We start from the raw sequence: 57479 nt of genomic DNA on the forward strand, positions 1-57479 counted from the left end.
CTGCTGACCGTCACCGTCAACGGCGCCACCAAGACCTATGACGGCCTCGCCTATTCCGGCGGCAACGGCGTGACCTACACCGGCCTCGTCAACGGCGAGACGGCCGCAGTCCTAGGCGGTAGCCTCACCTATGGCGGCACGGCGCAGGGCGCGGTCAATGCCGGGACCTATGGCCTCACCGCATCGGGTCTCACCTCGGGCAACTATGCGATCAGCTATGTGAACGGCGCGTTGACCGTGAACCCGGCCGCACTCGTCGTCACCGTCAACGGCGCAACCAAGACCTATGACGGGCTGGCGTATAGCGGCGGAAACGGCGTGACCTATACCGGCCTGGTCAACGGCGAGACCGCCGCAGTCCTAGGCGGCAGCCTCACCTATGGTGGCACGGCGCAGGGCGCGGTCAACGCCGGGACCTATGGCCTCACGGCGTCTGGCCTGACCTCGGGCAACTACGCGATCAGCTATGTGAACGGCGCGCTGACCGTGAACCCGGCCGCACTCGTCGTCACCGTAAACGGCGCGACCAAGACCTATGACGGCCTCGCCTATTCCGGCGGCAATGGCGTGACCTACTCGGGCTTCGTCAATGGCGAGGCGGCCGCAGTCCTAGGTGGCAATCTCGCCTATGGTGGCACGTCTCAAGGCGCGATCAACGCCGGCAGCTACGGCCTCACCGCCTCGGGTCTCAGCTCGGGCAACTACACGATCCGCTATGTCGCCGGCGGCCTGGTCGTTACCCCGGCGCTGCTGACGGTGACCGCCGATTCGCTGGGCGTGCCCGTCTTCGAGAGCCTGCCGGCGCTGACCTATGCGGTGAGCGGCCTCGCCCAGCGCGACACCGCCGCCACCGTCCTGACCGGCACGCTGGCCACCAACGCGAACCTCAACCTGCCGGGCGACTATGCCATCACCCAGGGCAGCCTCGCGGTATCGGATCCGAACTATCGGCTTGCGCTGTTCGTGCCCGGCATTCTCACCGTGACGCGCCGCCTGGATCTCGGCGCGCCCGATGGCGGCTTCTTCCGGTCGATGCTGGTAAACGGCTTCGGCCCGGGTACGAGCGCGGCCGGCGGCGAGACCGCCCTGCCGATCGCGCTGACCGCCCCGGTCCCGGAGAAGGGCAGCACGAACGACCATATCCGGTTCGAGCCCGACTTCATCCGCTGACGAGCCACCGCCGCCGCGAGAGCCCCGCGGCGGCGGCAATCTCAGGGAGTTAGGTGCAATCGGCGTCGCGCACGCATGAAATTGAGGACAGGATCGGAATAGACGTCTTGCCCGGTGCAAACAGGCAATTTCGCCATATCCGGCGAATAAAAAGAAATTGCACCGATAAAGATTAGTCTAATGGAAACGCCTTGAAATAATCCGCCTTCTCTGCCCAAATTCTGGCGGGAGGGCCTCATGATTCATGATCGCAGATCGTTCCTGCAACTTGCGGGTATTGCGTCGCTCAGCCTCTTTGCCGCGGGTTGCGAGCGAAATCCGAAGGCCGCTTCACTGGCAGGCCTGCGCGAATTGGCGAATGCCGGCCAGCTTCATGTCGGCTTCATCCCCTATTACGAGCTTTCCGCCGAGCAGGGCGCGGGCCGCGCGCCGACCGGGTTCCTGCCCGATGTGTTCGCGCTGTTCTGCCAGTCTGCCGGCATCGCCTTCGACAAGGTGCGCTGGCGTTCGATGAGCTGGGATTCCTTTGCGTCGCACGTGAAAACACATGCGATCGAGCTGAGCATATCGGGCACGTTCATCACTCCCGAGCGCGCCAAGGCGGTGGCGTTTACGCACCCGCTATTTGCGCTCGGAAATGGCGCCGCGGCCCGGGCCGATGACGCGCGCTTCGCCGGCGTGACCGACGTGATGCAACTCGATCGCGAGGGAATTACCATCGCGGTGGTGACCGGCGAGCAAAGCTCGGAATTCGTGCGCGCCAAGTTCACCAAGGCAAAGATCCTGCCGCTCGACGGGCCGGATCTGGCCGCAGCGCCGCGCGCCGTGGAAGACGGCCGTGCCGACATCGCCATGTCGGACCAGTTCATCCTGAGCCGCTACATCCGCGAGCGGCCTGCGCTGAAGGACCTGCTGCTCGGCAAGCCCTTCTCGGTCCTGCCGATCGCCTGGGCGGTGGACAAGGCCAATGGCGCGCTGCTGGCCGAGATCAACCCGATCCTGGACGCCATTATCGGCGGGCCCGAGTTCGCGGCGCTCAAGCGAAAATATGCCGTCGTTCCCTTCGCGCCGCTGAGCTGATCCGATGCCATCGCGTTTCGGCCTCCCCAAGGCGATTGGGGCTATCGTCGACAGCACTGCCTTGATCAGCGGTGCGGGTGCGGCGACGATATGGCTGGTCGCCTTTTTCCAGGCCCCACTGGCCTGGCTTTTCAGCTTCTTCTTCGATGCACGAGTCTCGCGCCTGCTTGCCGAAGGAACCATGACGACGATCGAGGTCGGCGTGTGCTCCATCGCGCTGGGGACGGCGCTCGGCTTCCTGTTCGCCTATGGCCTGCGCGGCGTGTCGCGCGGCCGCGGCCCACTCGCGCGCTACTTCACTTATGCGCTGCTCTATATCGGCCTCGCGGCACCGGTCTATGTCCTGCTCGTGATGCTCGGCCCGTTCTTCCGCAGCGAATTCGTCGGAGCACTGGTCATCCTTTCCCTCAATCTCAGCTTCTTCGTCGCGAAGCTGGTGCTCGGCGCGTTCGAGGCGGTGCCCACCGCCCAGCTCGACGCCGCGATCGTGACCGGCGCGCGCGGACTCCGCTTGTGGTGGCACTTCGAGCGGCCGGCGCTGTGGCGAATCTGCGGCGCTGGCATCGTGAACGAATGGGCCACTACGCTGAAGCTGAGTTCGCTGGTGGGCGTGATCGGGGTGGTCGACATCATGAACGCGGCCAAGGCCGAACTCCTGCAGTCGATGAGCCTCCTTGCACTGCTTGTGGTGGTGTTCATCTATGCCCTGCTGATCGTTCCGGTTTGCGTTCTCGCCGATCAGATCGCGAAGTCCGCCTGATGCTCTTGCTCAGCGTTCATGACCTCGAGGCATGCGTCGGCCAGGACGTGCAGATCCGCGTGCCCGAGATGAAGTTCGAGGCAGGCAAGCTGCACCTGCTCGTCGGCGACAACGGATCGGGCAAGACTTCGCTGGTCCGCGCGATCCTCGGGCTCATTCCGAGCCGCGGCCGGATCGTTTGGGAATTCAGCACCGGGCGCGCCAGCTTCAACCAGGATCTGCGCAAGGCACGCGAGCGGGTGTTCCAGCATCTTGGCTATGTCCAGCAATCGAGCAACTCGCTGTGGCCGCAATTCACGACGCAAGCGCATGTCGAGCAGGCGCTCAGGAACCGCCAGCGGATCACCGAGCGACTCTCGCCGGCTGAATTTGAGAACAAGGTCGTCGAAACACTCAACCTGGCGCGGATCGCCAAGATCCACTGGGCACGCAAGCCACACCGCCATTCCTTCGACGGGATCTCGAGCGCGCTTTCGGGCGGCGAGCGCCAGCGCATCTCCTATGCGCGGGCCCGCGCCGCCGATCCGGAAGTGCTGGTGTTCGACGAGCTGGAAGCCTCGCTCGACCGGGATACCAGACGCCAGTTCATCGATTCGATCCTGCGCGAGTTCCTCGCCAAGCCCGAGCACACCGCAATTGTCGTGTCGCACGATCCGGTGGCCTGGCTGCAAGGCGAATGGGACCCTGGCGACCGACAGGTGTGGCGCGTTACCAAGGCGGATAACGGCACGATCGGCGTTGACCGCGACCGCGACGCCGAGCGCAAACGCGCCAGCGCCCCACAGGATACGATGTCGCGGCGCGAGATCCTCGACCGAATGCTGGCACCGATCCGGAAAGCGCCCCCCTCGGACGATAACGGCCAGCGCCTCAAAGCCGGCCAGAGTCTCGCGCATGCCGTCCACGAATTCGTGTGCGGGCAGGCCGTGGATCCGGCGGGTATCGTGACCGTGGTCGGCAGGCCGCATGGGGCAAGCCCTGCGCTGATGCAGGCGTGTCTGCTCGGCGTGGCGGGCAATCCCGGTTACGCGCCCGATGGCGAGGACAAGCACCGGATCGCGCAATTCCTGCAGGCGGGCGCGTTTTCCGCCGCAGCCTCGCTATCCACGCCGGCCGCTACGCCGCCGCTGGACAAGGGGTTGGTCGTCGATCTGCTGAATCGCCCGCCCGAAGAGGAGGCGTTCACCGGCAACCGCCTCGATCGCGTCGTGTTCGACGGGAATGTTGTCTGCGAGACTTTCCTGTTCTCCGAAGTATCGGGCGGCGACCTGGAGCGGAGGCGTCAACGGTATCTTGAACTTTCCAAGGCTACCAAGCAGGTGTATTTGTTCCGCGCCAGTCGACTGGACAGCACCGAGCGCTTGGTAGTTGGAATAGACTTCCTCGATCAAATCGTGATGGATCCATACCAATGTTACTTCGTAATGGAGGCCATAGCGCGCGTTCTGCGCTACGTGCAGTAGCGGCAGGCCCGTCGGATGGCGTGATCTTCTGCTCGTCGGCCTATCGCAAGCAAGGCACGCGGGCGGTCGGCAATGTCCATTTGCACGTCGATCTGGCGGAATGGGCGCAATCGAGCGATCGACTGGTTGAAATCGCCATGCTTCTGGATGCGGAAGGGTGGCCCTCGAAGGTGACGCGTGTCGTCCGCGCAGTGGCGGGTGCACACATGTCCGATGCGCACTTCGCAGCGGACTATGCCGAGCATACGCCGGAGCTGAGCGAAGGGCTCGACACGTTCGCCGCCTATCTAACCGCCCAGCTGAGCCCCGACGCCCAGGCAGCGGAGCTCGAACGCATTGTGGCCGTGGCGCGAGCGCGCATCGGGGAAGTTCTGAAGGCGGGTGGCGTGGCGGATGCCGTGGTCGAGATCGAGCGGGTCTGCGCGCGCATCGAAGGCTCCGAGTTGACGGTGGCGGAGCCCGTCGCCGCACGCTGGCTTGGCAACCGGCCGCCCGCGTTCGAGGCACATCATTTCGTCGATCTGCGCTATGGTGGCGCCCAGCTGGAAGAGTGGATCCGCACCATCGCGCCGCTCGACATAGACGTCGGCGGGTGGTTCCAGTTCGAAAAGTCCGGCTACAGTGCGTTTCGATCGGTGCGCTTCTACCGCCAGCTCGAGCTCGATCATGTCGTGCGACAGCATCAGGCGCTGCGCGGGGTATTCGACGATGCCAAGGCCGGGCCGCTAATGCGGCTCGAGTCCGTAGTCGAGCAGGTGGTGGACCTGTGGCGCGTCTGACCACCTAGGCCGAACCTCGTCTTCAACCGCCAGGTCGTCCCGGCCTTACTTCCAAAGGTGACCCGCGCGGATTTTCTCGGCGCTCAGCTGCGCGTGTGCAGGAAGGCCCGCAGGTTCTCGTTCCAACGCTGTAAAAGGGATGGTGCCGCCTACAGGACTCGAACCTGTGACCCCCGCATTACGAATGCGATGCTCTACCAGCTGAGCTAAGGCGGCCAACCGAACGGAAGTGCTTCCACCCCCGAAGGAGCGGCGCGCTTACCAGCAAGATTCCTAGCTGACAAGCGTTGCAAAGTCGTTGCCGCCAAAAGCCCCGAAAAAGCGCGCCTTTACGTGACGTTTACCACATGGCGGGCACAAGGCGTCCTACAAGTATAGGGGGCGCCTCCGCCCCGAGTGGAGCATTTGGCATGGACATGGCGCGCGGCATCAACCACCCGCTCGACTCGCACCCGGAGCGCGAAGCGGACGACGCCGTCAACGATCGTGCTCTGGTGATCGGCACCGACGAGCGCCGCATGCATGTGCGCGCCTATAATCACTGGGTCTCGCTGCTCCACGGCCGCGCCTATCCGGCGATCGAGGACCTCGATCCGGACAGCATCATCGATTTCGGCGCGCACAGCGTGCTGCTCGACTTTTCCAAGGGCGTCGACGATCCCGCGATTCGCTTCCTCGGCCGCGCGCTGCGCGAGGAAACCGGGCTCGACACCTCGATCACCCATGTCGCCCAGGTGCCCAGCCGCTCGCTGCTCTCGCGCCTGACCGACCATTATCTCCAGATCATCGCCAACCGCGCCCCGATCGGCTTCGAGGCCGAGTTCGTCGGCACGCGCGGGCACAACACGCTCTATCGCGGCATCCTGATGCCTTTCTCCTCGAACGAGGACACGATCGACTTCATCTATGGCGTGATCAACTGGAAGGAACTGGTCGACGCCGAGACCCAGGCCAGGCTCGAGGCCGAGGTCGAGGAATCGCGCCGCACCGCGCCGCGCAGCCTGGCTGCCGCCCCGGTCTGGGCCGACGGGCCGAGCGCGGGGTTCGCCGATCCGGCGCCGGCGATGGCGGAACCCGAAGCGCCGCTGGTGCTCGACACGCCGCTCGCCAACGATGCCAGCCTGGCCGACAAGCTGCTGCTCGCCCGCGAATCGGCGGCCGCCGCCCGCGCCTCGGACACGCGCAGCCGTGCCGCGCTCTACCGCGCGCTCGCCCGTGCCTATGATTTCGCGCTCGCCGCCGATGACGATGCCGAGAGCTATGCCGATCTGCTCGAGGATGCCGGCCTCACCGTCCAGGCCCGCGCCCCGATGACGCCGGCGGTCAAGCTCGTCTTCGGCGCCGATTACGACAAGACCCGCGTCACCGAATTCGCGGCGGTGCTCAGCCATGCCAAGCGCGTGGGCGTGCCCCAGGGCGGGCTCGACGCGTTTCTCGACGGTGCCGAAGGCGGCATCAAGGGCGTGGTGAAGGCCGAGCGCGACTTCCGCCGCCCGGCGCCCAAGCCCGACATGTTCGCCCAGATCGCCGCCGAGCTGCGCAGCCGCCCGCCGCTTGCGCATGTCGATATCGAGGTGCCGGCGAACAGCGAATTCGTGGTGCTGCTCGCCCGCGCCGGCAAGCAGGGCCTCGACATCGTCGCCCGCGTCGAAGACAGCCCGCTCACCGAGCGCGCCGTCCGCAAGGCGGCTGCCTGAGGGTCATTTCGCTCCCGTCGCCGACACTTTCGTGCGCGCGCCCTATAATGTCCGCACGATTGTAATTTTCTTGCGCGACGGTCTTGAGCCCGTCACGGCACAGGCGTAGGCGGTACTGCCATGAAAAACATGATGACGTCGCTGACGCAGGCGTTCGAGGCGCGGTTGCTCGAAGGGGCACTGCCGGGAGAGTTGGAAGACTTCGGAGAGGCCGAGCGGGCCGAGGCGGCGAATTTCGTCGCGGAAGCCGCCGCAGTCCGCCCTCCCGATACCGCCAAGGTCGCTCTGGAGAGCGTCCAGGGCGAAGAGAGCCGCCGGATGCGGCTCGCGGTCGTCAATGACGACATGCCCTTCCTCGTCGATTCGATCTCGGGCGCGATCGCCGCGCACGATATCGCCGTCCATCGCATCATCCACCCGGTGATCGCCGTCGAGCGCGACGCGGCCGGCAAGCTGGTCTCGATCGGCGCGGGCAAGCGCGAATCGATGATCTATATCGAGATGGAGCGCGCCGATGCGCGCACCCGCCGCAGCCTGGCGATGGAGCTGGAGCGCATGCTCGCGCAGGTGCGTGACGCCGTGCATGACTGGCGCGCGCTGCAGGGCGCGATGGGCGCCGATGCCGCCACCGTGGGTTCGCGCGAGGGCGCCAAGCTGCTCCGCTGGTTCCAGGAAGGCGCGATGACGCTGCTCGCGCACGAGAGCTGGACGCCGGCGAGCGGTGCCTCGGGCCAGCTCGGCATCGCCAGGCACGAGCTCGACACGCCGATCCTGGCCGAAGCCTCGCGCAAGGCGGCGATCGCCTATTTCAAGCAGGGCGGCGAAGTGCCGCTGCTGCTCAAGTCCAACTCGATCTCGCCGATCCATCGCCGCGTGCCGCTCGACATCGTCGTGCTGCCGATCACCACCGGCAGCGACGTCACCGGCCTGTCGATCCATGCCGGCCTGTGGACTAGCGCCGCGCTGTTCGCCAATCCCGAGGACGTGCCCGTGCTGCGCGCGCGCCTCGAAGGGCTGGAGCGCAAGTTCGGCTTCGATCCCAAGGGCCATACCGGCAAGGCGATGGCGCACGCGCTGACTGCGCTGCCGCACGACCTGACCACCGCGTTCGACGCGGAGTCGCTCGAGCACCTCGTGCTCACCTCGATGTCGGTCGCCGATCGGCCGCGCTCCAAGCTGGTGCTGATCAAGAGCCCGCTCGGCCGGCACCTGTTCGCCTTTGTCTGGCTGCCGCGCGACGAAGTCGCCACCACCCGCCGCGAGGCGATCGGGGCAATGCTCGCCGAGGCGGCCAACGCCAAGATCATCAACTGGACGATCGCGCTGGAAGACGGCGAAGTGGCGATGCTGCGCTACACGCTCGACCTGCGCGCCGGCGGCACCATGCCCGATGCCGAGGCGCTCGACGCCCAGCTCGAGCGGATGATGCGCGGCTGGCTGCCCGCGGTCGAGGCCGCGCTCGCCGAGGAGGCCGGCAGCGGCGCGACCCGGCTGGCGCTGCGCTATGCCGGCGCCTTCCCCGCCGCCTATCGCACCACCAGCACGCCCGAGGAGGCGGCGCGCGACATCCTGTGCTTCGCCAAGCTCGACGGCCCGGGTGACCGCTCGGCGCGGATCACCCCGGTCGCCGGCAAGCCCGGCGAATATCGCGTCAAGCTCTATGCCCAGGGCGGCGCGCTGGCGCTGTCCGACGCAGTGCCCGCCTTCGAGAATTTCGGCTTCCGCGTGATCGAGGAAGTGCCGACCGAGCTGACCGGCGGCGCCTTCGTCCATGATTTCGCCGTCTCCACCGCCACGCTGAAGGGCGACATCACCGTGGTCGAGGATGCGCTCGCCGCCGTCCTCGAAGGCAATGCCGAAAACGACGCCTTCAACCGGCTGATCGTCGAAGCGGGGATGAAGCCCAGCGCGGTGGTGCTGTTCCGCGCCTGGTTCCGCTATCTGCGCCAGACCGGCATGAACTACGGCATGGCCACGGTGGTCGACGCGCTGCGCCGCGCGCCGGGTGTCGCCAATGCGCTGATCGAGCGCTTCGATGCCGCACACAACCCGGCACGCGCCGGCGATACCGCCGCGATCGAGGCGGCGGGCGCCGCGATCGACACCGGCCTGGCCCAGGTCCAGGCGATCGACGACGACCGCATCCTGCGCACGATCCGCGGGGTGGTGCTCGCGACGCTGCGCACCAATGCCTATGCGCCCGCCGCGCGCGAGGCGCTGGCGTTCAAGCTCGACTCCGCCAAGGTGCCCGGCCTCCCCGCCCCGCTCCCCTGGCGCGAGATCTGGGTCTATTCGCCGCGCGTCGAGGGCATCCACCTGCGCGCCGGCCCGGTCGCGCGCGGCGGCCTGCGCTGGTCCGATCGCCGCGACGACTTCCGCACCGAGATCCTCGGTCTGATGAAGGCGCAGCGCGTGAAGAACGCCGTGATCGTGCCGACCGGCGCCAAGGGCGGCTTCTATCCCAAGCAGCTCCCCTCGCCCGCGGTCGACCGTGACGCCTGGTTCGCCGAAGGCACCGAGAGCTACCGGATCTTCATCCGCACCTTGCTATCGATCACCGACAACATCGTCGCGGGCAAGGTCGTCCATCCGGACGGCGTGCGCATCCTCGACAATGAGGATCCCTATTTCGTCGTCGCCGCCGACAAGGGCACCGCGACCTTCTCCGACGTTGCCAACGCGATCGCGATCGAGCGCAACTTCTGGCTGGGCGACGCCTTCGCCTCGGGCGGCTCGGTCGGCTACGACCACAAGGCGATGGGCATCACCGCCAAGGGCGCCTGGGTCTCCGTCCGCCGCCACTTCCTCGAAATGGGTACCGACATCCAGTCCGAGCCGGTCACCGTGGCGGGCTGCGGCGACATGTCGGGTGACGTGTTCGGCAACGGCATGCTGCTGTCGAAGGCGATCAAGCTGGTCGCCGCGTTCGACCATCGCCACATCTTCCTCGATCCCGCCCCCGATCCCGCCAAGAGCTGGGACGAACGCGCCCGCATGTTCGCGCTGCCGCGTTCGAGCTGGGCGGACTACAACCCGGCCCTGATCTCCAAGGGCGGCGGCGTCTTCCCGCGCACCGAGAAGAGCATCCCGCTCTCGCCGGAAGTCCAGACGCTGCTGGGCCTCGACGTCGACGAGCTCGATCCCACCGCGCTGATCTCGGCGATCCTCAAGGCCCAGGTCGGGCTGCTCTGGTTCGGCGGCATCGGCACCTACATCAAGGCTGCGTCGGAAAGTAACGGCGAGGTCGGCGATCCCGCCAACGATCGGCTGCGCGTCAATGCCGAGCAGCTGCGCTGCCAGGCGGTGGGCGAAGGCGCCAATCTCGGCGTCACCCAGGCCGCGCGCATCGCCTTCGCGTCGCTCGGCGGGCGGATCAACACCGACTTCATCGACAATTCGGCCGGCGTCGACTGCTCGGACAACGAGGTCAACATCAAGATCGCGCTCAACCGCGAGATGATCGAGGGCCGCCTCGAATTCGAGGACCGCAACCAGCTGCTCGCCTCGATGACCGACGATGTCGCGCACCTGGTGCTCGAGGACAATCGCCTGCAGACGCTCGCGCTCTCCTTCATGGAGAATGACGGCTATGTCGCGCTGCCCTCCTATGTCCGCGTCATCGAGATCCTCGAAAGCTCGGGCCGGCTCGATCGTGCCGTCGAGGGCCTTGCCCCCAACGAGGAGCTGCTTCGCCGCGCGCAGGACAAGAACGGCCTCACCCGGCCGGAGCTCGCCGTCCTCCTCGCCTCGACCAAACTCGCGCTGCAGGACGCGATCGAGCATGCCGCGCTCGGCCATGATCCGGCGCTCGAGAGCGACCTGTGCAATGCCTTCCCCAAGGCGATGCAGGCGCGCTTCGGCAAGGCGATCGAGGAGCATCGCCTCCGCAACGAGATCGTCGCGACCAAGCTCGCCAACCGCGTGATCAATCGCCTTGGCGTGCTCCACCCCTTCGAGCTCGCCGAAGAGGAAGGCGCGGCGATGGCCGATATCGCAGCGATGTTCGTCGTCGCCGAGCGGCTGTTCTGCCTGCCGGCGCTGTGGGAAGCGGTCGAGACTGCCGAGATCTCCGAAGGCGCGCGCATCGCGCTGCTCGACGAGATGGCGGTGGCGGTGCGCGGCCAGGTCGCCGATCTGCTCCGCGTCTCGCCGCCGGGCGCCAGCCCCGCGGACGTCATCGCCCGGCTCAAGCCCGGCATCGACGCGCTCGACAAGGCCGCCAAGGGCCTGTTGCTCGATGAGGTCAAGGCCCAGTCGAACCGCATCGCCTCCAAGCTCGAAGCCGCCGGCGCGCCGAGCGAGCTGGTCGCCAAGGTGGTCAAGCTGTTCGAACTGGACGGCGCCGTCGGCCTGGCCGACCTGAGCGTGCGCATGGGCCTGGAAGTGACGCCGCTCACCCGTGCCTTCACCTCGCTCGGCCAGGCGCTCGGGCTCGACTGGGCCCAGTCGACCGCGGCGCGCATCACCACCGGCGATGTGTGGGAGCGGCTGCTGATCGCCGGCCTCGCCCGCGACTTCCAGCAGATCCGTCTCGACTTCCTGGCCCGCGGCCAGGGCAAGGATCCGCAGGCTGCCGTCGATGCCTGGGTCCAGGCCAATGCTGCCCGGGTCGATCAGTTCGCCGGGCTTGTCCGCCGCGCCCGCCAGTCGGCGGTGCCCAATGCGGCGATGCTCGCGCAGATCGCCGGCCAGGCGCGCGTGCTTCTCGGCCGCTGACAAGGAAAAGCCCGGCCGGTCGCCAGACCGGCCGGGCTTCCCGCATTTTCAGGGTGGAAGTCTCAGGCTTCCGGATCCGTGCTCCGGCTCGGCGTGCCGCGCAGGATCAGGTACATGCCGCCCAGGCTGGCAAGCACGCCAAGGCCGCAAATCACCGCCAGGTCGATATAAAGTCCCGACATCCAGTCCCTCCCAAGTCTTTTCTGTGAAAGAGGCTGCGTGTTTTCTTGGCCTTCGGCAAGAAACATTCGTAGCTGCATTGCAGCGCAACTATGCTGCGCTTGCGAGCAAATTACGCGCCATACATGCCGGAACTCATCAAGAACCCCCTTCTTCGTCACCCCGGCCTTGTGCCGGGGTCCACCGGGAGGCAAGTATTGGACAATAGGCTCTGCAGGCAGAATGTGCGGCACGGTGGACCCCGGCACAGGGCCGGGGTGACCTAATGTTTTGGTGCCCGAACAGGCCAAAACCTATCGCCACAGCACTAGCATCTTGTTTGCAATTGCGAATCGTTCGCGTTATCGCGCCACTAACGAATCGACCGGAACCGCTCACCCCAGATGCACGCCTCCACCGCCCAGGCAGAACCAGCCAGAGCAAAGCGCAGCCGCAAGAGCTTCTGGCTGAAGCAGCTGCATACCTGGCACTGGATGAGTTCGGCGATCAGCCTGATCGGGCTGCTGCTGTTCGCGATCACCGGCTTCACACTCAATCACGCCGCAGACATCGAGGGCTCGCCCCGGTCGATCGACCGCACCGCGCACCTGCCCCCTGCCCTGTTCGCCAAGGTGAAGGCGGACGACCTGCCCGATGCCAAGAAGCCGATCCCGGCCGATGTGGCGAAGTGGCTGGAAGCGCAGGTGCGGATCGATGCCGGCGGCACCGCCGAATGGTCGGCGGGCGAAATCTACCTCGCCAAGCCGCGCCCGGGCGGCGACGCCTGGATCTCGATCGACCGCGACACCGGCGAGGTGACCAGCGAGAACAGCTCGCGCGGCTGGATCGCCTATCTCAACGACCTCCACAAGGGCCGCAACGCCGGCAGCGGGTGGAAGCTGTTCATCGACGTCTTCGTCTTCGCCTGCATCGTCTTCACGCTCACCGGGCTGGTGCTGCTGTGGATGCATTCGAAGCATCGCAAGAGCACCTGGCCGCTCGTCCTGGCCGGCCTCGTCATCCCGGCGCTCATCGCCATTTTCCTGATCCACTAGGGGAGCCCAAGTCCATGCATTATCGCATCACCGGCCTCACGCTCGTCGCGATCGGCAGCGTGGGCCTGCCCACCGCCGCCGGCGCGCAGACGCTCGACCTGAACGTCACCATCCCGCAGCTCAAGGTCGCGGAATATCACCGCCCCTATGTCGCGATCTGGCTGGAAAAGGAGGGCGCCACGCCGCGCACCCTCCAGGTCTGGTATGATTTCGACGGGCGCAGCGCGGAAGGCTCCGGCACCAAGTGGCTGCGCGACATGCGCCAGTGGTGGCGCACCGTCGGCCGCGGCATGACCTTCCCGGCAGACGGCGTCACCGGCGCGACCAAGCCGGCCGGCAGCCACAAGATCACGCTCGTCGGCGGCAAGGGGGCGATGCCGAACCTGACGCCGGGCAAGTACAAGCTGATGGTCGAGGCGGCCCGCGAAGTCGGCGGCCGCGAAGTCGTCGCGGTCGAATTCGACTGGAACGGCCGCACCGCCACCGCCAGCGGCAAGGGCACGAGCGAGCTCGGCGCCGTCACCGTTTCGCTCAAGCGCTGATCCAAGGGGGAATAGCTCATGAACTTCCGCAAGCCGCTTCTCGCCGCCGCCGCGATCGCTGCGATCGCAGCACCCGCCGCCATCGCCCACCGCCAGTGGATGGTGCCGAGCTCGACCACCGTATCGGGTCCCGACAATTGGGTGACGGTCGATGCCGCCGTGTCGAACGACCTGTTCTTCTTCGATCACCAGCCGCTGCGCGCGGTGCCGGTGGTCACCCAGCCGGACGGCACCGAAGGCAAGGTCGAGAACCACAATGTCGGCCGCTTCCGCGCCACCTTCGACCTGCATTTGACCCAGCAGGGCACCTACAAGGTCGCCATCGTCAACGAAGGCGTGTTCGGCAGCTATATGCTGAACGGCGAGCGCAAGATGCTGCCGCGCGGCACCACCACCGCCAATCTCGCCACCGCGATCCCGGCGGGCGCGACCGAGGTGCAGACCGCCGAGAACGTCTCGCGCAACGAGATCTTCATCACCCAGGGCGCGCCGACCAACACCGTGTTCAAGACCACCGGTAAGGGTATCGAGCTGGTGCCGGTCACGCACCCGAACGACCTCGTCACCAATGAGCCCGGCACCTTCCAGTTCCTCAAGAACGGCAAGCCCGGCGCCGGCCTCAGCGTCACCGTGATCCCCGGCGGCATCCGCTACCGCGACGCGCTGCACGAACAGGTGCTCAAGACCGATGCCGAGGGCAAGGTCTCGATCAAATGGGGCCAGCCCGGCATGTACTGGGTGATGGTCAACGAAGGCGGCGAGCGCGGCGAAGGTCCGGGCGGCGGCGGCCAGGGCGGCCCGCGTCCGCAGGGCGCCCCGCCGGCACCGGGCGCGGCGCCGGGTGGTCCGCAGGCCGGCCCGGGTGGTCCCGGCGGCCCCGGCGGCCGCCCGATGGGGCCGGTTCGCGCCCGCGTGAGCTACATCACCACGCTCGAAGTGCTGGCGCCGTAGTCAGAACCGTCATCCCTGCTTTCCCGTCATCCCCGCGAAGGCGGGGATCCATTGTCGCTGTCGTTGCGGCTATTTTCGACAACCTGCGTGAATGGATCCCCGCGTTCGCGGGGATGACGGTGTAAGAAAACGTGGATGTACGGGTAGCCATCCCGCCAACCCTCTCCCCCGCGGCGTTCCATCGCCGCCGGGCGGGCTCCCCTGTCCTTTCCTGCGCCGGCGAGACGATGGGCACCAGCTGGTCGGCCCGCCTGGTCGGTGCGCCCGAGGGGATCGCGCTCCAGATCCAGGCCGAACTCGACCGTGTCGTCGCCGAGATGAGCCATTGGGCGCCCGATTCCGCGCTGTCCCGCTTCAATCGCAGCGAACCTGGCCGCTGGCAGCCGCTGCCGCCCGGCTTTGCGAACGTCCTCGCCGCCGCGCTCGATGTTGCGGAGAAGAGCGACGGCGCCTTCGATCCGGCGATGGGCGCGCTGGTCGATCTATGGGGCTTTGGCCCGCCCGGTCCGCGCACCGACCTTCCCGACGCGGCGGAAGTCGCCGCCGCCGCCGCAATCTCTGGCCGCGCGCATATCGAGCAGGATGGTCGCCGTGCCCGCCGCACTGCGCCGGCCGCGCTCGATTTCTCGGGCATCGCCAAGGGTCACGGCGTCGATCGGGTCGCCGAAATGCTGCGCAGCATGGAGATCCCCGATTTCCTGGTCGAGATCGGCGGCGAGCTGCGCGGCGAAGGGATCAAGCCCGATGGCCAGCCCTGGTGGGTCGATCTGGAGGCGGTGCCGGGCAGCCGGCTGGCGCCGCTTCGTGCTGCACTTCACGGATTGTCGGTCGCCACTTCGGGCGACTATCGCCGCAGCTTCGCGCATGCCGGCCGCGACTATGCCCACACGCTCGATCCGCGCACCGGCCGGCCGCTCGAGAACCGGGTCGCTTCGGTCACCGTGCTGCACTCGTGCTGCATGCTTGCCGATGCCTGGGCAACCGCGCTGAGCGTGCTCGGGCCGGACGGCATGGCATTGGCCGGGCGCGACGGGCTGGCGGTCCACATGGTGCTGCGCAAGGGCGCGGGCTTTGCCGAGCATCTGTCCCCGGCGCTGCAGTCGATGCTTGGGTGAAGCTGCGACAAGGGCCGGGGTTGCAATGTAGGATTTCGCCTGCTGTGCTCGCGCCGCGGCCCGGCGCCGCCGCTCTTTGACAGGTCGAATTCCCGATTTTTATTTCCCCACAAGCGCAAGCTTGGTGAAGTTTGGAAAGATCAGGCGTCAGCCCAGCGGCGCAGAAGGTTGTGATAGACGCCGGTCAGCTCGATCACCGAGCGATCGTCATTGCCCAGCGCGCCGACCAGCCGCTGCACCGCCTGGTCCATCTCGAACAGGATGCGCCGCGCGCCATCGTCGCGCACCATCGACTGGAGCCAGAAGAAGCTCGCCACCCGCGTGCCGCGCGTCACCGGCTCAACCCGGTGCAGGCTCGACGAGGGATAGAGGATGGCGTGCCCCGCCGGCAGCTTCACCGATTGCACGCCGAACTGCCCCTCGATCAGCAGCTCGCCGCCGTCATATTCGCCCGGATCCTCGAGGAACACGGTCATCGACAGGTCGGAGCGGACGCGGAATTCGGTGCCGCGCTGGATGCGCACGGCATTGTCGACATGGGTGCCGAACTTCTGCCCGCCGCCATAGCGGTTGAACAAGGGCGGGAAGACCTTGAGCGGCAGCGCGGCGGCAATGAACAGGGGCGAGCGGCCCAGCGCCTCCAGCACCATCGCCCCGGCGCGACGATGCGCCTCGCTGCCTTCGGGAAGCTGCTCATTCTGCTTGGCGAGCGCCGATTGCGCGCCCGAAGTGGCGTTGCCGTCCACCCACTCCGCCGCGTCGATGATCGCCCGCACCTCGGCGACCTGGTCGGCCGTGAACAGCTCGGGAATGGCAATCAGCATCACTTCTCCTTCCGCAGCAATGCCGAGCCTTCCGCCCGCAGCCGCATGTCCGGCACCTGCGCAAGCCAGGCAAGCGCCTTGTCGCGAAACGGCGCGGTCGCCGCTTCGCCGCACCGCCCGATCCAGAGCAGCGCGCCTTCGATATCGCCGGCCTGGGCGAGCATCCGCGCATGATTGAACATGCCGCGAAAGTCCCCGCCCTCTGCCGCCTGCGCGTAGCAAGCCGCCGCCGCGTCCATGTCGCGCGCCAGCAACTCGCCGTCCTCGTAGAAGCTGCCGAGGAAGTTGCGCGACTTGGCGTGCCCCATCGCTGCCGCCTTTTGGAACCAGCCGAGCGCCGCCGCCTTGTCCCGCGTCAAACCGGCGCCCAGCGCAAGCGCGGAGCCGTAATTGTACATGCCCCAGTCGAGCCCGGCTTCGGCAGCGACGCGGAAACATTCTGCAGCGCGCACCTTGTCGATGCGCGTGCCCCAGCCAAGGTCGTAGCAACGGCCCAGCATGTTGAGCGCCATCGGGTGCCCCTGCCGCGCCGCCTTCCAGAACCAGCCGAACGCCTCGCCCGGATTCTGCGCATCGAGCAGCATCTGGCCATAGACCGCCTGCGCCTCCGCCAGTCCGGCCTCGGCCGCTTCGCGAAGCAACGCCGCCCGCTCCTCCGGCGAACCGGAGAGGCGGGCGGCGATCTCTTCGCTCGACAATTGATCGAGCTGCGTCATTCGTCGGCTATATCAGAACTTGTAGTTCACCGTGAGGATCGCCGAGCGCGCATCGCCGGGGGTGGCCCAGCCATTGTTGCGGATGCGCGTGTAGTAAAGCTCGTCGGTGAAGTTCTTGACGTTGATCTGCGCGCTGAAGTTCGGCGTGAAGTCATAGCTGATCAACGCGTTGTGGATCAGATAGTCGTCCGAGCGGATCGAACCGGCTGCCGCGCTGAACGCGAAGCTTCCCTGATAGGTGAAGCCATAGCCGAGCTTGAGCCCGAACGGCAGCGTGTAGGTGGTGTAGAGGCTGCCCGAGTTCTTCGGGGTATTGGCCAGCTCCACGCCCGCCGCCGGATCGGGATTGGCGGTGGTGTTGCCGCAGCCGGTCGAACCCGGATTGGCAAGGCAATAGTCCGACACCGACTGGATCAGCTTGGCATCCAGATAGGTGTAGTTCGCGGTGACCGTCCAGGCGCTGGTGATGCGGCCCGTGGCCCCCAGGGAGATGCCGTCGACGCGCGAGTGACCGTCAAGCACCTGATCCGGGATCGTCGGATCGTTCGACGCGACCTTGTACTTGTCGCGATCGTTGCGGAACGCGGCAACGGTCAGCAGCAGGCCGCCATGGAACAGCTCGGCCTTGGCGCCGATCTCGTAGTTCTTGGCGGTCTCCGGATCGACGTTGCAGGTCGCGACGGTGCACGATCCGTTGACCGAGGTCTTCGACGGAGTCTGCGAGTTGCCATAGGCAACGTACAGGCTCACCGCCTCGATCGGCTTGAAGACCAGTCCCGCGCGATAGGAGAACAGCGTGTCGTCATTATCGAAACGCGTGCCCGTGGTCACCTGACCGAGCGTTGCCGCAGCGGTCGAGACGGTGTCGGCGCGGTAGAAGCCCTTGTTCTTCTCGATGCGGACGCCGCCGTTGAACTCGATGCCCTTCACCAGCTCGATCGTGTCGAACAGATAGGCGGCATAGTTTTCCAGCTCGCCGGTCTGGCGGGCGCTTTCGATGAAATTGACCGGGCCGGTATAGACGTTGCTGCCATAGACGCGACCGGTGGCCGCCGGACCCGTCACCACCTCATTGGGGTTGGCGATGTTGATCAGCGGGTAGGTCGTGTAGAAGGCCGTACCGTCCGAATTGCGCAGGAAGTTGCCTGTCGAGAGGAAATACTTCTCCCACGTCGCCGAGGCGCCGAACGTCAGCGTGTGCTTCAGGCCGGCAGTATCGAACTCCGCCTTCAGGTCGATCTGATCGTACATCAGGTCGTTGCGCGAGTTGCGCGCATTGCCGCGCGGGCCCGAGGGCAGATAATAGCCGGCCGGGGTGGTACCGCAGCTGGCGCCGGTCGGCGTCAGGTTGGTTGCGGCGACGCAATAGGTGCCCTGGGGCGGATCGACATAGGAAAGCTGGTCCACGCGCTGCCAGCGCGTCAGGTTGCGGATGCTCACCCGATCGCTCAGGTCATGCTCGAAGGTCGCAGTGGCCTGGTCGACCGTGATTTCCTGCGTGTCGACGTTGCGATAGCCATAATAGCTGCTGCGATCGACGCCCGGCACTTCACCGCTGTAATAGGGCACGCCATATTGCGGGATGTTGGTGTCCTCCTGGTGGAGGTACTGCAACGTCAGGCGCGTCGGGCTTTCGATGCCGAGCGTGATCGACGGCGCCACGCCCCAGCGCTTATAGTCTTCGACGTCACGGCCGGGCACATCGTTCTTGTGCGCCATGGCGTTGAGGCGAACCGCCACCAGCTCGCTTGCGCGCCAATTGGCGTCGACCGTGCCGCGATAGTAGTTGTCGGTGCCGATGCCGGCGCCGATCGCCATCCGCGTCTCGCGCTGTGGCTTCTTGGTGACGATGTTGATGTTGCCGCCCACCGAGCCGGCACCGTTGGTCACCGAATTCGGGCCGTTGGTGACTTCGAGCTGCTCGAGATTGAACGGATCGGTGCGGGTGTACTGGGCGCTGTCACGCACGCCGTCGACGGTGATGTCGGTGTTGGCCGAGAAGCCACGCAGCGTGATCGAGTCACCATAGCCCCCGCCGCCTTCGCCGGCGCCGAAAGTGATGCCCGGCACGGTGCTCAGCACATCACGCAGCGTGAGCAGATTCTGCTCCTCGATCACTTCGCCGCTGAGGATCGTCACGGTCTGCGGCGTATCGCGCACCGGACGGGTAGCCTTCGGGCTCTCCTGCTTCTTCGGCGAGCGCTCGCCGGTCACGAGGATCGAGTCGCGATCCTGCGTGCCATTGTCGTCGGCACTGGTGTTCGACGACTTCTTGTCATCGTCAGCGCCAGCGGCGTGCGCCGGAAGGCTCGCGAAGCTGCCTACGCAGGCAAGCGCAAGAAAGGCGGGCGCGGCTGCGCCGGTGGAACGACTCACGATGTGGAACCCCCTTTGTAAGGAATTATTTCGGGGCCGCCTATTGCGAGTAAGTCGCAGAGTCAACGCTAATGCGAACGGTTTGCAATTTTGTCGCAAAATATCGCGCAAGCAGGATTTATGGTCGGTTTAGCTCCGCCAGCAGCCAGGTGCGGATCGCGCTGGCGAGGTTGGGCGGATCCTCGCCGGTGATGCGGGCATGGTCGATCGCAGCGATCAGCGCGTTGAGCGGCAGCGACCGCACCTCGGCCGCGGCTTCGAGCGCATCCCAGAAGATCGGCTCGAGGCTGATCGAGGTCTGGTGGCCGGCAATCGTGACCGAGCGCTTGATCGGCCCTTCGAAGCCGCCGGGGGGCGGATCGACCTTCATCCGGCCGGGTTCACTCGCTGTCGAACAGGGCCGCCAGCTGCTCGACCATCGTGCCGGCAAGCTGCTCGGCGTCCATGATCGTCACGGCACGGCTGTAATAGCGCGTCACGTCATGGCCGATGCCGATCGCGACCAGCTCGACCGGCGAGCGCGCCTCGATCCAGCCGATCACCTGGCGCAGATGGCGCTCGAGATAAGAGCCGGAGTTCACCGACAAGGTGGAATCATCGACCGGCGCGCCGTCCGAGATCACCATCAGGATCTTGCGGTCCTCGCTGCGGCCGATCAGCCGCTGGTGCGCCCAGAGCAGCGCCTCGCCGTCGATATTCTCCTTGAGCAGCCCCTCGCGCATCATCAGGCCGAGCGCCTTCTTGGCGCGGCGCCAGGGCTCGTCGGCCTGCTTGTAAACGATGTGGCGCACGTCGTTGAGGCGGCCGGGCTGGGCCGGGCGGCCGTCGGTCAGCCATTTCTCGCGGCTCTGCCCGCCCTTCCAGGCGCGGGTGGTGAAGCCGAGGATCTCGGTCTTCACGCCGACGCGCTCGAGCGTGCGCGCCAGGATGTCGGCGCTGATCGCCGCGATCGAGATCGGCCGCCCGCGCATCGAGCCCGAATTGTCGATCAGCAGCGTCACCACCGTGTCCTTGAACTCGGTGTCCTTCTCGCTCTTGTACGAGAGCGAAAGCATCGGATTGACGACGATGCGCGCCAGCCGGGCAGCATCGAGGATGCCTTCTTCCTGGTCAAAGTCCCAGCTGCGGTTCTGCTGCGCCATCAGCCGGCGCTGCAGCCGGTTGGCGAGCTTGGTCACCGCGCCCTGGAGATGGAGCAGCTGCTGGTCGAGATAGGAGCGGAGACGATCCAGCTCCTCGGCGTCGCACAGATCGGTGGCGGCAACCACTTCGTCGAACTGCGTCGTATAGGGGCGATATTCGAACTGCGGCGGCAAGTCGCTCCACGGGCGGTTGGGGCGGACGGGCAGCATGCCCTCGTCACCTTCGTCGCCCGGTTCGCCATCGCCGTCCTCCATCGCGTCGGACTGCTGCTGCTCGCCGTCCTCGCCCTCGTCGGACTCGCGCTGCTCGCCGCGCGCCTCGGCCTGGCCGTCGCTCTGGCTCGACTGATCCTCGCCCTCCTCGTCGCCGGGCTGGTCCTGATCCTCGGTGCCCTCGTCCTCGCCGCCGCCCTCATCGGCCTCGTCGGGGAGCAGGTCGCCTTCAGTCAGCTCGAGGTCCTGGAGCAGCTTCGAGGTGAGCGAGGCAAAGGCCAGCTGGTCGTCGATCGCCAGCGCCAGTGCATCGAGATCGGACGCGGCCCGCTCCTCGATCCAGTCGCGGATCAGCGCCATGCCGAGCGCCGCCGCCGCGGGCGATTCACGGCCGGTCAGCCGCTCGCGCACCATCAGGCCGATTGCGGTCGACAGCGGCACTTCCTCGCGATTGCGCGCGCGGGTGATCGGATCGGCGCGCAGCTTGACGTCGAGCGCATGGTCGAGATTGGCCTGGATGCCGGCATAGCCGCGCGCGCCCAGCGCCTCGACACGGGCGGTCTCCACCGCATCGAACACCGCACGGGCGACCGGCTCCTTGGGCGCGCCCTTCAGGTGCAGGGCATTGTCATGATGGCGCATGCGCAGCGCGAAGCTGTCGGCAAAGCCGCGCGCCTCGGCCACTTCCTCGGCAGGCAGGCTGCGCGAGGGCGTCGGCACCTTGATCGCACGGCCGTCCTGGCGCGGCGCCTCGCCGGTGAAGCTCAGCTCCGCCTCGCGCTCCCCCGACAGCGCGCGGGCGGCGCCGCCCAGCACGTTGCGGAACTTCTCGAGAGGGGAGTCGGCAGCCATTGCGATCGTCTTTCCGTGCCCTGTTTCCCGTGCCCAAGCCTTGCGATCAACCCCGAAGCGGCCAGCGGCGCTCAGCCGATCGAAAAGCCGCCGCCAAAACCCTCGCCGCGGCGCCGGCGCCGGCTCGAGCGGATCGGGCTCCCAATTGCCCACGCCCATCCGGCGGTGGACCAGATCCTTCATATAGGCGTACTCGTCGCCGGTGATCGGCCCGCCCTCGCCCCCGCGCGCCGTCCAGCGGCGGGGGTCGAGCGGATCGTCATCGGCCGGATCGCTCAAGCCTTGGCGACCACGCTCTCGGGCAGGTCCTTGCCGAACACCCGCTGATAATATTCCGCCACCTGCGCGCGCTCCGCCTCGTCGCACTTGTTGAGGAAGCTCAACCGGAACGCGAAGCCGACATCCTTGAAGATCTCGGTGTTCTGCGCCCAGGTGATCACCGTGCGGGGGCTCATCACCGTCGAGATGTCGCCGTTGATGAAGCCCTTGCGGGTCAGGTCCGCCACGCGGACCATGTTCTCGACCAGTTCCTTGCCGCCCGGCTTGTCGAAATCGCCCGACTTGGCGAGGACGATCTGCGCCTCGACCGCGGCAGGGAGATAGTTGAGCGTCACCACGATGTTCCAGCGGTCCATCTGGCCCTGGTTGATCTGCTGGGTGCCGTGATAGAGGCCGCTGGTGTCGCCCAGGCCCACGGTGTTCGCGGTGGCGAACAGGCGGAAATAGGGGTTGGGGCGGATCACGCGGTTCTGATCGAGCAGCGTCAGCTTGCCCTCGGTCTCGAGCACGCGCTGGATCACGAACATCACGTCGGGGCGGCCGGCGTCATATTCGTCGAATACCAGAGCCGTCGGCGTCTGCAGCGCCCAGGGGAGCAGGCCTTCGCGGAACTCGGTGACCTGCTGGCCGTCCTTGAGCACGATCGCATCGCGGCCGATCAGATCGATACGCGAGATGTGCGCGTCGAGATTGATGCGGATGCACGGCCAGTTGAGGCGCGCCGCGACCTGCTCGATATGCGTCGACTTGCCGGTGCCGTGATAGCCCTGGACCATCACGCGGCGATTGTGCGCGAAGCCCGCGAGGATCGCGAGCGTGGTATCCGGATCGAAGACATAGGCCGGATCGAGATCGGGCACGCGCTCGTCCGCCTCGCTGAACGCGGGCACTTCGAGGTCGCTGTCGATCCCGAACAGGTCGCGCACCTTCACCATCTTGTCGGGCGCTTCGAGGATCGTGGTTTCCCGGCTGTCGGGCTGGGTGTTGGGGATGTCCGCCATGTAGTTCGTCCTTCCGTCGCCCGAGCGACTAGAAGCTCCCGTGCCGCACTGCAACGGGGATCGCGCAAATCACCCGCGGAGCCGGCCCGGTCGCAGGGCCTTTCCTCGAATCGGCTTTCATGGGATCATGACGTCAAAGTAACGGGCGCGCGCAACCACCGATTCTTTCGTCTCTTGGGGAAGTCGATGAACTGGAAGCTGTTGTTCCTGGCGCTGCTCGCGCCGCTTTCGGCGTGCGACTGGGGCCAGCAGCCTCCCCCGCCCCCGCGGCGCCCTCCGCCCGTCGTCCGCCCGGTCGAGCGCGAGCCCGATTGGCTCGTCGCCGTGCCCTATTGCGACGGCGCGCTGCGCCGCGGCCAGTGGCTGGTGTGCGACAACAAGGGACTGAACTGGCTGCACCGGACGCTCGCCAATCAATGGGCCGAGGACCGCCAGGGCGCGAGCCGGCAGCAACTCTGGGTCCAGCGCCAGCAGCTCCAGGCGCTGTCGAGCGAGCGCGACGCCTGCGAGACTGCCGAATGCGTCGCCACCGCCTATCGCCGCTATCTGCGCAAGCCCGATCGCTGGGCGCCGGATCCCGACTGGCGCCCGGTCCCGCCACCGCGGCCCCGCCCCGTCTATCACCGCCCGCGCGAGAAGCGCTGGAACTGGCGCGACGACGGCGCCACCTGCGCCTCGAAGCTCGGCTGGCAGAAGGCGTCGCTGCTCGCGCGGCAATGCTCGGTGGTCAATCCCGACGGCGAGTGCGGCCCGCAACGCAGCTGCGCATCGCTCAAGACGATGATCCTCGACGGCTGCTGGGACATGGGCGATCGCAAGCCGGGGTTCTGCGGGCGGGTCTGAGCGGCTCCAACAACGCGCGCCACGGCGACTCGGCAAAGTACACGAAGGACACGCCTGGAGCGGGTTTGCGCTGCGCCTTGGGTTGACACAGTTCCGGCAAGCGCGACGCATCTCGCAACATCGTTGCGCGCAGGCGATCCTATATTTCCTACAAGTCAAAGAGCGGCCGATGGCACGCCGAGGCAAGCAGGCGAAATCCTACATTGCAAGCCTATCGTCATCCCGGCGAAAGCCGGGGTCTCAGGCGATGGCGCGGGCAAGGAGCCGCACGAGATCCCGGCTTTCGCCGGGATGACGGATATGGGCTTGGGATGACAGCACCCGCCGTCAGTCGTTCTCGAACCGCGGCAGCCCGAACAGATCGACGAAGCGCTGGCCGGCAGCGAGGTCGCCGGTAACCGCCACCCGTCCCTCGCGGATCGACTCGGTAAGGGGCAGCGGGCCGTAGAAGGTTGCGGCGAGCAAGGTCGGCACGCCTTCGAAGATGACATCGGCACCCGCCGGATCGCGGCGCTCAATCGCGAGCCCGCCCTCGACGATCGCCGCGCGGAAGGGCTCGCCGCCGACGCGAAAGCCGAGATCGATCGACAGGCCGCGCGCCCGGTCGCGCGCGATCATCGTCTTGAGCGAAAGCATGAAGGCGCCGTTGCTGAGCGGGAGCGTGACGTCATGCGCCGGCGATCCCGCCGCCCAGCGGCTGAGGGCGAAGATCGGCTCCTCGAGCTGGGCGCCCCATTTGGTCAGCTCATAGACCTGGGCATTGATCGGCGAAGGCAGCTGGCGGCGGCGCAGGATCCCGCCCTTCTCCAGCCCTTCGAGCCGCTGGGTGAGGATGTTCGCGCTCAACCCTTCCAGCGCGCCGCGGATCTCGCCGAAGCGGCGCGGCCCCAGCAGCAACTCGCGAACGATCAGCAGCGACCAGCGTTCTCCGATCAGATCCATCGCGAGCGCGGTGCCGCATGCATCCTGATACCAGCGCCGCGCCTTGGCGAAATCGACGTTAGTTACTTTTTGTGACTCCATGGTTGCTTTTAATAACCGAAGGGCGCATCAGGATCAAGAAAGCGATTCGCGAAGCCCCCAAAGCGGAGGTTTATTCCGATGACACTGGTTTCTGCTGCTGAGCTGGCAGAGCGCGAGACCGCGCGCTGGCCGAACGAGAGCCCGGAATATCGGGCGGCGCGCACTGCGCTGCTCGCCGAGGAAATCGAACTGCGCCGCCATATCGAGGCGGTTGCCGAGCAGCGCCGTGCGCTGCCCGAAGGCCCGGAAGTCGTGCGCGACTATGCGTTCGAGGGCGAGGACGGCCCGGTGCGCCTCGCCGATCTGTTCGGCGGGCATGACACGCTGGTCGTCTATACCTGGATGTTCGGACCGCAGCGCGAACGGCCCTGCCCGATGTGCACCTCGCTGCTTTCGGCCTGGGACGGCGAGACGCCCGACATCGAGCAGCGGGTGGGCTTCGCCGTGACGGCGCGATCGCCGATCGGGAAACTGGCCGCGTTCAAGGCCGAGCGCGGCTGGCAGCATCTGCCGCTCTATTCGGACACCAGCCAGGATTTCAGCCGCGATTATGGCGCGATCGCGCCCGACGGCAGCGACATCCCGCAATTCCTGGTCTTCACCCGCAGGGATGGCACGATCCGGCTGTTCTGGGCGGGCGAGATGGGCGCCGGCAGCGCCGATCCCGGCCAGGACCCGCGCGGCGCGCCCGACCTGATGCCGCTGTGGACGATCCTCGATTCAACCCCCGAAGGGCGCGGGACCAGCTGGTACCCGTCGCTCGCCTATTGATCCCCAGGAGAGAAGAATGACCCAGATGATCTTCGTCAACCTGCCCGTGAGCGACGTGGCCAAATCGACGGCCTTCTATGAGGCGATCGGCTGCACCAAGGACGCGCGTTTCAGCAACGAGATGGCATCGGCGATGCAGCTGAGCGACACGATCGTGTTCATGATCCTGTCGAAGGACTTCTTCCAGACCTTCACCCCCAAGCCGATCGCCGACGCGCATGCGGTGACCGAGGCTCTGATCTGCATCTCGCGCGACAGCCGTGATGCAGTGGACGCGATCGTCGAGGCGGCGGGCAAGGCGGGCGGCAAGGCCGATGTGCGCGAGAAGCAGGACATGGGCTTCATGTACGGCCGCAGCTTCGAGGACCCGGACGGCCATATCTTCGAGCCGATGTTCATGGACATGGAAGCGGCCATGGCTGCCTTCCCCGAAGGCCCGGCGCATGAGCCGGCCTGAGCCCATGCAGCGCGACCGCATCATCGGCTGGACGCTGAGCGGCCTCGTCCTGCTGTTCCTGGCAATGGATGCCGGCGGCAAGCTGATCGCCCCGGCGATGATGATCGCCAACAGCCCGCCGCTGGGCATCCCGGCGGAGACGGGACTCTACCGGCAGCTGGGCGTGATCCTGGCGGTGTGCGGCCTGCTCTATGCGGTGCCGCGCACCGCCGTGCTGGGGGCGATCCTGCTCACCGGCTATCTGGGCGGCGCAGTGGCGATGCACTGGCGGGTGGGAAGCCCGCTGCTCAGCCACACGCTGTTCGGCGTCTATCTGGGCGTGATCGCCTGGGGTGGATTGTGGTTCCGCGACCCGCGCGTGCGCGCGCTGATCCCGATCGCCGGCTGACAATCCAAAGAGTCCGAAAGGAGAGGACCGATGGCAGACAAGATCACCACCGTGCTGTGGTTCGACCATGTGGCCGAGGAGGCCGCCAACTTCTACGTCTCGCTGCTGCCCGACAGCCATGTCGGCGCGGTGCACCGCGCACCCGGCGACAATCCCAGCGGCAAGGAAGGCGCGGCTTTGGTCGTCGAGTTCACGCTGGCCGGCCGCAGCTATGCCGGGCTCAATGGCGGGCCCGATTTCAAGCCGAACGAGAGCGTATCCTTCCAGATCCTCACCGAGGATCAGGCGGAAACCGACCGGCTGTGGAACGCGATCGTCGGCAATGGCGGCGCGGAGTCGATGTGCGGCTGGTGCAAGGACAAATGGGGCTTCAACTGGCAGATCACCCCGCGCCGGCTGATCGAGCTGAACTTCAGCGGCGATGCCGACAGCCGCCGCCGCGCCTTCGAAGCGATGATGACGATGCGGAAGATCGACATCGCGGGCGTAGAAGCTGCGGCAAAAGGCTGAGGAGACCGGCCATGACAATCGAGATCACTGGCTTCAACTGGGTGCCCGATTTCGCCCGCGGCTATGTCCGCGACCTGCGGCCGCGCTGGGCCTGCGAGGAGATCGGCCTGCCCTATGCCACGCGGCTGATCAGCCCGATCCCGCCCAAGCCCGCGCATTATTTCGAGGAGCAGCCCTGGGGCCAGGTGCCGGTGCTGCACGATGGCGGCATCCAGCTTTTCGAGAGCGGCGCGATCCTGCTGCATCTCGCCGAGAAGGACGCGCGGCTGCTGTCGCGCGATCCGCAGCAGCGCGCCACGAGCATCGCCTGGCTGTTCGCGGCGCTCAACAGCGTCGAACCGGGATTGTTCGAGCTGGGCAACGTCACCTTGTTCTCGAAGGACGAGGAATGGGCGAAGCTGCGCCGGCCGAGCCTGATGGAGGATATCGGCAAGAAGTTCGACCGCCTGGCTGATGCGCTGGGCGATCGGGAGTGGCTGGGCGAGGACGGCTTCAGCGTCGCCGACATCGCGATGGTGACGGTGCTGCGCAACGCGGATCGGAGCCCCCTGGTCAGCGAGCGCCCGGCGCTTGCCGCCTATGTCGCACGCGGCATGGCGCGGCCGGCCTTCGAGCGCGCGATGGCAGCGCAGCTCGCCGATTTCCAGCCCGCGCCGGTCGCTGCCTGACCCCGATAAAGAGGAGAGTGAACATGGCTTATATCGACGGCTTCGTGGCCCCCGCCCCCGACCGGGAGGCCTATATCAAGATGGCGGCCAAGGCCGCGCCGATCTTCCTCGAGCATGGCGCGATCCGCGTGGTCGAAGGCTGGGGGCATGACGTGCCCCGCGGCAAGACCACCGATTTCTACATGGCGGTGAAGGCCGAGGAGGGCGAGAATGTCGTCTTCTCCTGGATCGAATGGCCCGACAAGGCGACGCGCGACGCCGGCTGGGAGAAGGTGATGGCCGACGAGCGGATGAAGCCCGAGGGCGACATGCCGTTCGACGGCAAGCGCATGTTCTGGGGCGGCTTCGAGAGCATCGTCGACACTGCGGGAGACGGCAAGTGAACGCGCATGGCAGCTGGATCTGGTACGAGCTGATCACCGCGGATGCGGCGAAAGCCAAGGCATTCTACGACGCGGTCTGTGGCTGGAACATCGATGCAGAGCCGGCGCCCGGCGGCATGGACTATCGCATGATCAACGCGGCCGACGGCCAGGCGGGCGGCGTGATGCAGCTCAATGCCGACATGATCGCCGGTGGCGCCAAGCCGACCTGGCTCGGCTATCTGGGCGTGGACGACGTCGATGCGTCGGTCGCGGCGGTGGTAGAAGCCGGCGGGCAGGTGCATCTTCCCGCCTTCGACATTCCCGGCGTCGGGCGGCTGGCGATGGTCAGCGATCCGCAGGGCATGCCCTTCTACGTGATGCGCGGCGCGACCGAAGGCGCGACCAGCACCGCCTATCAGCGCATGGGCTTCGGCCATGTCAGCTGGAACGAACTGCGCACCACCGACGATGCCGCGGCGCTCGACTTCTACGGCAGGCTGTTCGCCATCGAGAAGGTCGGCAGCATGCCGATGGGCGAGATGGGCGACTACAGCTTCATCGCCAATGGCGACAGCAAGGGCGAAGCAGTCGGCGCGGTGATGAAGGCGCCGCCGGGCGCCCCGACCGGCTGGGGCTTCTATGTCCGCGTGCCCGACATCACCGAAGCGCAGCAAAAGGTGGAAGCCAGCGGCGGCAAGGTGGTGATGGGCCCGCACCAGGTGCCCGGCGGCGAATGGGTGATCAGCATCGTCGATCCCGAGGGCGTCGCCTGCGGCATCGTCTCGCCGAACAAGAACTGAGGAGGCCTGGATGCGCAAGCTTACGGGTGCGGTGTTCGTGTCGCTCGACGGCATCATGCAGGCGCCGGGCGGCCCGACCGAGGACTGGACCGGCGGGTTCAAGTTCGGCGGCTGGATGGCGGCGCTGGCCGATGAGGCTGTCGGCGCCACGATCGGCCCCTTGTTCGACGGCGACTTCGACCTGCTTCTCGGCCGCGAGACCTATGAGATCTTCGCGGGCTATTGGCCCTTTGCCGATGCCGATCACCCGATCCGCATTGCCTTCGACAAGGCCGCCAAGCATGTCGTCACCCATCATGACACGGGGCTCGACTGGGTGAACAGCCACCGGGTGGCCAGCATCGAGGACGTTGCCGAACTCAAGCGCAGCGCCGGGCCGGACCTGATCATCCAGGGCAGCTCGACGCTCTACCCGCCGCTGCTTGCCGCGGGCCTGATCGACCGGCTGGTGGTGATGACCTTCCCGGTGGTGCTGGGCGGCGGCAAGAAGCTGTTCGGCCCCGGCACCCCCGGCTTCACGCTGCGGATGACCGACCATCTGGTGAGCAGCGGCGGCACCGTGATCGCCACCTATGAACCGGCAGGGCCCGTCGAAACCGGCACCTTTGCCGGCCCCGAGATGAGCACGCGGGAAAAGGCGCGGCAGGAGCGGATGAAGCGAGGCTAACCCTCTCCTCCCTCGGAACGCAGTTCCGGGGGAGGGGGACCGCCGGCGCAGCCGGTGGTGGAGGGGGCAGTCCGACGCTCGGCAGCAATCCCCACAATATGGCGCACCACGCCATCCAGCTCATGCAACAACTCGATCGCCGGAATCCGTAACACCCGTACGCCCCGCGTTGCGAGCCACGCATCCCGCATCCCATCACGCGCCGGCTGATCCCCACGCGCATGAATCTCCCCATCCACTTCCACCGCAAGCCGGCTCCGCGCGCAGTAGAAATCGAGCACATAATCGCCCGCTTCATGCTGGCGGCGAAAGACATGCCCCTCGGGTTCGGTGCGCAACACACCCCACAGGCGCAGCTCGGGCGGGGTCATCCTGCGCCGCAGCTTGCGGCCGAGCCCCTTGGTTCGTGCTGATCCTCGCAACCGCATCGCAAGGCCCCCTCCACCACTCGCTTCGCGAGCGGTCCCCCTCCCCCGGAGCTTCGCTCCGAGGGAGGAAAGGGTCAAGCAAATGCCGGCGCGGCCTTCAAATGCTGATACGCCTCGATCACGCGCTGCAGCCGGCCCTCATGGCTGCGGTCGCCGCCGTTGCGGTCGGGGTGGAACTTGCGGACCAGTTCCGAATAGCGCTTGCGCAGCATCGTGCGGTCGGCGTCGATCTCGAGGTCGAGGACCTTGAGCGACTCGCGGTCCTTGCCGGAGAGCGGCTTGCCGTCCTTGCGCTCGCCGCGGTCCTTCATCCGATCGCGGAATCGCGCGCCGATCGCATCGAGCGGATCGGCGAAATCGGCCCAGCGCGGCGGCCGGTCGGCGCCGCCGGTGCCGGAGAAGGCACGCGTCTCGCGCTCCCAGCCGGCATAGGGGCGCTGGGCGTCGTGGATCTCGTCGGGCGTCATGCCCTGGAAGAAATTGTAGCCCGAGTTGAAGGCGCGGACATGCTCGAGGCACAGCCAGCGATATTCGCCGGGGCCGTCATAACCGCCGCGGGCATGCCCGACCGGCGCGCGGAACTCGCCCGGCTCGTTGCAGCCAGGCTCGGCGCATAGCCGGCCCTCCGCCTCCACCCGCCCGTGGAACCGCGCATTCGGCCTGTCTTTCCTGGAGTGGCCGTCCGCCACGCTACCTCCCTCGAACAAACCGCCTATATAGGCGCGATGACCGACACTGCCACCGGCGGACTCGCCGACATCATCGCCGCCCGTCTCATCGCCGCGCTCGCCCCGACGCATCTCGAGGTGATCAACGACAGCCATCACCATTCGGGCCATCTCGGCGACGACGGCACGGGCGAATCGCACTGGACCGTGGTAGTGGAGAGCGGAGCCTTTCAGGGCCAGTCGCGCGTTCAGCGGCAGCGACTGATCAACAACGCGCTCGCCGACCTGCTCGCCGGCCGCATCCATGCGCTGGCGATCAAGGCACGGGCACCGGGAGAGTAACCATGACGTACAAGCTCTGGTACTGGGCGGAAATCCAGGGCCGGGGCGAGTTCGTCCGGCTGCCGATGGAAGCCGCCGGCATCCGCTATGTCGACGTCGCCCGCGAACAGGGCAGCGACGCGCTGATCGCCGACATGCAGGCGCGGGAACATCGCCCGCCCTTCGCGCCGCCCTATCTCGACACCGGCAGCCAGGTGATCGCGCAGGTCGCCAACATCCTGCTGTGGCTCGGCGATCGCCACGGCCTGGCGCCGGAGGAGGAATCGACGCGCACCTGGCTGCACGAGATCCAGCTGACCATCACCGACTTCGTCGCCGAGGTGCACCAGGTCCATCATCCGGTGGGGGTGGGCCTCTATTACGAGGACCAGAAGGCGGAGGCGGCGCGCTTCGCCGCGGAATTCCGCGCGGAACGCATGCCCAAGTTCCTCGGCTGGTTCGAGCGATCGGTGGCCGGCGAATGGATGGCGGGCAATCGCTGGTCCTATGTCGACACCTCGATCTTCCAGCTGATCGAGGGGCTGCGCTACATGTTCCCGAAGCGGATGGCGGCGATCGAGGGCGACTATCCCAAGCTCGTCGCGATCCGCGACCGGGTGGCGGGACTGCCGGGGATCAAGGCCTATCTCGAAAGCCCGCGGCGCATCCCCTTCAACACCCAGGGCATCTTCCGCCATTATCCCGCGCTCGACGCGGCCTGACCCGGCACCGACCCGAAAGGGTGGGTTTCCAAACTGTGGCTGTCCGCGCCAGATGGCGCCGGTTATGAACCGGGCGACCAAGAGGGCAGCATGACCGACGCGCTTTTCACCCAGATCATCACGCCGACCACGCACGACCTGGGCGGCTTCAAGGTCCACCGCACACTGCCGTCCAAGCCGCGGACGATGGTGGGGCCGTTCATCTTCTTCGACCAGATGGGGCCCGCCGTGCTGAGCGTCGGCACCGGCATCGACGTGCGGCCGCACCCGCATATCAACCTGGCCACCGTCACCTATCTCTATGCCGGCGCGATCGACCATCGCGACTCGCTGGGCACCTTCGCGACGATCGAGCCGGGCGCGGTGAACCTGATGACCGCCGGCCAGGGCATCGTCCATTCGGAACGCTCGCCCAGCGCCGAGCGCGCCAAGGGGCCCGAGCTTTCGGGCATCCAGACCTGGCTGGCGCTGCCGGAATCGATGGAAGAGATGAACCCGGCCTTCGAGCATGTGGGCGCGGCCGACTTGCCGATCGTCGAGGACATGGGCGCGCGCTGCCGCGTGATCATGGGCGAGCTGTGGGGCGCGAAGGCGCCGACCACCACCTATGCCCAGACCATCTATGCCGACATCGCGCTCGATGCCGGCGGCGCGGTGCCGATCGATCCTTCGGCCGACGAGCGGGCGATCTACCTCGCCTATGGTGACGCCAGCATCGACGGCGTCGAGATGGAAGTCGCCACGCTCTACGTCCTGCGCCCCGGCATCACCGCGATCCTGCGCTCGGGCAGCGGTGGACGCGTGGCACTGTGCGGCGGCGAGGCCTTCACGACGCCGCGCCATGTCTGGTGGAACTTCGTCTCCTCCAGCCGCGACCGGATCAACCAGGCCAAGGAAGACTGGAAGGCCGGCAACTTCCCCAAGGTGCCGGGCGACGACAAGGAGTTCATCCCGATCCCCGAAGTGCCCAAGACGGTGAGCTATCCCTAGCACCCGCCTCAGCGTCTGCCGGCGCAAGGCGCGCTATGGGTCCCGCGAGGAAGCGCTGGCAGCGATCGCGAAGAGCGGGTGGGAGCTGCGCCCCTATCGCTGCGATCGGTGTTTTCAGTTCCACCTGACCAGCCGGACCAAGGGGAAGCGGGCAGTGCGCGCCACGTCCTGATCGTCATCCCGGCGAAAGCCGGGATCTCGTGCGGCTCTTTCCCGCGCCTTCGCCTGAGATCCCGGCTTTCCCCGGGATGACGGTTATTTGGCATGGCGCACATTCCCATCCGCCCCGCGACCCACTAGCCTCCCGCAAAACAGGAGAGGCGACATGGCGGATTTCGAACTCCAGCGGATCGCACTGCCCACCGGCGTGACGCTCAACGTCGCCATCGCGGGCGATCCCGCCAATCCGCCGATCATATTGCTCCACGGCTTTCCCGAATCGCACCGCACCTGGCGCCACCAGATCCCGGTGCTCGCCCGCGATCATTATGTGATCGCGCCCGACCAGCGCGGGTTCGGCGACTCGTCGCGGCCCGAAGGCGTGGCGAGCTACACACCCGACAAGCCGGTGGCCGACCTGCTCGCGCTGGCCGAGCATCTGGGCATCGGGCCGTTCACTTTGGTGGGGCACGACTGGGGCGGCGCGATCGCATGGATGGCGGCGCTGCAGAACCCGCAGCGCATCGCCCGGCTGATCATCGTCAACGCGCCGCACCCGCTGGCCTTCCAGCGCAGCCTGTTCGACGACCCAGCCCAGCGCGAGGCGAGCCAGTATATCACTGCTTTCCGCAACCCCGAGTTCGAGAAGTTCGTCGACCGGATGGGGCTGGAAACCTTCTTCGACACCAGCTTCGCCAAACATGCCGATGCCGCGCTGCTCGCCCCCGAAAAACCCGCCTATCTCGCCGACTGGGGCCAGCCCGGCGCGATGACCGCGATGCTGAACTGGTACCGTGCCAGCGCGATCCAGGTGCCCGCCCCGGGCGAGACGCCCGAACGACCGGCATGGCTCGACGCCCCCTTCCCACCGGTCACCCAGCCGACGCTGGTGATCTGGGCGATGCAGGACACCGCCCTGCTCCCCGTCCAGCTCGACGGGCTGGAGGCGCTGGTGCCCGACCTGACCGTGGTGCGCATCGCCAGCGCCGGCCATTTCGTGCCCTGGCAGAAGCCCGAGCTGGTGACCGAGGCGATACTGGAGTGGCTGGCGTAGCCCTCTCCTTCAGATGCGCAGTCCAAGCTGCTCCCCGGCGAAAGCCGGGGCCCAGGGTTTCTTTGCCGACTCGCTTGTGACCCTGGGCCCCGGCTTTCGCCGGGGAACTGGATCGTTGGCCTTCGATACAGGTCAGAGCACCACCTGCGCCGCGGCATCCAGGGCGATACCCTCGGTCGCGCGCGTATCGCCCGGGCGGACCCAGGCGGCGTGGGCGTGCGCGGTCGCCACCACTTCGCGCGCCTCGGGGCCGGGCCAGGTGCGGATGCTGACCACCTGCTCGCCGAGCGCCCGGTCGGGCTCCATCGCCACCCAGGCGAGCGGGCGTTCGAAGGTGGCGCGTGCGCCCGCCGCTTCCATCGCGGCACGAATGCGCGCTGTGCGGTCGTCGGGGATATATTGCCAGACCACCGAGTGCATCAGCACCCGCGTGACGCCTTCCGACTGCGGTTCGGCGAGGCGCGCCTCCATCCAGTCGGCGGCGTCGGCGCGATCGAGCCGAACCCCCTGCGCACGGATCATGCCGATCGCCTTTTGCAGCCGCTCCAGCCGCATCGGCGTCTCGGCCCAGACATAGGCGGACAGCCGCGCCTCCACCGCCGGATCGGTGACGTCGAGCGGCTGCACGTCGCAGCCCCGGGTGGAGACGATCTCCAGCGGCGGCACCGCGGGCGGCTCGCCGAGCCAGACGGGCGCGATCGTGACGGGCGAATCCGCCGGGCCGAACGCGACGCCGCCCAGATCGAAGCGATAGCGATCGATCAGCAGGTTGAGCCCGCCGCTCGATCCGATCTCCAATATCTCCAGCTTCGGGCCGCAGCGCCGCGCGACTTCGAGCAGGCCGACGATCAGCGCGCCTGAACGGCCGGGCTCGTTGGTCTGGGGCGGGCCATCGAGCCAGGGGAGCAAGGCCGCGTCGTTGCGCGCCAGCACGCGGTTGAACGCCGCCGCCGAGACCTGTCCGGCGAAGACCTGCGCCAGCTCGGCATCGGCGCCGGCAAGCACCAGCGCGTGCAGCCCGCCGATCAGCCGCAGCGGCAGCGCGTCGCGGGTCGGCTCGCCCGGCCAGTCGAGCACGCGGCGCCCGGTCTCGCTGCTGCGATCGAGCCCCTCCGCGATCGCCACGCAGATATCGGCATAGATGGGCGCATCCATCTTGCGGCAATAATATTCCTGGATCCGGAAAGCCCCGCGGTTCGTCGCTTCATCGGCCACAAGAAATACCTCCGTGGGGGCTCTGTTGCGCCTGGGAGGACGCCCGAGTAAAGCCCCGGCTTCGATGACCGAACCGCTGATCCTTGCCGTCCCCAAGGGACGCATCCTCGACGAGGCGCTGCCGCTGCTCGCCCGCGTCGGCATCATTCCCGAGCCCGACTTCTCGAACGAAGGCTCGCGCGCGCTGCGCTTCAAGACCAACACGCCGGCGATCGACCTGATCCGCGTGCGCGCGTTCGACGTGGCGACCTTCGTCGCACATGGCGCCGCGCAGCTCGGCATCGTCGGATCGGACGTGCTCGCCGAGTTCGACTATTCGGAGCTCTACGCCCCGGTCGACCTGGGCATCGGCCATTGCCGCATCTCGGTCGCCGAGCCGGCCGACCTTGCCAGCAAGGACGATCCGCGCGGCTGGAGCCATGTCCGCGTCGCGACGAAATATCCACACATCACCCGCGCCCATTTCGAAGCGCGCGGCGTGCAGGCCGAGTGCATCAAGCTGAACGGCGCGATGGAGCTGGCGCCGGTGCTCGACCTGGCGCCGCGGATCGTCGACCTGGTCTCCTCGGGCCGGACGCTCAAGGAGAACGGGCTGGTCGAGGTCGAGGTGATCGCGGAAGTGAGCAGCCGGCTGATCGTCAACCGCGCGGCGTTCAAGACGCGCGCGACCGAAGTCGTGCCGCTGGTCGACAAGTTCCGCAAGGCAGTAGCGGAATGATCCGCCTGGACGCCCGCGACGCCGGTTTCGCCGAGGCGTTCACCGATCTGGTCAATGCGCGGCGCGAGGCCGACGAAGACGTCGCGCGCGACGTGACTGCGATGATCACCCGCGTCCGCAGCGAAGGCGATGTGGCGCTCAAGGACCTGACGCAGCGCTTCGACAAGTTCGACCTCGACGCCCAGGGCTGGAAGATCGACCGCGCCGATTGCCTGGCCGCCTGGGAAGGGCTGAGCCCCGCGCTGCGCGACGCGCTCGAGCTCGCCGCCGAGCGGATCGCCAGCTACCACACCAAGCAGAAGCCCGAGGATCGCGACGAGATCGATTCCGCCGGCATCCGGCTGGGCGCGCGCTGGAAGGCCGTCGATGCCGCCGGCGTCTATGTGCCCGGCGGGCGCGCCGCCTATCCCAGCTCGGTGCTGATGAACGCGCTGCCCGCGCGCGCCGCGGGCGTCGGCCGGCTGGTGATGGTGACGCCGACGCCGAACGGCGAGATCAACCCGCTGGTGCTCGCCGCCGCGCATCTTGCCGGAGTCGACGAGATCTGGCGCGTCGGCGGCGCCCAGGCGATCGCCGCGCTCGCCTATGGCACCGAGAAGATCGCCCCGGTCGACGTGATCACCGGCCCGGGCAATGCCTGGGTGGCCGAGGCCAAGCGCCAGCTCTACGGCGTGGTCGGCATCGACATGGTCGCCGGCCCCAGTGAGATCGTGGTTGTTTCCGACAACAAGAACGAACCGGATTGGATCGCCGCTGACCTGCTCAGCCAGGCCGAGCATGACCCGACCAGCCAGTCGATCCTGTTCACCGACGACGCCGGTTTCGCCGACCAGGTCGCCGAAGCGGTCGAGCGCGCGCTGGCGAAGCTCGCCACCGAGAAGACCGCGCGGGCGAGCTGGGAGGCGAACGGCGCGATCATCGTCGTGCCCGATCTCGTCGCCGCGATGCCGCTGGTCGATCGGCTCGCCCCCGAGCATCTCGAGCTCGCCTGCGACCGGGCGGAGGGCCTGTTCGACATGGTCCGCCACGCCGGATCGGTGTTCATCGGTCGCCATACGCCCGAGGCGGTGGGCGATTATGTCGCCGGGCCGAACCATGTGCTGCCGACCGGGCGGCGCGCGCGCTTCGCCTCGGGGCTTTCGGTGCTCGACTTCATGAAGCGCACCAGCTTCCTCTCGCTCGACGAGGCCGGGCTGGCGGCAATCGGGCCGGCGGCGGTGGCGCTCGCGCATGCCGAGGGGCTGCCGGCGCACGCGGAATCGGTCGCGATCCGGCTGCGCCAGGGCTGATGCGCACCCCGGACCTCGACGCGGACGGCTGGTGCCTCGCCAGCGCGGCGGACTATCACGCGCTCGATGCCGAGGCCTTCGACCTGCCCGACGAGGCGACACGGGCCGGGCTGAAGCCGGGCGACTTCGCCAAGTTGATCTTCCTGATCGCAGTGGAGGAAGACGAGGAACCGATCACCGACCGGATGTGGGTGGTGGTCCGCGAGGCCGCCGATGGCAGCTATTTCGGGCTGCTCGATAACGAGCCCGACATCGACGAGAATGACGAATTCTGGCTGGGGAGCGAGCTGCCGTTCGGGCCGGAGCATGTGATCGAGGTGCAGGCGGGCAACGCCGAGAGCCGCGACTATGCCGCGCGCAAGCCGCTCAGGGCCTGGCCGCGGGGCTGAACGACTCCCCTCCCTGTAAGGGAGGGGTCGGGGGTGGGTGGAGACCTGGCGATACGGCCACCCATCATCACCCCGGCAACCGTAGGCGAGCATTCCACCCACCCCTAACCCCTCCCTTACAGGGAGGGGGACGGACGCCGCCACGCAACACACTTTGCCATATTGGCCGAACATACCTATGTGGCGCGCCATGCCTAGCCCAACCGCAAAGTCCCGTTCCAAGGCGCGCGCTGCCGCGCGCCTCGCCGCCGTGCAGGCGCTGTACCAGCACGAGATGGAAGCGACCTCGATCCCGGCGCTGCTCCACGAGTTCCACAATCATCGCCTGGGTGCGACGATCGAGGACGTGGAATATGCCGAGGCCGACATCGCCTTTTTCGACGACATCGTCACCGGCGTGAGCGAGCGCCGCGACGAGATCGACCGGATCATCGCCGCCAAGCTGAGCGCCGACTGGAGCCTCGACCGGCTAGACAAGCCAATGCGCCAGATCCTGCGCGCCGGCACCTATGAGCTGATGGCGCGCAAGGACGTGCCGGTAGGCGCCGCGATCAGCGAGTATCTCGACGTGACCGACGCATTCTACGACCGCCGCGAAAAGGGCTTCGTCAACGGCATCCTCGACGCCGTCGCCAAGGAAGTGCGGGGTTGACCCCATTCCTCCCCGAGCTCCGCTCGGGGAGGGGGACCGCGACGCGCAGCGTCGTGGTGGAGGGGCCGTCGCGCCAGCGACGGTTGCCTTTGCCGCAAGCGCTCACCGCGCCCTTGGCGCGGCCCCTCCACCATCCTGCGGATGGTCCCCCTCCCCGAGACAAGCTCGGGGAGGATTTCTGAGATGAACGAAGCTCAGTTCATCGCCGCGCTGCGCACCCTGCCGCTCCACCCGGGCGCGCAGGATCTCCGCGACGACACCGCGACCTTGGCCGTCGGCGGCGAGACGTTGGTTCTCACCCATGACGCGATCGCCGAGGGCGTCCATTACCGCCCCGGCACCGATCCGTTCGACATCGCCTGGAAGCTGGTGGCGGTGAACCTGTCCGACCTTGCCGCCAAGGGTGCCGAGCCGCTCGGCGTGCTGATCGGTGCGGTGCTGGTCGATGGCGCCGAGCGCTTCGTCGAAGGGCTGCGCGCGATCCTAACCGAATATGCCGTGCCGCTGCTCGGCGGCGACACCATCTCGGTTTCGCCCGCAACCTTCGGCTGCACCGCGATCGGCCGGGCGACCTGCGCCCAGGTCCCGCGCCGCGACGGCGGGCAGCCGGGCGACGGGCTGTGGATCACCGGCCCGCTGGGCGCGGCGATGCTCGGCTTCGAAGGCGGCAACGCCGCCGCCTATCTGCGTCCCCGCCCCCGGCTGGCCGACGGGCAGGCGCTGGCGCCGCACGTCCATGCGATGATGGACGTGTCCGACGGGCTGCTGCTCGATGCCGCGCGCATGGCCGAGGCGAGCGGCTGCACCGCCGAGATCGCGCTGACCCGCGTGCCCGTCGCCGCCGGTGCCGACCCGCTGCGCGCAGTCACCTGGGGCGACGATTACGAACTGCTCTTCGCAGCACCGGAGGGCTTCCAGCCGCCCGTGCCGGCCGCGCGGATCGGCAGCCTGGCGCACGCGGGCGCCGCGCCGTTGCTGCTCGACGGCCAGGTGCCGCAAATCCCGCTCGGCTACCAGCATCGCTGAGCGGCTTGCGCTGCGGGCACGCGCCCGATAGCCTCCCCGTACCGGGCCTTTGAAATCCGGCACACAGACCGGCGCGGCTCGATATCCAATTAGGGGAAGGGCTTGAACGCATGACGATTGTGTACATCGCCATAGCCTGCGGCGTGCTCGCAGTGCTCTATGGCTTGTTGACCAGCCAGCAGGTGCTGAAGGCGCCGGCCGGCAACGACAAGATGCAGAGCATCGCCGCCGCCATCCAGGAAGGCGCCAAGGCCTATCTCGGCCGGCAATATATGACGATCGCCATCGTGGGCGTGATCGTCGCCATCGTATTGTTCTTCACGCTGGGAACGCTCTCGACGATCGGCTTCGTGCTGGGCGCGGTGCTTTCGGGCGTCGCCGGCTTCGTCGGAATGAACATCTCGGTGCGCGCCAATGTCCGCACTGCCGAAGCCGCGCGCGGCTCGCTCCAGGGCGGCCTGACGCTCGCCTTCCGATCGGGCGCGATCACCGGCATGCTGGTGGCGGGCCTGGGCCTGCTCGCGATCGCGCTGCTGTTCTGGTACCTGGTCGGCGTCACCGGCGAGGAAGCCAATAGCCGCAAGGTGATCGAGGCACTGACCGCCCTCGCCTTCGGTGCATCGCTGATCTCGATCTTCGCCCGCCTCGGCGGCGGCATCTTCACCAAGGCCGCCGATGTGGGCGCCGACCTGGTCGGCAAGGTAGAGGCCGGCATCCCCGAGGACGACCCCCGCAACCCGGCCGTGATCGCGGATAACGTCGGCGACAATGTCGGCGACTGCGCTGGCATGGCCGCCGACCTGTTCGAGACCTATGTCGTGACGCTGGGCCTCACCATGGTCTCGATCGCGCTGCTGGTGAAGAACCTGGCCGGTGAGGCGCTGCTCAAGCTGATGGCGCTGCCGCTGATCATCGGCGGCGTGTGCATCATCACCTCGATCATCGGCACCTATATGGTGCGGCTGGGCAAGAGCCAGTCGATCATGGGCGCGCTCTACAAGGGCTTCTGGACCACGGTGATCCTGTCGATCCCCGCGATCTGGTTCGCCACCCAATATACGCTGGGCGACATGAACGCGGTGATCGGCGCGCTGCCGGTCGACCCGACCGCCTTCCTCGAGGCGAACGACCATATCTCCGCCGAAGCGGCGCTCGGCCTTGGCGCCGGGCCGCAATTCACCGGCATGAGCCTGTTCATCTGCATGATGATCGGCCTGGCGGTGACCGGCCTGCTGGTGTGGATCACCGAATATTACACCGGCACCAACTATCGCCCGGTCAAGTCGATCGCCAAGGCATCGGTGACCGGCCATGGCACCAACGTGATCCAGGGCCTGGCGATCAGCCTGGAATCGACCGCGCTGCCGACGCTCGTCATCGTCGTCGCGGTGATCGCGGCCTATCAGATCGCCGGCATCATCGGCGTGGCCTTCGCTGCGACCTCGCTGCTGGCGCTGGCCGGCATGGTCGTCGCATTGGACGCCTATGGCCCGGTGACCGACAATGCCGGCGGCATCGCCGAGATGGCCGGCCTGGAGGACGAAGTCCGCCACAAGACCGACGCGCTCGACGCAGTGGGCAACACCACCAAGGCAGTGACCAAGGGCTATGCGATCGGTTCCGCCGCGCTCGCCGCGCTGGTGCTGTTCGGCGCCTATACGACCGACCTGAAGGAGTTCTTCCCCAGCGTCGTCGTCGATTTCAGCCTGAGCAATCCGTACGTCATCGTCGGCCTGCTGCTCGGCGCCCTGCTGCCCTATCTGTTCGGCGCCTTCGGCATGACCGCCGTCGGCCGCGCGGCGGGTTCGGTGGTGGAGGACGTCCGCCAGCAATTCGCCAACGACAAGGGCATCATGGCCGGCACCAGCCGCCCCAACTATGCCCGCACGGTGGACATCGTCACCAAGGCGGCGATCAAGGAAATGATCGTGCCGTCGCTGCTGCCGGTGCTGAGCCCGATCGCGATCTACTTCATCATCACCGCCGTTGCCGGCCAGGCCCAGGGCTTTGCCGCGGTGGGCGCGATGCTGCTCGGCGTGATCGTCTCGGGGCTGTTCGTCGCCATCTCGATGACCTCGGGCGGCGGCGCCTGGGACAATGCCAAGAAGTATATCGAGGACGGCAATTACGGCGGCAAGGGATCGGACGCGCACAAGGCGGCGGTGACCGGCGACACGGTGGGCGATCCCTATAAGGACACTGCCGGCCCGGCCGTGAACCCGATGATCAAGATCACCAACATCGTCGCGCTACTGCTGCTCGCGGCACTTGCGGGCCACGCCGCGGGCTGATCTTCGACGCAGGTATCGACTGCCCCGCCCGGAGCGATCCGGGCGGGGTTTTTATTGAACCATAACAATGCGGTCTCTGACTTGCCGCAGAAACACTGCGCCAATAGGCTCTGGCTTCGAATTCGGTTCGAAGGGGGGGATCATGGTTTCGCGTCGCGTGTACGCCGCTTTGCTGGCGTCGGTCTGGCTTGCTTTGCCTACGGGCGCATTCGCGCAGCAAGCGGGGGAAGCCGCCAAGCCGGCGGATACGCCGCAGCCGGGCCCGGCCAAGCTTCGCGCGCCGCGCGCCACCGAGGATTTCGCGCAGCTGCCGCTGATGGACCGGCCGAAGATCTCGCCCGACGGCACGCTGCTCGCCGCCAAGATCGCCTCCGAGGGCAAGCAATATTTCGCGATCGTGCCGCTCAACGGCGACAAGCCGCGCTATGTCGGCATGGGCAAGTACGACCTCAACTGGTGGCGCTGGACCAACAGCGACTGGCTGATCGTCGGCTTCGGCACGACGATGCCGGTCGACGAGGGCGAGGAATGGTACATCCAGCGCGCCGCTGGCGTGAAGGCCGACGGCAGCAAGCTCAACATGCTGGCGCGCGACGCCGCGCAGGACGGCGACGACGTAATCTGGGTGGCGCATGACGGCACCCCGCGCATCCTGCTCGCCGCGCAGCATTCGATCTATTCCGACGATGCCCAATTCTATCCCAGCGTCGCCGAGATCGACGTGTCGACCGGCAAGGCCAAGACGGTGGTGCCCCCGCGCGACGGCGTGATGAGCTGGGTGGCCGACGGCAGGGGCATGGTGCGCATGGGCTTTGCCAGCTCGCTCGATGGCCGCGAATCGCGCGTCTATTATCGTGGGCCGACCGGCGGCAGCTTCCGCGAGATCGTGCGCCAGAAGCGCGGCGATTCCTCCGATCGCGTGCTGCCCGCCTTGTTCCTCGCCGATCCGGCCAAGGCGATCGCCTATGCCGATGACGACAAGGGCTATGGCGGCATCTACGAATATGACCTGGCAACGCTGAGCAAGGGCAAGCTGCTCTATGCCAGCAAGGGCTTCGACATCGGCGCGATCACCACCACGCACGACGGCGACGGCATAGCCGGGATCGACTATAACGAAGCTTCGTCGCGCACCGAATGGATCGACCCCGATCTCGCCAAGCTGCAGGCCGAGGTATCGGCGCAGATCAAGGGCGGCCATGCCGCGATCACTTCGTACAGCGACGATCATCGCCGGGCGACCGTCTATGTCGGCGGCGCGGATTCGCCCGGCGCCTATTTCCTCTACGACCGCGCCGACAGCTCGATGACGATGCTGTCCTACGCCAATCCCACGCTCAAGATGGCGCGGCTGCATCCGGTGAAGACGATCACCTACAAGGCGCGCGACGGGCTGGAGATCGCCGCGGTGCTGACGCTGCCGCGCGGCCGGCCGGCGAAGAACCTGCCGCTGATCGTTTATCCGCATGGCGGCCCCGGCGCGCGCGACGACGAGAGCTGGGACTGGTGGGCGCAGTTCCTCGCGGATCGCGGCTATGCCGTGATCCAGCCCAATTATCGCGGCTCCACCGGCTATGGCACCGAGTTCAACAACAAGGGCTATGGCGAATGGGGCCTGAAGATGCAGGACGACCTGAACGATGCGATCACCGCGCTCGCCAGCCAGGGCATCGCCGATCCCAAGCGCGTGTGCATCACCGGCGGCTCCTATGGCGGCTATGCGGCGCTCCGCGCGGCGCAGCGTGACGGCAAGCTCTATCGCTGCGCGGTGGCGTTCGCCGGGGTCTCCGACCTGGGCGCGATGAAGCACTACAATGCCGGCTTCCTGGGCGGCGCGGCGACGGGCGACTGGCTGAAGAAGCAGGCGCCGGACTTCAAGGCCGTGTCGCCGATCAGCAGCCCCGACCAGTTCAGCATCCCGGTGCTGCTGATCCATGGCAAGGAAGACGTGGTCGTCCCCTATTCGCAGTCGCGCGAGATGGCCGAGAAGTTGCGCCAGGCAGGCAAGCCGGTGATCTTCATCTCCCAGCCCCAGGGCGACCACCATTTCACCCGCGGCGAGGACCGGCTGCAGTTCCTCAAGGCGATGGAGGATTTCCTGAAGCAGCATAACCCGGCAGATCCGGCACCCACGCAGTGAGGGCGCCGTTTCTTGCCGCGGGTGCGGCATTGCTGGTGCTCGGCACGGCGCCTCTGGCGGCGCAGCAGGCAGCGCCCGCCACTGCCCTCATCCCGGCATCGACCTTTGCCGACCGTCCGTCGCTCAGCGCGCTGTCACTCTCCCCGGACGGCGGCCGGATCGCCGCGATCGAGCGTTCGGGCGACACGGCCCGGCTGCTCGTCTTCCGCGCCGGCGAGCAGCGCGACCCGCATTATTACGAGGTCGGCAAGCGGGCGATCACCGATGTCGACTGGGCGGGGCCGGACCATATCCTGATCACGGTGACCGTCTATGCGTCGTTCTTCGGCCTGCAATTGCCGGTTTCCCGCCTGATCGCGATCGACCTCAACACGCACGCGTTCCACGAAATCGATTCGGACAGCTCGAGCCTGGGCGCCGGCGACGTGCTCTATGTCGATCCCAAGGGGCAGTGGATGCTGCTGGCGGTGCAGCAGTCGATGACCAAGACGCCGCTGGTGAAGCGGATCGACCTCGCCACCGGCGCGGTGACCGTCGTCGAGAAGGCGCGCCCTGACATCTGGAGCTGGTTCGCCGACGGCAACGGCGTGGTGCGCGCCGGCATCGCCTATGACGATAACCGCTGGACGATGTGGTATCGCAGCCAGGCCGACGCCCCGCTGACCAAGGTCCGCTCGACGCTCGCCAAGGGCCTCGATGGCTCGATCGATTCGGTCCATTTCTTCCCCGGCGAAGAAACCGGCGTGATCGTCACCAATGCCAAGTCGGACCGGTTCGCCGCTTATCGCTTCGATTTCCGCACCGGCGAGATCGGCGACGAGATCTATGCCAATCCGCAGGTCGACGTCGACCGGATCATCGGCAATCCGGTGACGCGCGCGCTCTCCGGCATCGCCTATGAGGACGAACGCCACCATGTCGCCTGGATCGAGCCGGCGATGCAGGCGCTGCAGGCCAAGCTCGACCGGGCGCTGCCCGGGCTCGACAATCTGGTGATCGACCGCAGCCTGGACGGCAATCGGCTGCTGATCTGGTCGGCCGGCGCATCGGACAGCGGCACCTATTATCTGTTCGACATCGCCGCACGCCGGCTCGAGCGGCTGGTGCGCCCCTATGAGAAGCTCGGCGGCGTGCCGCTGGCGACGGTGCAGCCGGTGCGCTACGCCGCACGCGACGGCGTCTCCATCCCCGGCTATCTGACGCTGCCTCGCGGCCGCGACCCGCATGCGCTGCCGCTGATCGTGATGCCGCATGGCGGGCCGTTCGCGCGGGACAGCTGGGACTATGATCCCTTCGTCCAGTTCCTGGCGAGCCGCGGCTATGCCGTGCTCCAGCCCAATTTCCGCGGCTCCACCGGCTATGGCAAGCAGTTCGTCGAGCTGGGCTATGGCCAATGGGGCCGCAAGATGCAGGACGATCTCGACGACGGGATGGACTGGCTGGTCCAGACCGGCGTCGCCGATCCCAAGCGCGTCTGCATCATGGGCGCTTCCTATGGCGGCTATGCCGCGTTGTGGGGCGCGATCCGCAATCCCGAGCGCTATCGCTGCGCGGTGAGCCTGGCCGGGGTGACAGACCTGCCCGGCATGCTGAAGACCGACAAGCGCACCTTCTCCGCCCCACGCTACTTCAAGCAGTGGGAAAGCAAGGTGCAGGGCGAGAAGGACACCGATCTCAAGGCGCTCTCGCCGCTCGCCCAGGCAGTGCGGATGACGCGGCCGGTGCTGATTGGGCATGGGGAGAAGGATTCGAACGTCCCTGCCAAGCAGGCGCATGACATGGTCGCGGCGCTCGCTGCGCGGAAGGGTTCGCAGCCCGAAGTGGTCTCGGTCTTCTACAAGGACGAAGGCCACGGTCTTACCGACGCGAAGGACCTGACCGACTTCTTCGAGCGGCTCGACGCCTTCCTCGTCCGGCACAATCCGGCCGATGCAGCGAAGCAGTGAGCGCAAAGCGATGGAAAAACCGGCCCCCGGCGCCTATATGCAGTGCCGGACGGCTCCCAGCTTCCCTTTTTTCGCGCACCGCTGTAAAGGCACCGCCACTTTAGGCGCGCGCTGATCCACGAGGTATTTTTTGGCCAAAGAAGAACTGCTTGAAATGCGCGGACAGGTCGTTGAGCTTCTGCCCAACGCCATGTTCCGCGTCCGGCTCGAGAATGATCACGAGATCCTCGGCCATACCGCCGGCAAGATGCGCAAGAACCGCATCCGCGTGCTGGTCGGCGACGAAGTGCTCGTCGAGCTCACGCCCTACGACCTGACCAAGGGCCGTATCACCTACCGCTTCAAGTGATCGCTTGAAGTAATCCCCGTTCGCCCTGAGCTTGTCGAAGGGCCGTACTGCTCTTCACCAAGGGAAAGAACGGTGCTTCGACAAGCTCAGCACGAACGGCTCGGGTGGCGCCTCAGGCCGTGAAGCTCGTTCTCGCCTCCACATCGCCGCGACGGCTCGATCTGCTCAGGCGGATCGGCGCCGAGCCCGCGCGCGTGGCCGCGCCCGATGTCGACGAAGACGTCCGCCCCGGCGAGAGCCCGCGCGCCTATGTCCAGCGCGTCGCGATCGACAAGGCGCATGCCGTGGCGCGCGCCGCCGACGAGATCGTGCTGGCCGGCGACACCACCATCGCGGTGGGCAAGCGCATCCTCGCCAAGCCCGAGGACGAGGCCGATCTGCGCCGCATGCTCGCGCTGCTCTCCGGCCGGCGCCACCATTGCCTGTCCGCCATCTGCCTGATCGGCACCGACGGCAAGGCGCGCACCCGGCTCTCCGACACCGTGGTCGCCTTCAAGCGGCTGACCGAGGTGGAGATCGACTGGTACGTCGCCAGCGGCGAAGGCATGGGCAAGGCGGGCGGATACGCCATCCAGGGCAAGGCCGAGGCGTTCGTCCGCTATCTCGCCGGCAGCCATTCGGGCGTGGTCGGCCTGCCCGTGTTCGAGACGCGCGCACTGCTGGTGAGCGCCGGCTACCCGCTTGGCTGAGTGGCTCTACGAGGCCGGGATCGGCGAGAACCGCGCGGCTTTGGTCTCGCGCGGCAGCATCTGGAAGGCACGGATCGAGCTGGAGGGCAGCGCCCCGCGCGCGGACGCGGTGCTTGAGGCCAGGCTGGTCGACAAGGCCGCCAAGCTGATCGCGCTGGACGGCGGCGGCGAGGCGCTGTGCGACCATATCCCCAAGACGGTGACGCAAGGCGCGAAACTGCGCGTGAAGATCACGCGCGAGGCGATCCCCGAGCCGGGCCGCGCCAAGCTGCCCAAGGCCGTGCCGAGCGACGAGGAACTGACCGACGGGCCAAGCCTGCTCGAGCGGATCACCGCGACCGGGCTGCCGGTGCGGGTGCTGCGCGCGCATGAGCCCGATGCGCTCGAGGAAGCGGGCTGGTCCGAAGTGCTCGAGGAAGCGATCACCGGCGAGATCGTGTTTGCCGGCGGCGCGCTGCGGCTGTCCCCTACCCCGGCGATGGCGTTGTTCGACGTCGATGGCTCGGGCAATCTCGAAACCTTGTCAGTCGCGGCGGCGCATGCCGTGGCGCGCGCGATCGAGCGGCACGGCATCGCCGGATCGATCGGCATCGACTTCCCGACGCTGAGCGGCAAGGGCGCGCGGAATGCCGTGGCGGAGGCGATCGACGCCGCCCTGCCCCAGCCGTTCGAGCGGACCGCGGTGAACGGCTTCGGCTTCCTCCAGATCGTCCGGCGGCGCGTGCGCCCCTCGCTGCCCGAGCTGCTGCGTGCCGACCTGACCGGCGCCGACACCCGCGCCGCGCTGCGGCACATCGAGCGGCTTCCCCCGCCGCCCCCGACTACCCATATGGTGACCAGGAACATCGCGCGCCGCCTCGCCCAGCAACCCGGCTGGACCGCGGAGCTGGCGCGGCGAATCGGCGGCGTGACTGAATTCACGTCGGCTAAGGATTCTGCGGCTAAGGACTGACATGGCAAAGAACGACACCTGCCCCGTCTGCGGGCAGCCGAGCACGATCGAGAGCAAGCCCTTCTGCAGCCGCGGCTGCAAGGACCGCGACCTGCTGCAATGGCTGGGCGAAGGCTATCGCATTCCCGGCGAGACAGTTGACCTGCATGCAGATTCAGGGGTGGACAGCCCCGATAACCGCGCCTAAGAGGCCCGCTCCCCGGCACTCGCCGGGCGTGCCCGGGTAGCTCAGTTGGTAGAGCATGCGACTGAAAATCGCAGTGTCGGCGGTTCGACTCCGTCCCCGGGCACCACTTCCATCCTGAACGGACCATTCTCCTGCACCTGCAGGCGCGCGCAACTATAGGAAGCGCGGTCGCCCGGCGATATCCTCCCTCCCGGGGGACAGAGATGGCGGAAGCACCAGATACCGGAAACACGAAGCCACCGATCTTGATCGAGATCGGCGCTCCGCCGCGCGGCGACGTCGTTTTCCTCCCGACAGACGAGCATGGAACGCCCGGCCCACTCAATACCGCCATGCTTAGAGAGCTTGGCCTGCCAACGCAGCTTCCTTCGAGAGTGGACCTCACTCGCGGCTTTCATTTCGAACCGGCCGATGGCTTCCTGGTCTGCTTCATCGTCACGGTCGGGCACGGGCACACGCAAGATCTGCTTCGCAGCAACCTCTCGCAGGCACTGGATAGCTTGCGCCGCCGGGAGGTGCGATCGCTCTGGCTACCCCTGATGGGCATGGGCGAGGGCGGGCTGGATGGTGCTACCAGCCTCCGGATTACGGTCGAAGTGCTGGTGCGATATCTGCAATCCACGTCGTGGGAACTTCGCGCCACCATTGCAATGCCCGAGGGATTGGACCCCGACCTCGCGGTACAATGGCATCGCTCAGCGACGCGCCGGCTCGATCCTAGGCAAGTCGGATTTGTGCTCGCGGGCGCCGGCCATGCCGCCGGCTCCAGCGCGATCCTGGGCAAGGCCGACATCACTCTCGATCCTATCACCCCGGGCAAGCCCACCCCGCCACCGCCGACACCACCGCCCGGGGAGGACCCGTTTCGCTTGCTGCGCTCTGAGGCCGTGACCGCGGTCCTGACCTTCGCCAACGACCTGGCAGCCAATTCCAAGAGGCAAACGACTGCGCTATCGACCGCGCTGCTCTTCTTCGCGCTCACCGAAAGCCAGCGGGAAACGGCACCCGACGCACTACGCGAGGACGTTTCCGCTCGTTTCTTCAGCGCCGCGGTGCGAGCCGGAGCCGGCGCGAAATATGAGGACGAGCTGGAAGCCTATTTCGGGACCCGGCAATTCACCCAGCGGGCAGACCCGGTGGTGCGGATTGCCCCGACCGTGAATGTCGCGGCAATCCTGCGCCGCGCAAAGCAAATGGCAGGCGCCGCCGATACCGACGCGATCGAAGTTGATGACCTGATCGCCGCGCTGCTGGAACGACGTCAGGGCCGCGTGCACAATATCCTCGGCCGCATGGGCCTGGTGCCCGAGCAGTTGCTGATCGACTATCGCGACGCGCGGCTGGGCACCGTCGCCACCCGGTTCAACAACGATGTCGCGACCGACCAGGACCGGCTCGGCTATGACAGCTATGCCAGCGCGATATGCGATTTCCTGACGCACGCCGATACGCCGCCGCCGCTGAGCATCAGCATCCAGGCGCCGTGGGGCGGCGGCAAATCATCGCTGATGAAGCTGGTGCGCGATCGGCTCGATCCGCCCGATATCCGTAACGAGAGCAAGGAAAGGGCAGCGCGGGCGGCTGAAATGGCAAAACCCAGGCCGTTCCTGCAAAGGGTCGCCGGCTGGTTTGCCCGCGACAAGCAAGACCGGAAGCAGGAAGCGGCCCGGCACCGACATCTCTCGCTGGGCACGGTGCTTCGGCTGCTCGACCGGAAGCAGCCTTTCGAGATCGACCCGGACGGCACCGCGCCGGCGCCGGGGCAGATCTGGACGATCTGGTTCAACGCCTGGAAATACGAGACCACCGAACAGGTATGGGCCGGGCTGGTCGATGCGATCGTGTCGCAGGTCTCCGACCGGCTGCCGCTGTTCGAGCGCGAGAAGTTCCTGCTCAAGCTCCAGCTGGCGCGGATCGACGACGGCAAGGTCCGGCGGCGCATCTACGACCGGGTAGTGACGATCTGGTGGGCCAAGGTGCGGGCATGGGTCCTGAGCGGCGCCGCGGCGGTCCTCGTGCTGCTTGGCTTTGGCGCCAGCAAGACCCTGCAGGAGCTGCCGTTCCTCGGCCCGCTGACCCAGAAATTGACATCGCTGGGAACCGCCAACGGCTTCGCCGGCGCGATCGTCGTGCAGATATTGCTCTCCGTGTATGTGGTCGCCACCTATCTGCGCAGGAGCGTCAAGACCCGCCAGGAACCGGCAAACTTCAGCCTGGCCGACTATCTGCGCGTGCCCGACTATGACCAGGCCGTCGGCCAGCTGCATCAGATCCACGCCGACCTGCGCAAGGTGCTGGATGTCGTGCCCGGCAAACGCGACGGCAAGAACCACGCGCCGCTGGTGATCTTCATCGACGATCTCGACCGCTGCTCGCCGAACAAGGTCGCCAATGTGGTCGAAGGCGTGAGCATGCTGCTGGCGAGCGAAGCCTATCGATGCATCTTCGTGATCGGCATGGACCCGCAGATGATCGCCGCAGCGCTGGAGACTGCGCACAAGGACGTGCGCGAGCAATTGCCGCGCTATGAGCGCGCGGTGCCGCTGGGCTGGCGTTTCATGGACAAGTTCGTCCAACTGCCCTTCACCATCCCACCCACGACCCAGAACCAGTTCGGCCAATATGTCGAATGGCTGGCGACGGCCCCGGTGCAGGACACCGCGCCGCCCCCCGAACCCGGGGCCGCGCCGGACCCCGCGCCGGCGCCGGATCTCGAACCCGAAGTGTCGCCTGACGAGCATCCCGACGTTCCCCTGGACGAGATCGAAGCACCCGAGCCCGCGCAGTCCGCCATCCTCAGCTTCGCCGAGAGCCGCGATGTGGGCGAGCTTATCCGCAAGATATCGCTCTATTCGGTGGGCAACCCCCGCGAGATGAAGCGCATGGTCAATCTGGCGCGCTTCTATCTGGCGCTGCGCTCCGCACGGCTCGGGCGCGACGACCGATGGGTTTCGCCCGACCTCGACCAATATGCGCGCTGGATCGCGCTGACGCTGCGTTGGCCCGACATGCTCCGCTGGCTGCAATGGGGCGCGGACGAAGCGAGCTGGCCACCCGAAAAGGACCCGCCGGCGCTGGCGGTGCTACGTCTGCGCGTGCTCGAGGACGAGGCCGCGCGCGCGGAGGAAGCGGCCGACGAACCCGCCGAGAAACCATCTGCAGGCGGGACAGAACGGAAAGAGCCGCCAACGCCTGCGGAGAAATGGCGCAACGCGCTGGAGAAGCGGCTGAAGGTCCCGACCGAGCAGGATACCGATTGGGCATGCGATCCCAAGCTGTTCGAGTTCTTCAAGGCCGAGCGGGAGATCACCGCCGGAAAGCGCCTGTCCGATGCCAGTCGCCAGGGCTTCTGGTAAGGCTCAGCTGCCCGCGCCGAGCACCGACATGCCCGACACATTGCTTCCCGGTTCGTCGCGCAGCTGCGCGCGGTGACGGCTGAAGCCGTGGACTAGCAGGATACCTGCCACCAGCATCACGACAGCGGCAATGGCCAGGGCGAGCAGGTTTCGCCTGCTGCCCAGCTCGTGATGCTGCGGGTCCTCCTGCGGTTCCATCGCGACTGATACCCGCGACAGCGCCGGCGGTTCCATGGTTAACGGGCGAGCAGTGCCGCCCAGTCGGCCGGCTTGCGGCCGGTGCGCGCGGCGAGCTTCGCGGCGAAGTCGCGATAGTCGGCGTTTATGAGCGATGCGAGCGCATAGGTGTTCACCGCGTTGCCGGGGTCCCAGGGGTGCGGCGCATATTCCTTCTGCCCCGCCTGGGCGCGCTCGCGATCAAAGGCGATCTGCGAGTTGGCGAACTCGACATGGGTCTTCTCGCCCGCGGCATAGGGCTCGAGCCATTTGAGCGCCCCGGCAAGGCTCGATCCGGTCGGGCTCTTCCAGCCATACCAGTCCTGATCGTGCGCCTGGGCGGCCATGACGGCCATCAGCATCGGATCGAGATTATAGGTGACGTAGTGGAGCGCATCGCGCTCATAGAAGTCGAACACCGATCCGTCGGGGCGGATATTGCCCGCGACCTGCTTGCGGAACGCCGCGCGGGCGCGGTCGATCAGCCTGACGTCCCCCACTTCGAACGCCGCCATCGTCGCCAGCTTGATGCGGTGGCTCTGCCAGTTGGTGTGCGCGTTCTTGGGCGTGCCGTCCATCGCGTCGAGATAGCCGCTCGCCATGCGGCGCCAGAAGCCGTCGAGCTTGGCCTTGAGCGCGGGCGCCAGGTCCGCCTCGGTCAGGTCGGTGGCGAGGATCAGCGTGTCGAAGCCGGTCTCGTCGATCGGGTTGAACGACATGTGATAGACGTCCGCCCAATTCTCCAGATAGCGCGCGGTCTGGTCGAGATAGCGCCGGTCGCCGGTCAGCCGCCAGGCGAGCGCCAGCGCGATGACGATGCCCTGATCCTCCTTGGCCTTGAGGCTGATCTCGCGGATGCCCTTGCCGGGCAGCGTGCCTTCGGTGTGGAGCTCGGGAATGGCGCCGGGCGCGCGGGCAAGCGCGGCGTCGGCGCGCGCGATCACCCGGCGCGCCACCGGATCGGTGCGCGGCACCTCGCGGGCGAAGCCGGGGCCGAGGATCGCCTGGTCCTGCGCCGATGCGGGAACGGCGCCGAACGCGAACAGGGCGGCGGCGCTGCAGAGGAGGAGCTTCATCGGAATATCCTGGAAAGGAAGCGGAGCGGCCGGGAGGATAGCCGCTCCGCCTCTAGTTACGCTAGAAGCTGCTGCGGATCGTCAGCGTGTAGGTGCGCCCGTCATAGTCGATGCGGCGCGGCAGCATCGGATCATTCTCATATTCCGAGCGGGTCGCGTTGGTGAGGTTGTACGCGTCGAGCGAGATCGAGAAGTTCTTGCTGAGGTTGAGCGAGGCCGAGGCATCGAGCTGGCTGCGCGCCTTCACCGTGCGGGCATCGCCGACGAAGCTGTTGCCGGCGGCGAGATCATATTTGCCGCGATGGTTGAACACCGCGCGGATGCCGAACAGCTTGGTCTCGTAATAGCCGATCAGGTTGAGATTGTGCTTGGCGACGCTCGGCAGCGTGATCGCGTTACCCGCCGTGTCCTTCCCGTCGATCTGGGTGTAGGTGTAGTTCGCCGCGCCGCCGAGATATTTGAGGAAGCCCGGCAGGAAATCGAGGTTCTGCTGCACCGAGACCTCGACGCCGCGCACCCGCATTGGCTGCTGGTTGGTGAGGCCGCTGGCGACCACCCGCGCGTTGACCAGCGTGCCGCCCGCGCCGATGAACTGGTTCGAGCTCATGCAGTTGGGGCCGACGATGGTCAGGTTGCCCAGGCCGTAATCGACGCCGTTGATGCGCCCGTCGGCCGGGCAGAGTATGTTCTGATCGGTGATCGGGCCGATATAGCCCTTGATGTTCTTCTGATAGACCGCGATCGCGAAGGCGCCACCGGGTCGGTTGTACCATTCGAGCGAAAGGTCGAACGAGTCGGCGGTATAGGGCTTGATGCTCGTCGCGCCGATCGTGACCGTATAGACCGGGTCGACCGGCGGGGTCAGCGCCTCGGGCACCTGGACGAAGCTGATCGGCACGGTGTCACGCGGCTGCGGGCGGACATAGGTCTTGTAATAGGCGCCGCGCAGCAGGAGGTTCCTGGTGATGTCCGCCGCGAACATCGCCGAGGGCAGCCAATAGTCGTAATGGTCCTTGTAGATCCGGTTGGACATGAAATGGTTCACCGGCCCGGCCAGCGTCGAGAGCGCGCTGGCGCAGTTGCGGCAATCGAGCGCGTCGATGCGCTGGTCGGTCGTCTCGTAGCGGACGCCGGCATTGCCGCGGACGCGCATGCCGAGGATCCGGGTATCGAACCGGCCCATCACATAGGCCGACATGACCTTCTTGGTGTTGGTGAAATTGTTGTTCCAGTAATTGGCGTCCCAATAATTGTTCACCAGCCCATAGGGAGTGAGGAACACGCCGCCGCTGCCATAGACGAACTGGCCGGGCAGTCCGTTAGGGTTGGCGGTGGTGCGCGGATTGGTGTTCACCGGGGTGATCGCGCTCAGCACCTGCTGGATGTTGAGATCGCGCCAGTTGGCGGTGTAGCCGTTCGCAGTGCCGCCGAAGAAATCGCCGACATAGGGGTTCACCAGCGACATCGCCTGGGTGATGTTCGCGGTGCTGGTGCCGAGCGAGGTGTTGCGCGAGCCGATCGAGGTATAGCTGTTATATTCGTAGCGCAGGCCCGCCTGCACCGCGGAGAGCAGCCCGCCGACCTGGCGCTCGAAATCGAGCTGGACGGCGTCGAGCGTGTTCCACGACTGGCCGTTGGTGCCGGTGACGCCGAAGCGGTCGCCCTGGGTGTTCGCCGGCGCACCCGGCATCTGCGCGCCCGCCTGGGTCGCCTGGTTGGCGGCCGAGGGCAGCGGATAGCCGCCGACCGGGATGTGCGAGGCGTTGGGCGTGTTGAGGACGAAGCGCGCATCCTGCAGGCTGGTACCGCCGGTGAAGATCGAGGCGGTGATGCCGTTCAGCCCCGCGGTGCCGAGGTTGCGATAGGGGTTCTGGATGACGTCGAGCTCGATCTGGTTGGCGAGCACCTGCGCGCGCGAGATCGTGCCCTGCGCAGTCACCTTCCAGTCGTCGTCCTTGAACTCCATCGTCGGGTTGATCGCCCAGGTCTTCTGCTTGGCCGGCTCGGAGCGGATCGAGTCGTAGGTCTGCAGATTCTCGGCCGAGAACTGGTTGATATAGGCGCGCGCGCCGCTCGAGGTCTGGACGACATAGGGCGTGCCCAGGCTGGTGAAATGCGCCACCGCCGAGGTTGCCGCGAGCGCGGTGTTGGTGTTGTTGCCCGCCGAAGTGTCGATGTAGAGCAGATGGTTGGTGCCCTGATCGAGGTTGCGCTCGGTGTAGAAGCCGGTCGCGCCGAACTTGATCGTGTCGCTCGCCTGCCATTCATAGCCGGCCGCACCGGTGAGCAGATGGCCCTTGTTGAGGCGGACGAACTGGCGGACCTGGCTGGGATAATAGACCCCGCCCGGATATTGCGCGATCAGCGCCTGATAGGTGGGGTTGGACGCGGCGGCCTGCTGGTTGCCGACCTGGATCGCGCCGAGGCGGTTCGCCCAGGTGTTGACCGAGATCGAATCGCGGCGGAACTTCTCGTCCTTGTAGGAGACGACGCCGAACACCGCGAAATCATCGGTGATGTGCGCATTGTAGCCTGCGGAGATCGCCGGGCTGCCGAGATCGCCCAGGTCGTTATATTCGTACGACGCCTTGGCCCAGCCGCCAGGCTTGCGGCCGAGCGCCGGCGCGATGCGCAGATCGACATTGCCCGACAAGCCGCCCGCCAGATTGTTGGCCGAGGGCGACTTGATCACCGAGATCGCCGTGAAGATATCCGAATTGAACGCGCCGAGCGGCGTCGACGAAGTGTTGGTCGCGCTGCCCAGGATCGGATCGGCGAAGCCGCCGCCGTTCAGGGTCGTGCGCGCGAACGAGCCCGGCAAGCCGCGCAGGCTGATCGTGGCGTTGCGCGAATCCGCCTCGCGGTTGATCTGCACGCCCGGGATGCGCTGCACCGCCTCGCCGACGTTCAGATCGGGGAAGCGGCCCAGGCCGTCCGACGAGATCGAATCGGTGATCTGATCGGATTCGCGCTTGATGTTGAGCGCATCGGCATAGGCGCGACGGAAACCGGTGACCACGATCTGGTCGGCCGGGGCGGGCTCCTCGGCCTGCGGTGCGGTGGTCTGGCTGTCGGTGGTGGTGCCGTCGGTATTCTGCGCGAACGCAGGCGTGCTCAGCAGGATGGCGCACAGCGCCGAACCGGCCAACAGAGCAGTCCTCTGCATGACAATCTCTCCCCATCGTGTTCCCGGCTTTTGTTTTTGCCAGTCATGCTGGCACCGGTGTCAGGCCAATAAGGCCAAGCCGGAAACAAATGTCAATAGAATGGTCAGGCCACATTGCATTATTGGTCGGGCAAACAGGGTGCACAGGGGAGAATCTGCCTCCCGCCCCTTGCGCGACACAGTTGCTCACGGCCAAAGCTGGCCTGTCCAGCTACACTTTCGGGTAGTTCGCGCGTTCGACGCGCATCGATGGCGCGGAATCAGCCGCGCCCCGCGCGCCGTGAGGCACGCGGGGAGCGGGGGCGGAGGTTGGCTATCAACCCTGGGGTGGCTGCTGCCAACCTCCGCCAAGCGCTAGGAACAGAGTGATCGTCGCGTCCGAGAAGCCCGATTCGGCCTGGGCGAGCAGCAACTCGTTGCTCGCCTGGGTCCGCTCGGCATCGAGCACGGTCTGGAAGGCCTCGGCGCCGGAACGGTAGCGCAGCCGCGCGATGCGGGCCGCCTCGCCGCTCGCCTCGCGCGCGCGGCGCAGCGCCTCGACCTGCTGCCCCGCCGCGACATAGGCGGCGAGCGACGTCTCGACGTCCTGCAGCGCAGTCAGCCAGGTGCCGTCGAAGGTGGCGAGTGCCGCATCGGCGCCGGCCCTGGCCTGGGCGATACGCGCGCGCGCGACGCTCATGTTCGGGAAGCTGAACGAGAGCAGCGGCCCGATGCTGAAGTTCAGGCCCGAGCTCTTGAACAGCCCCTCCGGCGAATTCGCCGTCGAACCGATCGAGCCGCCGATCGAGATATTCGGATAGAGATCGGCGGTGGCCACACCAACCTGCGCGGTTGCCGAGGCGAGCCGGCGCTCGGCGGCGCGCACATCGGCGCGGCGGGCCAGCAGGGTCGCGCCGTTGCCGACCGGGATCGCCTGCTTCACCACCGGCGGCGTGTTGCAGGCAGCGGCATCGGCCGGGAACTCGGCCGGCGGCTTGCCGGTGAGCACCGCGAGGCGGAACAGCGCCGCCTTGCGCTGCGCCTCGTAGAGCGGGACCGTCGACCGGGTCTGCTCTAGCAGCGCCTGGCCCTGGCTGGTCTGCAGCCCGGTGCCGCGGCCGCCTGCCTCGAGCCGGCGGGTCAGGTCGAACGTGTCTTCCTGGAGCTTCAGCGTCTGCGCGGAGACGGCGAGCTGCTGGCCGGCGGCGCAGGCATCCGAATATGCGCGGATCGTCTCGGCGACGACGGTGACGCGGGCCAGGTCATAGGCAGCCTGGCTGGCCTCGACATCGGCGCGCCCGGCCTGGATGGCGCGGGTGATCTTGCCGAACAGATCGACCTGGTAGCCGACGTCGAAGCTGGCCTGATAGCTGTCGCCGCGCGGACCGGGACCGTCGATGCCGAGCGTCGAGCCCGAAACCTGGCCATAGCCGCCCTGCGCGTTGACCGTGGTGCTGGGCAGCCGCGCCGAACGCGTCTCGCGCAGCACCGCCCGCGCCTGGCGCAGGTTCGCCGCGGCGACGCGCAGATCGGTGTTCGCCGCCAGCGCCTCGTTCACCAGCCGCTCGATCGCCGGATCGTTGAACAGCCGCCACCAGTCCGCCGGCGGTTCGTCGGCGACGAAGCCGGCGGCACTGGCCTGGCTCAGATCGCCCTGGGCCGGCGCCTTGGGCGCGGGCGAGACATAGTTGGGACCGACCACGCAGCCCGACAGCGTCAGGCCCGCGGCGAGCAAGATGAGGGTACGCTTCATTGCGCTTCTCCGGTCGCGGGTGCGGGTGTCTCGGGAGCCGCGGGCGCCTCCTTGCTCACGCGGCCGCCGCCCCATTTGCGCATCAGCACATAGAAGATCGGCGTGAAGATCAGGCCGAAGATGGTGACGCCGAGCATGCCGAACACCACCGCGGTGCCGAGCGACTGGCGCATCTCCTGGCCCGGGCCGCTGGCGATCGCGAGCGGGATCACGCCGAAGATGAACGCGAACGAGGTCATCAGGATCGGGCGGAGACGCGAGCGGGCCGCATGGATCGCCGCATCGAACCGGTTCATGCCCTCTTCCTCGCCCTGCTTGGCGAACTCGACGATCAGGATCGCGTTCTTCGCCGCCAGCGCGATCAGC

General features: G+C 67.1%; 52 protein-coding genes and 2 tRNA genes (1 of these 54 running past the window's edge). 38 read left to right on the top strand and 16 right to left on the bottom strand.

Annotated features, from left to right (window positions below; genetic code table 11):
* The 5 genes from P6144_RS17770 to P6144_RS17790 form a co-directional block, all read left to right on the top strand.
* Window positions 1–1170: MBG domain-containing protein (locus tag P6144_RS17770; protein ID WP_277769156.1), on the top strand; the 1170-nt coding region annotated here is incomplete at its 5' end.
* Between the two features lie 351 nt (window positions 1171–1521).
* Window positions 1522–2250, top strand: a complete 729-nt coding sequence (locus tag P6144_RS17775; protein ID WP_277769157.1) for a transporter substrate-binding domain-containing protein — start codon at window positions 1522–1524, stop codon at window positions 2248–2250.
* A gap of 4 nt (window positions 2251–2254) precedes the next feature.
* The gene (locus P6144_RS17780) at window positions 2255–3010 is read left to right on the top strand and encodes an ABC transporter permease subunit (protein WP_277769158.1); all 756 of its coding nucleotides are present in this window, start codon (window positions 2255–2257) and stop codon (window positions 3008–3010) included.
* A complete protein-coding gene (locus P6144_RS17785; RefSeq protein WP_277769159.1) occupies window positions 3010–4473 on the top strand; it encodes an ATP-binding cassette domain-containing protein in 1464 nt (487 codons plus the stop codon). Before P6144_RS17780 ends, P6144_RS17785 begins: the two co-directional genes overlap by 1 nt.
* A 20-nt stretch (window positions 4474–4493) precedes the next feature.
* Window positions 4494–5252: a hypothetical protein gene (locus tag P6144_RS17790; RefSeq protein ID WP_277769160.1), complete on the top strand. Its 759-nt coding sequence runs from the start codon at window positions 4494–4496 to the stop codon at window positions 5250–5252.
* 140 nt (window positions 5253–5392) lie between these two features.
* On the opposite strand, the gene P6144_RS17795 is transcribed toward P6144_RS17790, so the two are convergent.
* Window positions 5393–5468 (bottom strand) — tRNA-Thr (locus tag P6144_RS17795).
* 200 nt (window positions 5469–5668) lie between these two features.
* On the opposite strand from P6144_RS17795, the gene P6144_RS17800 reads away from it, so the two are divergent.
* The 6 genes from P6144_RS17800 to P6144_RS17825 all read left to right on the top strand — a co-directional run bounded on the left by P6144_RS17800 (window position 5669) and on the right by P6144_RS17825 (window position 15487).
* A complete protein-coding gene (locus tag P6144_RS17800) occupies window positions 5669–6949 on the top strand; it encodes a hypothetical protein (RefSeq protein ID WP_277769362.1) in 1281 nt (426 codons plus the stop codon).
* 120 nt (window positions 6950–7069) lie between these two features.
* Window positions 7070–11665, top strand: a complete 4596-nt coding sequence (locus P6144_RS17805) for an NAD-glutamate dehydrogenase domain-containing protein (RefSeq protein ID WP_277769161.1) — start codon at window positions 7070–7072, stop codon at window positions 11663–11665.
* A 563-nt stretch (window positions 11666–12228) separates the two neighbouring features.
* The gene (locus P6144_RS17810) at window positions 12229–12879 is read left to right on the top strand and encodes a PepSY-associated TM helix domain-containing protein (protein ID WP_277769162.1); all 651 of its coding nucleotides are present in this window, start codon (window positions 12229–12231) and stop codon (window positions 12877–12879) included.
* Between the two features lie 14 nt (window positions 12880–12893).
* Window positions 12894–13421 carry a DUF2271 domain-containing protein gene (locus P6144_RS17815; protein ID WP_277769163.1) on the top strand — a complete coding sequence of 176 codons (528 nt, stop codon included), beginning with the start codon at window positions 12894–12896 and terminating at the stop codon, window positions 13419–13421.
* 18 nt (window positions 13422–13439) lie between these two features.
* Window positions 13440–14372, top strand: coding sequence for a DUF4198 domain-containing protein (locus tag P6144_RS17820; RefSeq protein ID WP_277769164.1), 933 nt, complete (start codon window positions 13440–13442; stop codon window positions 14370–14372).
* Window positions 14373–14599: 227 nt separating this feature from the next.
* Window positions 14600–15487 carry an FAD:protein FMN transferase gene (locus P6144_RS17825; protein WP_277769165.1) on the top strand — a complete coding sequence of 296 codons (888 nt, stop codon included), beginning with the start codon at window positions 14600–14602 and terminating at the stop codon, window positions 15485–15487.
* Window positions 15488–15627: 140 nt separating this feature from the next.
* Here the strand turns inward: P6144_RS17825 and P6144_RS17830 are convergent, their stop codons facing one another.
* From P6144_RS17830 to cobS, 6 genes are all read right to left on the bottom strand, one after another.
* Entirely contained in the window at window positions 15628–16311 is a 684-nt protein-coding gene (locus P6144_RS17830; protein ID WP_277769166.1) for a Fe2+-dependent dioxygenase, read from the bottom strand.
* Window positions 16311–17027 (bottom strand): tetratricopeptide repeat protein, encoded by a 717-nt coding sequence (locus tag P6144_RS17835; RefSeq protein ID WP_277769167.1) that lies wholly within the window; start codon window positions 17025–17027, stop codon window positions 16311–16313. The genes P6144_RS17830 and P6144_RS17835 overlap by 1 nt, the downstream gene beginning before the upstream one ends.
* Window positions 17028–17039: 12 nt before the next feature.
* Entirely contained in the window at window positions 17040–19406 is a 2367-nt protein-coding gene (locus P6144_RS17840; RefSeq protein ID WP_277769363.1) for a TonB-dependent receptor, read from the bottom strand.
* 115 nt (window positions 19407–19521) lie between these two features.
* Window positions 19522–19773 (bottom strand): ribbon-helix-helix domain-containing protein, encoded by a 252-nt coding sequence (locus P6144_RS17845; RefSeq protein WP_277769168.1) that lies wholly within the window; start codon window positions 19771–19773, stop codon window positions 19522–19524.
* A 10-nt stretch (window positions 19774–19783) separates the two neighbouring features.
* Entirely contained in the window at window positions 19784–21610 is a 1827-nt protein-coding gene (cobT, locus tag P6144_RS17850; RefSeq protein ID WP_277769364.1) for a cobaltochelatase subunit CobT, read from the bottom strand.
* A gap of 275 nt (window positions 21611–21885) precedes the next feature.
* Entirely contained in the window at window positions 21886–22890 is a 1005-nt protein-coding gene (gene cobS, locus P6144_RS17855) for a cobaltochelatase subunit CobS (protein ID WP_277769169.1), read from the bottom strand.
* A gap of 186 nt (window positions 22891–23076) precedes the next feature.
* On the opposite strand from cobS, the gene P6144_RS17860 reads away from it, so the two are divergent.
* Window positions 23077–23733, top strand: a complete 657-nt coding sequence (locus tag P6144_RS17860; protein ID WP_277769170.1) for a hypothetical protein — start codon at window positions 23077–23079, stop codon at window positions 23731–23733.
* A 327-nt stretch (window positions 23734–24060) separates the two neighbouring features.
* On the opposite strand, the gene P6144_RS17865 is transcribed toward P6144_RS17860, so the two are convergent.
* Window positions 24061–24756 (bottom strand): helix-turn-helix domain-containing protein, encoded by a 696-nt coding sequence (locus P6144_RS17865; RefSeq protein ID WP_277769171.1) that lies wholly within the window; start codon window positions 24754–24756, stop codon window positions 24061–24063.
* Between the two features lie 78 nt (window positions 24757–24834).
* Between P6144_RS17865 and P6144_RS17870 the strand changes: the two genes are divergently transcribed.
* Genes P6144_RS17870 through P6144_RS17905 form a run of 8 tightly spaced genes read left to right on the top strand, consistent with a single transcriptional unit; the run spans window position 24835 to window position 29382 of the window.
* Complete coding sequence (locus P6144_RS17870; protein ID WP_277769172.1) at window positions 24835–25527, top strand: DUF899 family protein; 693 nt, start codon at window positions 24835–24837, stop codon at window positions 25525–25527.
* 16 nt (window positions 25528–25543) lie between these two features.
* Window positions 25544–25984, top strand: coding sequence for a VOC family protein (locus P6144_RS17875; RefSeq protein ID WP_277769173.1), 441 nt, complete (start codon window positions 25544–25546; stop codon window positions 25982–25984).
* Window positions 25971–26372 (top strand): DoxX family protein, encoded by a 402-nt coding sequence (locus tag P6144_RS17880; RefSeq protein WP_277769174.1) that lies wholly within the window; start codon window positions 25971–25973, stop codon window positions 26370–26372. Before P6144_RS17875 ends, P6144_RS17880 begins: the two co-directional genes overlap by 14 nt.
* Window positions 26373–26402: 30 nt before the next feature.
* Complete coding sequence (locus tag P6144_RS17885; protein WP_277769175.1) at window positions 26403–26882, top strand: VOC family protein; 480 nt, start codon at window positions 26403–26405, stop codon at window positions 26880–26882.
* 11 nt (window positions 26883–26893) lie between these two features.
* Window positions 26894–27550, top strand: a complete 657-nt coding sequence (locus P6144_RS17890; protein WP_277769176.1) for a glutathione S-transferase family protein — start codon at window positions 26894–26896, stop codon at window positions 27548–27550.
* 23 nt (window positions 27551–27573) lie between these two features.
* Complete coding sequence (locus tag P6144_RS17895) at window positions 27574–27933, top strand: DUF1428 domain-containing protein (protein WP_277769177.1); 360 nt, start codon at window positions 27574–27576, stop codon at window positions 27931–27933.
* Complete coding sequence (locus tag P6144_RS17900) at window positions 27930–28715, top strand: VOC family protein (protein ID WP_277769178.1); 786 nt, start codon at window positions 27930–27932, stop codon at window positions 28713–28715. The genes P6144_RS17895 and P6144_RS17900 overlap by 4 nt, the downstream gene beginning before the upstream one ends.
* Window positions 28716–28725: 10 nt before the next feature.
* On the top strand, window positions 28726–29382 hold the full coding sequence (locus P6144_RS17905; protein WP_277769179.1) for a dihydrofolate reductase family protein: 657 nt from the start codon (window positions 28726–28728) through the stop codon (window positions 29380–29382).
* Here P6144_RS17905 and P6144_RS17910 read toward each other — a convergent pair.
* Complete coding sequence (locus P6144_RS17910) at window positions 29379–29753, bottom strand: endonuclease domain-containing protein (protein ID WP_277769180.1); 375 nt, start codon at window positions 29751–29753, stop codon at window positions 29379–29381. The two genes, P6144_RS17905 and P6144_RS17910, sit on opposite strands and share 4 nt — an antisense overlap.
* A gap of 131 nt (window positions 29754–29884) precedes the next feature.
* On the bottom strand, window positions 29885–30499 hold the full coding sequence (locus P6144_RS17915; RefSeq protein WP_277769181.1) for a J domain-containing protein: 615 nt from the start codon (window positions 30497–30499) through the stop codon (window positions 29885–29887).
* A gap of 36 nt (window positions 30500–30535) precedes the next feature.
* Here P6144_RS17915 and P6144_RS17920 point away from each other — a divergent pair, with 36 nt between their 5' ends.
* The 4 genes from P6144_RS17920 (at window position 30536) to P6144_RS17940 (ending at window position 33724) form a co-directional block, all read left to right on the top strand.
* Window positions 30536–30820 carry a BolA family protein gene (locus tag P6144_RS17920; RefSeq protein WP_277769182.1) on the top strand — a complete coding sequence of 95 codons (285 nt, stop codon included), beginning with the start codon at window positions 30536–30538 and terminating at the stop codon, window positions 30818–30820.
* Window positions 30821–30822: 2 nt separating this feature from the next.
* The gene (locus P6144_RS17925; RefSeq protein WP_277769183.1) at window positions 30823–31521 is read left to right on the top strand and encodes a glutathione S-transferase; all 699 of its coding nucleotides are present in this window, start codon (window positions 30823–30825) and stop codon (window positions 31519–31521) included.
* Window positions 31522–31611: 90 nt separating this feature from the next.
* The gene (locus P6144_RS17930; RefSeq protein WP_277769184.1) at window positions 31612–32511 is read left to right on the top strand and encodes a pirin family protein; all 900 of its coding nucleotides are present in this window, start codon (window positions 31612–31614) and stop codon (window positions 32509–32511) included.
* A gap of 325 nt (window positions 32512–32836) precedes the next feature.
* Window positions 32837–33724, top strand: coding sequence for an alpha/beta hydrolase (locus P6144_RS17940; protein WP_277769185.1), 888 nt, complete (start codon window positions 32837–32839; stop codon window positions 33722–33724).
* Window positions 33725–33856: 132 nt separating this feature from the next.
* Here P6144_RS17940 and P6144_RS17945 read toward each other — a convergent pair whose 3' ends face one another.
* A complete protein-coding gene (locus P6144_RS17945) occupies window positions 33857–34879 on the bottom strand; it encodes a DUF2332 domain-containing protein (protein WP_277769186.1) in 1023 nt (340 codons plus the stop codon).
* 124 nt (window positions 34880–35003) lie between these two features.
* Here P6144_RS17945 and hisG point away from each other — a divergent pair, with 124 nt between their 5' ends.
* The 14 genes from hisG to P6144_RS18015 all read left to right on the top strand — a co-directional run bounded on the left by hisG (window position 35004) and on the right by P6144_RS18015 (window position 50923).
* A complete protein-coding gene (hisG, locus tag P6144_RS17950) occupies window positions 35004–35657 on the top strand; it encodes an ATP phosphoribosyltransferase (RefSeq protein WP_277769187.1) in 654 nt (217 codons plus the stop codon).
* The gene (gene hisD / locus P6144_RS17955; RefSeq protein WP_277769188.1) at window positions 35654–36946 is read left to right on the top strand and encodes a histidinol dehydrogenase; all 1293 of its coding nucleotides are present in this window, start codon (window positions 35654–35656) and stop codon (window positions 36944–36946) included. Before hisG ends, hisD begins: the two co-directional genes overlap by 4 nt.
* Window positions 36946–37335, top strand: coding sequence for a hypothetical protein (locus tag P6144_RS17960; RefSeq protein WP_277769189.1), 390 nt, complete (start codon window positions 36946–36948; stop codon window positions 37333–37335). Before hisD ends, P6144_RS17960 begins: the two co-directional genes overlap by 1 nt.
* 190 nt (window positions 37336–37525) lie before the next feature.
* Window positions 37526–37987, top strand: coding sequence for a transcription antitermination factor NusB (gene nusB, locus P6144_RS17965; protein ID WP_277769190.1), 462 nt, complete (start codon window positions 37526–37528; stop codon window positions 37985–37987).
* Window positions 37988–38170: 183 nt separating this feature from the next.
* On the top strand, window positions 38171–39013 hold the full coding sequence (gene thiL / locus P6144_RS17970) for a thiamine-phosphate kinase (RefSeq protein WP_277769191.1): 843 nt from the start codon (window positions 38171–38173) through the stop codon (window positions 39011–39013).
* Between the two features lie 110 nt (window positions 39014–39123).
* On the top strand, window positions 39124–41304 hold the full coding sequence (locus tag P6144_RS17975) for a sodium-translocating pyrophosphatase (RefSeq protein ID WP_277769192.1): 2181 nt from the start codon (window positions 39124–39126) through the stop codon (window positions 41302–41304).
* Between the two features lie 142 nt (window positions 41305–41446).
* The gene (locus P6144_RS17980; protein ID WP_277769193.1) at window positions 41447–43444 is read left to right on the top strand and encodes a S9 family peptidase; all 1998 of its coding nucleotides are present in this window, start codon (window positions 41447–41449) and stop codon (window positions 43442–43444) included.
* The gene (locus P6144_RS17985; RefSeq protein ID WP_277769194.1) at window positions 43441–45390 is read left to right on the top strand and encodes a S9 family peptidase; all 1950 of its coding nucleotides are present in this window, start codon (window positions 43441–43443) and stop codon (window positions 45388–45390) included. The genes P6144_RS17980 and P6144_RS17985 overlap by 4 nt, the downstream gene beginning before the upstream one ends.
* 130 nt (window positions 45391–45520) lie before the next feature.
* Complete coding sequence (gene infA / locus P6144_RS17990) at window positions 45521–45739, top strand: translation initiation factor IF-1 (RefSeq protein ID WP_003049127.1); 219 nt, start codon at window positions 45521–45523, stop codon at window positions 45737–45739.
* A gap of 119 nt (window positions 45740–45858) precedes the next feature.
* Window positions 45859–46428 (top strand): nucleoside triphosphate pyrophosphatase, encoded by a 570-nt coding sequence (locus tag P6144_RS17995; protein WP_277769195.1) that lies wholly within the window; start codon window positions 45859–45861, stop codon window positions 46426–46428.
* Window positions 46421–47380 carry a ribonuclease gene (locus P6144_RS18000; protein ID WP_277769196.1) on the top strand — a complete coding sequence of 320 codons (960 nt, stop codon included), beginning with the start codon at window positions 46421–46423 and terminating at the stop codon, window positions 47378–47380. The genes P6144_RS17995 and P6144_RS18000 overlap by 8 nt, the downstream gene beginning before the upstream one ends.
* A 1-nt stretch (window position 47381) precedes the next feature.
* On the top strand, window positions 47382–47567 hold the full coding sequence (yacG, locus tag P6144_RS18005) for a DNA gyrase inhibitor YacG (RefSeq protein WP_277769197.1): 186 nt from the start codon (window positions 47382–47384) through the stop codon (window positions 47565–47567).
* Window positions 47568–47597: 30 nt separating this feature from the next.
* Window positions 47598–47673, top strand: a tRNA-Phe gene (locus P6144_RS18010).
* Window positions 47674–47812: 139 nt separating this feature from the next.
* Complete coding sequence (locus tag P6144_RS18015; protein WP_277769198.1) at window positions 47813–50923, top strand: P-loop NTPase fold protein; 3111 nt, start codon at window positions 47813–47815, stop codon at window positions 50921–50923.
* A 3-nt stretch (window positions 50924–50926) separates the two neighbouring features.
* Here the strand turns inward: P6144_RS18015 and P6144_RS18020 are convergent, their stop codons facing one another.
* The 5 genes from P6144_RS18020 to P6144_RS18040 form a co-directional block, all read right to left on the bottom strand.
* The gene (locus P6144_RS18020; protein ID WP_277769199.1) at window positions 50927–51121 is read right to left on the bottom strand and encodes a hypothetical protein; all 195 of its coding nucleotides are present in this window, start codon (window positions 51119–51121) and stop codon (window positions 50927–50929) included.
* A gap of 38 nt (window positions 51122–51159) precedes the next feature.
* Entirely contained in the window at window positions 51160–52215 is a 1056-nt protein-coding gene (locus tag P6144_RS18025; protein WP_277769200.1) for an alginate lyase family protein, read from the bottom strand.
* 61 nt (window positions 52216–52276) lie between these two features.
* Window positions 52277–55381, bottom strand: coding sequence for a TonB-dependent receptor (locus tag P6144_RS18030; protein WP_277769201.1), 3105 nt, complete (start codon window positions 55379–55381; stop codon window positions 52277–52279).
* 316 nt (window positions 55382–55697) lie between these two features.
* The gene (locus P6144_RS18035; RefSeq protein ID WP_277769202.1) at window positions 55698–57113 is read right to left on the bottom strand and encodes an efflux transporter outer membrane subunit; all 1416 of its coding nucleotides are present in this window, start codon (window positions 57111–57113) and stop codon (window positions 55698–55700) included.
* Window positions 57110–57479 carry the end of a multidrug efflux RND transporter permease subunit gene (locus tag P6144_RS18040; protein ID WP_277769203.1) on the bottom strand. It continues 2876 nt past the right edge of the window, so the window shows 370 of its 3246 coding nt (coding positions 2877–3246); its start codon lies off the right edge, out of view; it ends in the stop codon at window positions 57110–57112. The genes P6144_RS18035 and P6144_RS18040 overlap by 4 nt, the downstream gene beginning before the upstream one ends.

The organism is Sphingomonas sp. HITSZ_GF (genome assembly GCF_029543155.1).
In the GTDB taxonomy this organism is placed as follows: domain Bacteria; phylum Pseudomonadota; class Alphaproteobacteria; order Sphingomonadales; family Sphingomonadaceae; genus Sphingomonas.

Excerpts from the sequence above, each read along its gene's own strand:
- P6144_RS17780 (WP_277769158.1), top strand. The coding sequence starts at position 2,255 with ATGCCATCGCGTTTCGGCCTCCCCAAGGCGATTGGGGCTATCGTCGAC.
- P6144_RS17785 (WP_277769159.1), top strand. The coding sequence starts at position 3,010 with ATGCTCTTGCTCAGCGTTCATGACCTCGAGGCATGCGTCGGCCAGGAC.
- P6144_RS17800 (WP_277769362.1), top strand. The coding sequence starts at position 5,669 with ATGGCGCGCGGCATCAACCACCCGCTCGACTCGCACCCGGAGCGCGAA.
- P6144_RS17805 (WP_277769161.1), top strand. The coding sequence starts at position 7,070 with ATGAAAAACATGATGACGTCGCTGACGCAGGCGTTCGAGGCGCGGTTG.
- P6144_RS17810 (WP_277769162.1), top strand. The coding sequence starts at position 12,229 with ATGCACGCCTCCACCGCCCAGGCAGAACCAGCCAGAGCAAAGCGCAGC.
- P6144_RS17815 (WP_277769163.1), top strand. The coding sequence starts at position 12,894 with ATGCATTATCGCATCACCGGCCTCACGCTCGTCGCGATCGGCAGCGTG.
- P6144_RS17820 (WP_277769164.1), top strand. The coding sequence starts at position 13,440 with ATGAACTTCCGCAAGCCGCTTCTCGCCGCCGCCGCGATCGCTGCGATC.
- P6144_RS17825 (WP_277769165.1), top strand. The coding sequence starts at position 14,600 with ATGGGCACCAGCTGGTCGGCCCGCCTGGTCGGTGCGCCCGAGGGGATC.
- P6144_RS17830 (WP_277769166.1), bottom strand. The coding sequence starts at position 16,311 with ATGCTGATTGCCATTCCCGAGCTGTTCACGGCCGACCAGGTCGCCGAG.
- P6144_RS17835 (WP_277769167.1), bottom strand. The coding sequence starts at position 17,027 with ATGACGCAGCTCGATCAATTGTCGAGCGAAGAGATCGCCGCCCGCCTC.
- P6144_RS17845 (WP_277769168.1), bottom strand. The coding sequence starts at position 19,773 with ATGAAGGTCGATCCGCCCCCCGGCGGCTTCGAAGGGCCGATCAAGCGC.
- cobT (WP_277769364.1), bottom strand. The coding sequence starts at position 21,610 with ATGGCTGCCGACTCCCCTCTCGAGAAGTTCCGCAACGTGCTGGGCGGC.
- cobS (WP_277769169.1), bottom strand. The coding sequence starts at position 22,890 with ATGGCGGACATCCCCAACACCCAGCCCGACAGCCGGGAAACCACGATC.
- P6144_RS17860 (WP_277769170.1), top strand. The coding sequence starts at position 23,077 with ATGAACTGGAAGCTGTTGTTCCTGGCGCTGCTCGCGCCGCTTTCGGCG.
- P6144_RS17865 (WP_277769171.1), bottom strand. The coding sequence starts at position 24,756 with ATGGAGTCACAAAAAGTAACTAACGTCGATTTCGCCAAGGCGCGGCGC.
- P6144_RS17870 (WP_277769172.1), top strand. The coding sequence starts at position 24,835 with ATGACACTGGTTTCTGCTGCTGAGCTGGCAGAGCGCGAGACCGCGCGC.
- P6144_RS17875 (WP_277769173.1), top strand. The coding sequence starts at position 25,544 with ATGACCCAGATGATCTTCGTCAACCTGCCCGTGAGCGACGTGGCCAAA.
- P6144_RS17880 (WP_277769174.1), top strand. The coding sequence starts at position 25,971 with ATGAGCCGGCCTGAGCCCATGCAGCGCGACCGCATCATCGGCTGGACG.
- P6144_RS17885 (WP_277769175.1), top strand. The coding sequence starts at position 26,403 with ATGGCAGACAAGATCACCACCGTGCTGTGGTTCGACCATGTGGCCGAG.
- P6144_RS17890 (WP_277769176.1), top strand. The coding sequence starts at position 26,894 with ATGACAATCGAGATCACTGGCTTCAACTGGGTGCCCGATTTCGCCCGC.
- P6144_RS17895 (WP_277769177.1), top strand. The coding sequence starts at position 27,574 with ATGGCTTATATCGACGGCTTCGTGGCCCCCGCCCCCGACCGGGAGGCC.
- P6144_RS17905 (WP_277769179.1), top strand. The coding sequence starts at position 28,726 with ATGCGCAAGCTTACGGGTGCGGTGTTCGTGTCGCTCGACGGCATCATG.
- P6144_RS17910 (WP_277769180.1), bottom strand. The coding sequence starts at position 29,753 with ATGACCCCGCCCGAGCTGCGCCTGTGGGGTGTGTTGCGCACCGAACCC.
- P6144_RS17920 (WP_277769182.1), top strand. The coding sequence starts at position 30,536 with ATGACCGACACTGCCACCGGCGGACTCGCCGACATCATCGCCGCCCGT.
- P6144_RS17925 (WP_277769183.1), top strand. The coding sequence starts at position 30,823 with ATGACGTACAAGCTCTGGTACTGGGCGGAAATCCAGGGCCGGGGCGAG.
- P6144_RS17930 (WP_277769184.1), top strand. The coding sequence starts at position 31,612 with ATGACCGACGCGCTTTTCACCCAGATCATCACGCCGACCACGCACGAC.
- P6144_RS17940 (WP_277769185.1), top strand. The coding sequence starts at position 32,837 with ATGGCGGATTTCGAACTCCAGCGGATCGCACTGCCCACCGGCGTGACG.
- P6144_RS17945 (WP_277769186.1), bottom strand. The coding sequence starts at position 34,879 with ATGGATGCGCCCATCTATGCCGATATCTGCGTGGCGATCGCGGAGGGG.
- hisG (WP_277769187.1), top strand. The coding sequence starts at position 35,004 with ATGACCGAACCGCTGATCCTTGCCGTCCCCAAGGGACGCATCCTCGAC.
- hisD (WP_277769188.1), top strand. The coding sequence starts at position 35,654 with ATGATCCGCCTGGACGCCCGCGACGCCGGTTTCGCCGAGGCGTTCACC.
- P6144_RS17960 (WP_277769189.1), top strand. The coding sequence starts at position 36,946 with ATGCGCACCCCGGACCTCGACGCGGACGGCTGGTGCCTCGCCAGCGCG.
- nusB (WP_277769190.1), top strand. The coding sequence starts at position 37,526 with ATGCCTAGCCCAACCGCAAAGTCCCGTTCCAAGGCGCGCGCTGCCGCG.
- thiL (WP_277769191.1), top strand. The coding sequence starts at position 38,171 with ATGAACGAAGCTCAGTTCATCGCCGCGCTGCGCACCCTGCCGCTCCAC.
- P6144_RS17975 (WP_277769192.1), top strand. The coding sequence starts at position 39,124 with ATGACGATTGTGTACATCGCCATAGCCTGCGGCGTGCTCGCAGTGCTC.
- P6144_RS17980 (WP_277769193.1), top strand. The coding sequence starts at position 41,447 with ATGGTTTCGCGTCGCGTGTACGCCGCTTTGCTGGCGTCGGTCTGGCTT.
- yacG (WP_277769197.1), top strand. The coding sequence starts at position 47,382 with ATGGCAAAGAACGACACCTGCCCCGTCTGCGGGCAGCCGAGCACGATC.
- P6144_RS18020 (WP_277769199.1), bottom strand. The coding sequence starts at position 51,121 with ATGGAACCGCAGGAGGACCCGCAGCATCACGAGCTGGGCAGCAGGCGA.
- P6144_RS18025 (WP_277769200.1), bottom strand. The coding sequence starts at position 52,215 with ATGAAGCTCCTCCTCTGCAGCGCCGCCGCCCTGTTCGCGTTCGGCGCC.
- P6144_RS18030 (WP_277769201.1), bottom strand. The coding sequence starts at position 55,381 with ATGCAGAGGACTGCTCTGTTGGCCGGTTCGGCGCTGTGCGCCATCCTG.
- P6144_RS18035 (WP_277769202.1), bottom strand. The coding sequence starts at position 57,113 with ATGAAGCGTACCCTCATCTTGCTCGCCGCGGGCCTGACGCTGTCGGGC.